This window comes from Celeribacter arenosi, assembly GCF_039539485.1.
In the GTDB taxonomy this organism is placed as follows: domain Bacteria; phylum Pseudomonadota; class Alphaproteobacteria; order Rhodobacterales; family Rhodobacteraceae; genus Celeribacter; species Celeribacter arenosi.
This window is the reverse complement of sequence record NZ_BAABDF010000001.1, coordinates 57096-113304: the sequence shown is the minus strand read 5'-3', so window position 1 is coordinate 113304 and position 56209 is coordinate 57096. Positions and strand designations below refer to the sequence as shown.

General features: G+C 59.3%; 61 protein-coding genes, 3 tRNA genes and 1 other RNA gene (2 of these 65 only partly in view). 19 read left to right on the top strand and 46 right to left on the bottom strand.

Features of this window, described 5'->3' with window-relative positions; genetic code table 11:
• Both parE and ABD815_RS00605 read left to right on the top strand, forming a co-directional pair.
• A protein-coding gene (gene parE, locus ABD815_RS00610) for a DNA topoisomerase IV subunit B (protein WP_344842031.1) crosses the window boundary here: on the top strand, positions 1–1315 show its 3' portion. The gene continues 641 nt to the left of window position 1, outside the view; 1315 of the gene's 1956 nt are visible here — the last part of the coding sequence; its start codon lies beyond the left edge, outside the window; its stop codon occupies positions 1313–1315.
• A gap of 225 nt (positions 1316–1540) precedes the next feature.
• Positions 1541–1936, top strand: coding sequence for a hypothetical protein (locus ABD815_RS00605; RefSeq protein WP_344842028.1), 396 nt, complete (start codon positions 1541–1543; stop codon positions 1934–1936).
• A 174-nt stretch (positions 1937–2110) separates the two neighbouring features.
• Here the strand turns inward: ABD815_RS00605 and ABD815_RS00600 are convergent, their stop codons facing one another.
• The 6 genes from ABD815_RS00600 to proS all read right to left on the bottom strand — a co-directional run bounded on the left by ABD815_RS00600 (position 2111) and on the right by proS (position 7220).
• Entirely contained in the window at positions 2111–2296 is a 186-nt protein-coding gene (locus ABD815_RS00600) for a hypothetical protein (RefSeq protein ID WP_344842026.1), read from the bottom strand.
• 89 nt (positions 2297–2385) lie between these two features.
• Positions 2386–3069, bottom strand: a complete 684-nt coding sequence (locus ABD815_RS00595) for an ABC transporter ATP-binding protein (protein ID WP_344842024.1) — start codon at positions 3067–3069, stop codon at positions 2386–2388.
• Positions 3062–4357: a lipoprotein-releasing ABC transporter permease subunit gene (locus tag ABD815_RS00590; RefSeq protein ID WP_344842022.1), complete on the bottom strand. Its 1296-nt coding sequence runs from the start codon at positions 4355–4357 to the stop codon at positions 3062–3064. The genes ABD815_RS00595 and ABD815_RS00590 overlap by 8 nt, the downstream gene beginning before the upstream one ends.
• 79 nt (positions 4358–4436) lie before the next feature.
• The gene (locus ABD815_RS00585) at positions 4437–5156 is read right to left on the bottom strand and encodes a ThuA domain-containing protein (protein ID WP_344842020.1); all 720 of its coding nucleotides are present in this window, start codon (positions 5154–5156) and stop codon (positions 4437–4439) included.
• An 82-nt stretch (positions 5157–5238) separates the two neighbouring features.
• Positions 5239–5751 carry a DUF2937 family protein gene (locus ABD815_RS00580; RefSeq protein WP_344842017.1) on the bottom strand — a complete coding sequence of 171 codons (513 nt, stop codon included), beginning with the start codon at positions 5749–5751 and terminating at the stop codon, positions 5239–5241.
• A gap of 131 nt (positions 5752–5882) precedes the next feature.
• A complete protein-coding gene (gene proS, locus ABD815_RS00575) occupies positions 5883–7220 on the bottom strand; it encodes a proline--tRNA ligase (protein WP_344842015.1) in 1338 nt (445 codons plus the stop codon).
• A gap of 162 nt (positions 7221–7382) precedes the next feature.
• On the opposite strand from proS, the gene ABD815_RS00570 reads away from it, so the two are divergent.
• From ABD815_RS00570 to ABD815_RS00550, 5 genes are all read left to right on the top strand, one after another.
• A complete protein-coding gene (locus ABD815_RS00570; RefSeq protein ID WP_344842013.1) occupies positions 7383–7685 on the top strand; it encodes a hypothetical protein in 303 nt (100 codons plus the stop codon).
• Positions 7678–9399 (top strand): methyl-accepting chemotaxis protein, encoded by a 1722-nt coding sequence (locus tag ABD815_RS00565; protein ID WP_344842012.1) that lies wholly within the window; start codon positions 7678–7680, stop codon positions 9397–9399. The genes ABD815_RS00570 and ABD815_RS00565 overlap by 8 nt, the downstream gene beginning before the upstream one ends.
• Positions 9400–9495: 96 nt before the next feature.
• Positions 9496–10584, top strand: a complete 1089-nt coding sequence (locus ABD815_RS00560; RefSeq protein WP_344842009.1) for an AI-2E family transporter — start codon at positions 9496–9498, stop codon at positions 10582–10584.
• A 7-nt stretch (positions 10585–10591) separates the two neighbouring features.
• Positions 10592–11281: a P-loop NTPase family protein gene (locus tag ABD815_RS00555; protein WP_344842006.1), complete on the top strand. Its 690-nt coding sequence runs from the start codon at positions 10592–10594 to the stop codon at positions 11279–11281.
• Positions 11282–11356: 75 nt separating this feature from the next.
• Entirely contained in the window at positions 11357–12919 is a 1563-nt protein-coding gene (locus ABD815_RS00550) for a Ppx/GppA family phosphatase (protein WP_344842003.1), read from the top strand.
• Here the strand turns inward: ABD815_RS00550 and ABD815_RS00545 are convergent, their stop codons facing one another.
• The 5 genes from ABD815_RS00545 to ABD815_RS00525 all read right to left on the bottom strand — a co-directional run bounded on the left by ABD815_RS00545 (position 12920) and on the right by ABD815_RS00525 (position 16198).
• The gene (locus ABD815_RS00545; protein ID WP_344842001.1) at positions 12920–13225 is read right to left on the bottom strand and encodes a hypothetical protein; all 306 of its coding nucleotides are present in this window, start codon (positions 13223–13225) and stop codon (positions 12920–12922) included. It lies immediately after the preceding gene.
• Between the two features lie 31 nt (positions 13226–13256).
• Positions 13257–14309, bottom strand: a complete 1053-nt coding sequence (locus tag ABD815_RS00540) for an endonuclease/exonuclease/phosphatase family protein (RefSeq protein WP_344841998.1) — start codon at positions 14307–14309, stop codon at positions 13257–13259.
• Entirely contained in the window at positions 14309–14992 is a 684-nt protein-coding gene (locus ABD815_RS00535; RefSeq protein ID WP_344841995.1) for a TerB family tellurite resistance protein, read from the bottom strand. The genes ABD815_RS00540 and ABD815_RS00535 overlap by 1 nt, the downstream gene beginning before the upstream one ends.
• Before the next feature lie 73 nt (positions 14993–15065).
• Positions 15066–15560, bottom strand: a complete 495-nt coding sequence (locus ABD815_RS00530) for a GNAT family N-acetyltransferase (RefSeq protein ID WP_344841992.1) — start codon at positions 15558–15560, stop codon at positions 15066–15068.
• Positions 15557–16198 (bottom strand): VOC family protein, encoded by a 642-nt coding sequence (locus ABD815_RS00525; RefSeq protein ID WP_344841989.1) that lies wholly within the window; start codon positions 16196–16198, stop codon positions 15557–15559. The genes ABD815_RS00530 and ABD815_RS00525 overlap by 4 nt, the downstream gene beginning before the upstream one ends.
• Positions 16199–16256: 58 nt before the next feature.
• On the opposite strand from ABD815_RS00525, the gene nhaA reads away from it, so the two are divergent.
• Positions 16257–17480 (top strand): Na+/H+ antiporter NhaA, encoded by a 1224-nt coding sequence (gene nhaA, locus ABD815_RS00520; protein ID WP_344841985.1) that lies wholly within the window; start codon positions 16257–16259, stop codon positions 17478–17480.
• 55 nt (positions 17481–17535) lie between these two features.
• On the opposite strand, the gene scpA is transcribed toward nhaA, so the two are convergent.
• The gene (scpA, locus tag ABD815_RS00515; RefSeq protein ID WP_344841981.1) at positions 17536–19653 is read right to left on the bottom strand and encodes a methylmalonyl-CoA mutase; all 2118 of its coding nucleotides are present in this window, start codon (positions 19651–19653) and stop codon (positions 17536–17538) included.
• A gap of 105 nt (positions 19654–19758) precedes the next feature.
• On the opposite strand from scpA, the gene ABD815_RS00510 reads away from it, so the two are divergent.
• Entirely contained in the window at positions 19759–20244 is a 486-nt protein-coding gene (locus tag ABD815_RS00510) for a DUF4174 domain-containing protein (RefSeq protein WP_344841978.1), read from the top strand.
• 22 nt (positions 20245–20266) lie between these two features.
• Here the strand turns inward: ABD815_RS00510 and ABD815_RS00505 are convergent, their stop codons facing one another.
• The 8 genes from ABD815_RS00505 to ABD815_RS00470 all read right to left on the bottom strand — a co-directional run bounded on the left by ABD815_RS00505 (position 20267) and on the right by ABD815_RS00470 (position 26605).
• A complete protein-coding gene (locus tag ABD815_RS00505) occupies positions 20267–20815 on the bottom strand; it encodes a hypothetical protein (protein ID WP_344841975.1) in 549 nt (182 codons plus the stop codon).
• A 1-nt stretch (position 20816) separates the two neighbouring features.
• On the bottom strand, positions 20817–22817 hold the full coding sequence (locus ABD815_RS00500) for an acetyl-CoA carboxylase biotin carboxylase subunit (protein WP_344841972.1): 2001 nt from the start codon (positions 22815–22817) through the stop codon (positions 20817–20819).
• Between the two features lie 145 nt (positions 22818–22962).
• The gene (locus ABD815_RS00495; RefSeq protein ID WP_344841969.1) at positions 22963–23157 is read right to left on the bottom strand and encodes a hypothetical protein; all 195 of its coding nucleotides are present in this window, start codon (positions 23155–23157) and stop codon (positions 22963–22965) included.
• A gap of 358 nt (positions 23158–23515) precedes the next feature.
• Positions 23516–23878, bottom strand: coding sequence for a hypothetical protein (locus ABD815_RS00490; RefSeq protein WP_344842446.1), 363 nt, complete (start codon positions 23876–23878; stop codon positions 23516–23518).
• Between the two features lie 14 nt (positions 23879–23892).
• Positions 23893–24300 carry a RidA family protein gene (locus ABD815_RS00485; protein ID WP_344841966.1) on the bottom strand — a complete coding sequence of 136 codons (408 nt, stop codon included), beginning with the start codon at positions 24298–24300 and terminating at the stop codon, positions 23893–23895.
• Positions 24300–24695: a DUF6497 family protein gene (locus tag ABD815_RS00480; protein ID WP_344841964.1), complete on the bottom strand. Its 396-nt coding sequence runs from the start codon at positions 24693–24695 to the stop codon at positions 24300–24302. The genes ABD815_RS00485 and ABD815_RS00480 overlap by 1 nt, the downstream gene beginning before the upstream one ends.
• A 2-nt stretch (positions 24696–24697) precedes the next feature.
• On the bottom strand, positions 24698–25051 hold the full coding sequence (locus ABD815_RS00475) for a hypothetical protein (RefSeq protein WP_344841962.1): 354 nt from the start codon (positions 25049–25051) through the stop codon (positions 24698–24700).
• A gap of 21 nt (positions 25052–25072) precedes the next feature.
• Positions 25073–26605 (bottom strand): acyl-CoA carboxylase subunit beta, encoded by a 1533-nt coding sequence (locus tag ABD815_RS00470; RefSeq protein ID WP_344841959.1) that lies wholly within the window; start codon positions 26603–26605, stop codon positions 25073–25075.
• A 227-nt stretch (positions 26606–26832) separates the two neighbouring features.
• Here ABD815_RS00470 and ABD815_RS00465 point away from each other — a divergent pair, with 227 nt between their 5' ends.
• Positions 26833–28056: a multidrug effflux MFS transporter gene (locus ABD815_RS00465; RefSeq protein ID WP_344841956.1), complete on the top strand. Its 1224-nt coding sequence runs from the start codon at positions 26833–26835 to the stop codon at positions 28054–28056.
• 69 nt (positions 28057–28125) lie between these two features.
• Positions 28126–29523 (top strand): helix-turn-helix domain-containing protein, encoded by a 1398-nt coding sequence (locus ABD815_RS00460; protein ID WP_344841953.1) that lies wholly within the window; start codon positions 28126–28128, stop codon positions 29521–29523.
• Between the two features lie 55 nt (positions 29524–29578).
• Here ABD815_RS00460 and ABD815_RS00455 read toward each other — a convergent pair.
• The 3 genes from ABD815_RS00455 to ABD815_RS00445 form a co-directional block, all read right to left on the bottom strand.
• Positions 29579–29655: transfer RNA gene (locus tag ABD815_RS00455), tRNA-Asp, on the bottom strand.
• A 34-nt stretch (positions 29656–29689) separates the two neighbouring features.
• Positions 29690–29766: transfer RNA gene (locus ABD815_RS00450), tRNA-Asp, on the bottom strand.
• Between the two features lie 115 nt (positions 29767–29881).
• Positions 29882–29957 (bottom strand) — tRNA-Val (locus tag ABD815_RS00445).
• A gap of 117 nt (positions 29958–30074) precedes the next feature.
• Between ABD815_RS00445 and ABD815_RS00440 the strand changes: the two genes are divergently transcribed.
• Positions 30075–30542 (top strand): SRPBCC family protein, encoded by a 468-nt coding sequence (locus tag ABD815_RS00440; RefSeq protein WP_344841951.1) that lies wholly within the window; start codon positions 30075–30077, stop codon positions 30540–30542.
• On the opposite strand, the gene ABD815_RS00435 is transcribed toward ABD815_RS00440, so the two are convergent.
• From ABD815_RS00435 to mgtE, 8 genes are all read right to left on the bottom strand, one after another.
• The gene (locus tag ABD815_RS00435) at positions 30539–31240 is read right to left on the bottom strand and encodes a thermonuclease family protein (RefSeq protein WP_344841947.1); all 702 of its coding nucleotides are present in this window, start codon (positions 31238–31240) and stop codon (positions 30539–30541) included. The genes ABD815_RS00440 and ABD815_RS00435 overlap by 4 nt on opposite strands.
• Before the next feature lie 198 nt (positions 31241–31438).
• Complete coding sequence (locus ABD815_RS00430; protein ID WP_344841945.1) at positions 31439–32401, bottom strand: DMT family transporter; 963 nt, start codon at positions 32399–32401, stop codon at positions 31439–31441.
• Positions 32329–32931: a LysE/ArgO family amino acid transporter gene (locus ABD815_RS00425; protein WP_344841943.1), complete on the bottom strand. Its 603-nt coding sequence runs from the start codon at positions 32929–32931 to the stop codon at positions 32329–32331. Before ABD815_RS00425 ends, ABD815_RS00430 begins: the two co-directional genes overlap by 73 nt.
• 65 nt (positions 32932–32996) lie before the next feature.
• Positions 32997–33737 carry a YebC/PmpR family DNA-binding transcriptional regulator gene (locus ABD815_RS00420; protein ID WP_344841941.1) on the bottom strand — a complete coding sequence of 247 codons (741 nt, stop codon included), beginning with the start codon at positions 33735–33737 and terminating at the stop codon, positions 32997–32999.
• 74 nt (positions 33738–33811) lie between these two features.
• Positions 33812–35593, bottom strand: a complete 1782-nt coding sequence (locus ABD815_RS00415) for an SLC13 family permease (protein WP_344841938.1) — start codon at positions 35591–35593, stop codon at positions 33812–33814.
• Between the two features lie 117 nt (positions 35594–35710).
• A complete protein-coding gene (locus ABD815_RS00410; RefSeq protein WP_344841936.1) occupies positions 35711–36523 on the bottom strand; it encodes a TIGR00282 family metallophosphoesterase in 813 nt (270 codons plus the stop codon).
• 57 nt (positions 36524–36580) lie between these two features.
• Complete coding sequence (locus ABD815_RS00405) at positions 36581–37147, bottom strand: 5-formyltetrahydrofolate cyclo-ligase (protein ID WP_344841933.1); 567 nt, start codon at positions 37145–37147, stop codon at positions 36581–36583.
• Complete coding sequence (gene mgtE, locus ABD815_RS00400) at positions 37144–38535, bottom strand: magnesium transporter (protein ID WP_344841931.1); 1392 nt, start codon at positions 38533–38535, stop codon at positions 37144–37146. The genes ABD815_RS00405 and mgtE overlap by 4 nt, the downstream gene beginning before the upstream one ends.
• A 130-nt stretch (positions 38536–38665) precedes the next feature.
• On the opposite strand from mgtE, the gene guaD reads away from it, so the two are divergent.
• Positions 38666–39958 (top strand): guanine deaminase, encoded by a 1293-nt coding sequence (guaD, locus tag ABD815_RS00395; RefSeq protein WP_344841928.1) that lies wholly within the window; start codon positions 38666–38668, stop codon positions 39956–39958.
• Between the two features lie 6 nt (positions 39959–39964).
• Here guaD and ABD815_RS00390 read toward each other — a convergent pair whose 3' ends face one another.
• The 4 genes from ABD815_RS00390 to ABD815_RS00375 form a co-directional block, all read right to left on the bottom strand.
• Entirely contained in the window at positions 39965–40462 is a 498-nt protein-coding gene (locus ABD815_RS00390) for a CAP domain-containing protein (protein ID WP_344841925.1), read from the bottom strand.
• Between the two features lie 189 nt (positions 40463–40651).
• Complete coding sequence (locus ABD815_RS00385) at positions 40652–41992, bottom strand: 8-oxoguanine deaminase (protein WP_344841923.1); 1341 nt, start codon at positions 41990–41992, stop codon at positions 40652–40654.
• A gap of 17 nt (positions 41993–42009) precedes the next feature.
• Positions 42010–42819 (bottom strand): inositol monophosphatase family protein, encoded by an 810-nt coding sequence (locus ABD815_RS00380; RefSeq protein ID WP_344841920.1) that lies wholly within the window; start codon positions 42817–42819, stop codon positions 42010–42012.
• A 129-nt stretch (positions 42820–42948) separates the two neighbouring features.
• Positions 42949–43338: a helix-turn-helix domain-containing protein gene (locus ABD815_RS00375; RefSeq protein ID WP_344841916.1), complete on the bottom strand. Its 390-nt coding sequence runs from the start codon at positions 43336–43338 to the stop codon at positions 42949–42951.
• 321 nt (positions 43339–43659) lie between these two features.
• Between ABD815_RS00375 and ABD815_RS00370 the strand changes: the two genes are divergently transcribed.
• The gene (locus tag ABD815_RS00370) at positions 43660–44625 is read left to right on the top strand and encodes an NADPH:quinone oxidoreductase family protein (RefSeq protein WP_425549828.1); all 966 of its coding nucleotides are present in this window, start codon (positions 43660–43662) and stop codon (positions 44623–44625) included.
• A gap of 22 nt (positions 44626–44647) precedes the next feature.
• Here ABD815_RS00370 and ABD815_RS00365 read toward each other — a convergent pair whose 3' ends face one another.
• On the bottom strand, positions 44648–45529 hold the full coding sequence (locus ABD815_RS00365; protein WP_344841913.1) for a LysR family transcriptional regulator: 882 nt from the start codon (positions 45527–45529) through the stop codon (positions 44648–44650).
• A 122-nt stretch (positions 45530–45651) separates the two neighbouring features.
• Between ABD815_RS00365 and ABD815_RS00360 the strand changes: the two genes are divergently transcribed.
• Both ABD815_RS00360 and ABD815_RS00355 read left to right on the top strand, forming a co-directional pair.
• Positions 45652–45864 carry a DUF1127 domain-containing protein gene (locus ABD815_RS00360; protein WP_344841910.1) on the top strand — a complete coding sequence of 71 codons (213 nt, stop codon included), beginning with the start codon at positions 45652–45654 and terminating at the stop codon, positions 45862–45864.
• Between the two features lie 192 nt (positions 45865–46056).
• Positions 46057–46827: a Bax inhibitor-1/YccA family protein gene (locus tag ABD815_RS00355; protein WP_344841907.1), complete on the top strand. Its 771-nt coding sequence runs from the start codon at positions 46057–46059 to the stop codon at positions 46825–46827.
• Positions 46828–46879: 52 nt separating this feature from the next.
• Here the strand turns inward: ABD815_RS00355 and ABD815_RS00350 are convergent, their stop codons facing one another.
• From ABD815_RS00350 to ABD815_RS00305, 10 genes are all read right to left on the bottom strand, one after another.
• Positions 46880–47446, bottom strand: coding sequence for a GNAT family N-acetyltransferase (locus ABD815_RS00350; RefSeq protein WP_344841904.1), 567 nt, complete (start codon positions 47444–47446; stop codon positions 46880–46882).
• A 119-nt stretch (positions 47447–47565) separates the two neighbouring features.
• Positions 47566–47733 carry a 50S ribosomal protein L33 gene (rpmG, locus tag ABD815_RS00345; RefSeq protein WP_008330537.1) on the bottom strand — a complete coding sequence of 56 codons (168 nt, stop codon included), beginning with the start codon at positions 47731–47733 and terminating at the stop codon, positions 47566–47568.
• Positions 47734–47996: 263 nt separating this feature from the next.
• Positions 47997–48707: a DUF533 domain-containing protein gene (locus ABD815_RS00340; protein WP_344841892.1), complete on the bottom strand. Its 711-nt coding sequence runs from the start codon at positions 48705–48707 to the stop codon at positions 47997–47999.
• A gap of 143 nt (positions 48708–48850) precedes the next feature.
• An RNA gene (gene rnpB / locus ABD815_RS00335) (RNase P RNA component class A) lies at positions 48851–49231 on the bottom strand.
• 12 nt (positions 49232–49243) lie between these two features.
• Complete coding sequence (locus ABD815_RS00330) at positions 49244–49930, bottom strand: N-acetylmuramoyl-L-alanine amidase (RefSeq protein WP_344841889.1); 687 nt, start codon at positions 49928–49930, stop codon at positions 49244–49246.
• Between the two features lie 3 nt (positions 49931–49933).
• The gene (locus ABD815_RS00325; RefSeq protein ID WP_344841887.1) at positions 49934–50638 is read right to left on the bottom strand and encodes a hypothetical protein; all 705 of its coding nucleotides are present in this window, start codon (positions 50636–50638) and stop codon (positions 49934–49936) included.
• Between the two features lie 38 nt (positions 50639–50676).
• Positions 50677–52164 (bottom strand): Asp-tRNA(Asn)/Glu-tRNA(Gln) amidotransferase subunit GatA, encoded by a 1488-nt coding sequence (gatA, locus tag ABD815_RS00320; RefSeq protein WP_344841884.1) that lies wholly within the window; start codon positions 52162–52164, stop codon positions 50677–50679.
• Positions 52164–52451 carry an Asp-tRNA(Asn)/Glu-tRNA(Gln) amidotransferase subunit GatC gene (gatC, locus tag ABD815_RS00315; RefSeq protein WP_344841881.1) on the bottom strand — a complete coding sequence of 96 codons (288 nt, stop codon included), beginning with the start codon at positions 52449–52451 and terminating at the stop codon, positions 52164–52166. The genes gatA and gatC overlap by 1 nt, the downstream gene beginning before the upstream one ends.
• A 44-nt stretch (positions 52452–52495) precedes the next feature.
• Positions 52496–53149: a ceramidase domain-containing protein gene (locus tag ABD815_RS00310; protein WP_344841878.1), complete on the bottom strand. Its 654-nt coding sequence runs from the start codon at positions 53147–53149 to the stop codon at positions 52496–52498.
• Entirely contained in the window at positions 53149–53604 is a 456-nt protein-coding gene (locus tag ABD815_RS00305; RefSeq protein ID WP_344841875.1) for a nucleoside deaminase, read from the bottom strand. Before ABD815_RS00305 ends, ABD815_RS00310 begins: the two co-directional genes overlap by 1 nt.
• Positions 53605–53682: 78 nt before the next feature.
• On the opposite strand from ABD815_RS00305, the gene ABD815_RS00300 reads away from it, so the two are divergent.
• From ABD815_RS00300 to ABD815_RS00290, 3 genes are all read left to right on the top strand, one after another.
• Positions 53683–54969 carry a pseudouridine synthase gene (locus ABD815_RS00300; protein ID WP_344841872.1) on the top strand — a complete coding sequence of 429 codons (1287 nt, stop codon included), beginning with the start codon at positions 53683–53685 and terminating at the stop codon, positions 54967–54969.
• Between the two features lie 239 nt (positions 54970–55208).
• On the top strand, positions 55209–56090 hold the full coding sequence (locus ABD815_RS00295; RefSeq protein ID WP_344841869.1) for a 5-bromo-4-chloroindolyl phosphate hydrolysis family protein: 882 nt from the start codon (positions 55209–55211) through the stop codon (positions 56088–56090).
• Positions 56091–56114: 24 nt separating this feature from the next.
• A protein-coding gene (locus ABD815_RS00290; RefSeq protein WP_344841866.1) for a toxic anion resistance protein crosses the window boundary here: on the top strand, positions 56115–56209 show its 5' portion. It continues 1084 nt past the right edge of the window; 95 of the gene's 1179 nt are visible here — the first part of the coding sequence; its start codon is at positions 56115–56117; its stop codon lies beyond the right edge, outside the window.

Here is a 56209-nt window from a genome sequence, read left to right as displayed (position 1 = left end):
ATCGGAAATCGACGACGGCGAAACCCCCACAGAGGCCACCTTCCACTTCCCCGGCGGCCTCGCCGACTACCTCAGCGAAACACTGGGCGCCTCCACAACCTACGCCGACCGCCCCTTCGCAGGCACCGTCTCCTTCGCCGAACGCTTCAACGTGCCCGGCAAAGTCGAATGGGCGATCAACTGGACGCCCGCGCGCGACGGCTTCATCCAATCCTACTGTAACACCGTCCCCACCCCCGAAGGCGGCACCCACGAAGCCGGATTCTGGGCCGCCGTCCTCAAAGGCATCCGCGCCTACGGCGAACTCACCGCCAATAGAAAAGCCAAAGACATCACCCGCGAAGACCTCCTCACCGGCGGCTGCGCGCTCGTCTCCTGCTTCATCCGCGACCCCGAATTCGTCGGCCAGACCAAAGACCGCCTCGCCACCGCAGAGGCCGCCCGCCTCGTAGAGGGCGCCGTGCGCGACCACTTCGACAACTGGCTCGCCGCCGACACCAAATCCGCCGGCGCCATCCTCGACTTCCTCGTCCTGCGCGCCGAAGAACGCCTGCGTCGCCGTCAGGAAAAAGAAACCCAACGCAAATCGGCCACCAAAAAACTCCGCCTGCCCGGAAAACTCACCGATTGCACATCCAAAGACCGCTCCGGCACCGAACTCTTCATCGTCGAGGGTGACTCCGCAGGCGGCTCCGCCAAAGGCGCGCGCAAACGCGAAACCCAAGCGCTCCTGCCCCTCAAAGGCAAAATCCTCAACGTCCTCGGCGCCGCCTCGGGCAAACTCAACTCGAACCAGGAAATCTCCGACCTCTGCGAAGCCCTCGGCGTCTCCATGGGCACGCGCTTTAATGTCGAAGACCTGCGCTACGACAAAATCATCATCATGACCGACGCAGACGTCGACGGCGCCCACATCGCCGCCCTCCTGATGACCTTCTTCTTCACCCAGATGCGCCCCCTCATCGACCAAGGCCACCTCTACCTCGCCTGCCCCCCCCTCTACCGCCTGAGCCAAGGCGCCAAACGCCTCTACGTCGCCGATGACGCCGAAAAAGACGAATGGATGGCCAAAGGACTCGGCGGAAAAGGCAAAATCGACGTCCAGCGTTTCAAAGGCCTCGGCGAAATGGACGCCAAAGACCTCAAAGAAACCACCATGGACCCCAAAACCCGCAAACTCATCCGCGTCACCATAGACGAAGACGAACCCGGCGAAACCGGCGACCTTGTGGAGCGCCTAATGGGCAAAAAACCGGAATTACGGTTTCAATACATCCAAGAAAACGCGCGTTTTGTTGAGGAGTTGGATGTTTAAGGCCTCGGCGCACAAATACACCTTGGTAGCCACCCACCCTTTCACTCGAAAACTATCTTAGATTAGAAAACCGCCAAACTGAGTGATTAAGTTCTCATATTCCTAGTCTCAGGAACGCAAAAAGCCTTCCGAAGAGCATTCACTGTGAAATTTCTCTAGACATGCCGCGTGAATAGCAGGTTTGATTGCATAAAGCCGCATGCAGTCTGATGAGGAGCTGGGTTCTTGCAAAACGATTTCCCCGTTGTTGAGGTAGATATCCAAAAACTGGATGGTAAGCCTCAAGGAATGAAAAGAGTGACTTTTCCAAATTTTCCAGATTGTAAAATTGCGTTCGAATATATTGTTCACGCGCCGTTCACTCAAAACAATCTGTATTCCAATCCCGCTCCTGAACCCGGCGACCCTAATTCAGGACGTCAAATCGCTCTAGCAACTATCGTTTCACTAATATGTAGTCAAAACAACGGCCGAGCCCCGTACAGGTTTCAAACCCTTTCCGGAGAAAAGTGGCGGCTAGAAATGACAGCGACTTATTGGCTGAGCCAATCCAGCGACTTCGAGCTTGAAAAAGATGGCAGCAACTTTTTTTTGAAGTCATTGAAGCTCACTTCGGGATAGTCACTTACCCCAAACTTCCCCCGGGTCATTCTCATACTTCGCCGCGCGCCCTTTTCCCCCGTTCGCCAGAAATGGACCCACTCATGCGCAGCCTTCTGATCCCACCACCTTCGGCGCCATGATGCTCATCGCGCTCAAGGGTTACAAAGTCGTAGGCCGGCCTAAACCAACCCCCTACTCAATCGCCCAAACAACACCCCCACCCCCCTCAATCGTCATCGTCCCGTCGCCATTCAACGTCGCGTTCTGACAGGCGGTGCCGACGAAGGCGGGCGGCGCGCTCAAGGTGCGACACCATTGACCGCCGCGCACATCCCACACCCCCGCGAGCGTCTGATCCGGCCCGACCGTGCCGCTCAAATCCGCGCGCGTCTTTTAAAACATGTAAAACACTGCAAACGGGGGGTGGCGCGGTTTGTAAAACATGGCAAACACGCGCCACAAAGTCGTTAAGACTTGTCCAAAACCCGCCCTTGATCGAGCCGCACGACGCGATCCATCCGCCCCGCCAGCTCCATGTTATGCGTCGCGATCAGAGCCGTCAGACCCTCCTCGCGCACAACCTCCATGAGGGCCGCAAACACCACATCCGAAGTCGCCGGATCGAGGTTCCCCGTCGGCTCATCTGCCAGCAATAACAACGGCTTATTGGCCAGCGCCCGACAAAACGCCACCCGCTGCTGCTCGCCCCCCGACAATTGCGCCGGCCGATGCCCCGCCCGCGCCGCAACGCCAACTTTATCTAGCAATTTCAACGCCCTAGCTTCGGCATCCTGTTGGGACACCCCATTGGCCAACTGTGGCAGAACCACATTTTCCAATGCCGTGAACTCCGGCAGCAAATGGTGGAATTGATAAATGAAACCAATGGCTTGGCGGCGCAGCGCGGTGCGTTTTCGGTCCGAAAGCCCCCGCGTTTCCTCCCCCGCCACACGGATATCCCCCGCATCCGCCACATCGAGTAACCCCGAAATATGCAGCAAGGTCGATTTCCCCGCCCCCGAAGGCGCGACCAATCCCACGACCTCGCCCTTCTGTAGCATCAGGTCGATCCCCTGCAACACATTGACTTCGCTAGGTTTTCCGCGCGCATAGGCCTTGGTCACACCGCTCAGAGACAACATCTCACTCATAGCGCAACGCCTCCACAGGGTTCATCCGAGCCGCCCGTCGCGCCGGAAAAATGGTGATGAAAAACGACAAACCCAAAGACAACATCACCGATTTCGCGATATCCCACGCCCGCAATTCCGCCGGAAGCTCGTAAATCCCGCGAATGGACGGGTCCCAAACACCCCCTCCGGAGAAGAAATTCACCACCGCAAAAATGCCGTCAATATTGACCACAAACAGCACGCCGAGCGCCACACCCATCAAGGTCCCGATCACGCCGGTCAGCGCGCCACAGAGAAAAAAGATACGCAAAACAGAGGCTTCCGTGACACCAATGGTCCGCAAGATGCCAATATCGCGCCCCTTGTTTTTGACCAGCATCACCAGACCCGACACGATATTCATCGACGCGATCAGCACCACAATCGACAGGATCACGAACATCACATTGTCCTCGATCGTCAGCGCACGCAAAAACGACCCCGCACTATCGCGCCACGTCCAGATCAACGCCCCGTCACCCGCCGCCATCATCATGTTGATCGTGATGTCATCCACCCCGTCAGGATCCTCCACCATGACTTCGATTTCATCGGCCACACCATCGCGGTTGAAATACACCTGGGCGTCGCTGAAGGGCAGATAAACCCGTGTGCGATCAATGTCATAGCGTCCAGCGGTGAAGATATAGACCACCTCGTATGACGACACCCGCGGGCTGGTTCCAAAGGCGGTTTTGGCCCCCTCCGGCGAGATCAGTTTGAGCCGGTCACCAATCCCGACCCCCAATTCGCGCGCCACACCGGAGCCGATTGCGATCCCCTCATCAAACCGCGCCAGATCACCCAGCGCCATATCAGGCCGGACCGCAACGCGGGGGATGGTCATAAGGTCAGCCTTTTCAATGCCATAGACCTCAACACCCGCCGCCCCGTCGCGCCCGGAGGCCATCACCTGCCCCTTCACCAAAGGCGCCGCCCGCGTCACACCATCCACCGCAGCGATCCGTTCGCTCCAGCCGCGATAGTCCTCAATCGTGCGGTTCATATTGCCGTTCGCGTCGATCGTTCCGGCCGAATAGACCGTCACATGGGCGTTCGATCCGAGGATGGTATCGACAAATTCATTGCGAAATCCAGTCCTTACGGCCAGCGTGATGATCAACGCGGCCACGGCCAGCGTGATCCCGATGAGCGAAATCCACGTCATCGTGGACACGCCCCCCTCGGCGCGCCGCGCCCGTAAATAGCGCCACGCGATCATCCATTCGAACCGCGAAAAGGGCCCTGTGCTGCCCGCCTTCTGCATTTGACTGCCCTCGTCTGAAACGTCGGGCGACCTTTCCCGCGCAGGCGCAAAAGGTCAAGCGGTGCACGCACACGCGCTATCAGAAATTCTTGAATTCCGAGGCGTAATCTTCGAACCGCTCACCTGCATCCAACGCGGCTTTGCGCCCCTGTGCGGCCCACAATAGCCCCCGTCGCAGCATCTCGCGCGCAGGCCCGTGGTCGATCACATCCGCATGATGCCCAAGCGCGTTGTAATACACCCGCCCGAGCCCCCAACGCCGCGTCCATGCCACCGGCATATCAACCGGCCCATTGGGGCTGTGATACCATGTTTCTATGGGGAAACGCGTGGTTGCGAGGACTTCGTTCACCGGATCGACATGCAGGTAATACTGCTCTGTCTCGACGTCGAAATCCCTGATCCCGGCCACGAGGGGCGAGGACGAATTGGCGATATTCACCGTGTATTTCACCCCGTCGCCACCGGGATGGGAGACCCAGTTTGCCCCTGTCATGAATTGCCACAACACCTGATCGCGGAACGCATCGCACATGCCGCCATGCACCCCCGCGAGGCCCACGCCGCGCGCCACGGCTTCGCTGACATTGACCACGTAGTTCTTCTCGATGCTGGACATGGTCCAGATCGGCACGATGAGGTCGAGCTCTTCCAACCGCGCCTGATCGTCAAAGCAATCGAGGTGGTCGACAGTTTCCACCTCGAACCCCGCGTGGGTCAGGATTTCTCCGCAAAGTGCGGCGACCTTGTCGGGCTCGTGTCCGTCCCAACCGCCCCATGTGATCAATGCCTTGGCCATCGTATCCTCCCTCATTTCGCCCGACTGTAAGGCGCGCGCCCCATGGGTCAATGCGCGAAAGAGTGGTGGGAGGTTTGCGCGATCAAAAGGTCAGGCCGGTGCGCGCCCGCGATCCCCCGCGAAGCGGCCAAAGCAAGAGGCGCAACAGCCCACCGACCAAAATCCATCCCGCGACAAAGCCGACAACAGCACAGATCGCCCCATCGACGCTAATCGGCAGGGCCGGCTGATAATCCATCCATGTGGCTCTGGCGAGTTTTGTATCCGCGACACGGTGGGGCATGGAAAGACGTTCGATCGGACCGGCCGCACGCAGCGCCGTCAGATCGCGCCCGAGACGTTCGTGGCGCGAAATCGTGTCGCGCATATCACTGCGTCTGTTCTCTAAAAACACACTGCCGCCCATCGAGGCCAAAGCCTCGTCGCGGGTCATCTCCGCCTTGCTGGCAGAGCGGTCGAAATCGGCAATAACCACATCCAGCGCCTCGACCTGACCGGCAAGGCGTTGGGTATATTGTTGGGTAAACTCGGGAAACTGGGACAACATGGCAGCCCCGATCAGGCCACCCACAAGAGTTAGCATTCTCACGATCATGTCGCGCTCCTCGGCCTCGGCCCCGTCTAACGCGGAGCTCGTGCACAAAGGCTATGGGGATTCGGGTTCAGGTGCCAAATCCCCACCGCTAAATGGCCTGTCAGGCGCGAAAATCCGCCGAAATAGCGCGTTTACAGACCCGCGTAGATCTGGGCGATTTTCTCGACCGCCAACTCCGGGGTCATCTCTTCGCTCACACCGGTGCGGCGCGACGTGACCTCGACGACACCGTTTTTGAGACCGCGTGGCCCCACGGTGATGCGCCATGGCAGACCGATCAAATCCATCGTCGCGAATTTGCCGCCCGCGCGTTCTTTGCGGTCGTCATAGAGTGGCTCCAGCCCCAGCGCGGTGAAGGATTTATAGAGGGCATCACAGGCACCATCCGCCTCTTCATCGCCCTGTTTGAGGTTGACGATCCCGACATGGAACGGCGTGACGCCTTCGGGCCAGATGATGCCTTTGTCGTCATGGCTCGCTTCGATAATCGCGCCGAGCAGACGGGACACGCCGATCCCGTGCGACCCCATGTGGACCGGAACGGGTTTGCCATCTGGTCCCTGAACCGTGGCGCCCATCGGCTCGGAATACTTGGTGCCAAAGTAGAAAATCTGGCCAACCTCGATACCCCGCGCGGCGCGGCGGCGGTCTTCGGGAACCTTGTTGAACTCGGCCTCGTCGTGGGTCTCGTCGGTGCGCGCATAGAGCGAGGTGAACTCCTCCATCACCGCGCGGCACTCATCGACGCTATCATAATCGATTTCGCGATCGCCGAGTTTGATGTCGGTGACGGAGGCATCATAGAACACTTCGCTTTCACCGGTTTCGGCCAGCACGAGGAATTCATGCGTATCATCGCCGCCAATCGGGCCACTGTCCGCGCGCATCGGGATCGCCTGCAGCCCCATACGTTCGTAGGTGCGGATGTAGCTGACGAGGTGGCGGTTATAGGCGTGCAGCGCGTCTTCCTTGGTCAGGTCAAAGTTATACCCGTCCTTCATCAGGAACTCGCGACCCCGCATCACGCCGAAACGGGGGCGGATCTCGTCGCGGAATTTCCACTGGATATGGTAGAGAGTCATCGGAAGGTCTTTGTAGGAGCCGACGTGCGCGCGGAAGATGTCGGTGATCATCTCCTCGTTCGTGGGACCATATAGCATATCACGCCCGTGACGGTCGGTGATGCGCAGCATTTCCTCGCCGTAGTCGTCGTAGCGACCGGACTCACGCCACAGGTCCGCCGATTGCAGCGTCGGCATCAACAACGGGATGTGGCCTGCGCGTTGCTGCTCCTCATGCACGATCCGCTCGACATTGCGCAGAACCTTGTAGCCCAGCGGCAGCCACGAATAGATGCCTGCCGATTGTTGGCGGATCATCCCTGCGCGCAACATCAGGCGATGCGACACGATCTGGGCGTCCGAAGGCGTTTCTTTCAAAACAGGCAGGAAGTAGCGGGAAAGGCGCATGGGAGACCCCTGATCAGGAACAATTTTTCCATTCCTCTAAGCGATCCGCACAGCGCAGACAAGCCAGAGGCACCCAATTGACCATTGCTGCTGCGGTTAAGCAATCTGCAAGTTTACGGGTGTAGGAGAATGGTCTGTGCGCAGACTTTAGGACACCGACCCATGCCCCGAGACTCACTATTTGTGGCCGCCATTCTGGCCGTGACGCTCCTGACGGCGCCCCTGTCGATCCTGGCGCTGCCCTATAGCGGCGATGGGCCCGCGGTCGCGATCATCGCACCGTGGTCCGATGTCGACGCCGTCCTTGCATCCAACAGGCTTCGCGAAATTGCCCCGACGCGGGCACCCTTCGGTGTTCTCGTCACCCCTGTTCCCGGATTCACGCCTGATCGGCGAGACGCGGGCCTGATCACCCTTCTTGATGGCCGCGCCATTGCCAAAATATGTGGAGTTACCAATGTCTGACACGGTTCAATCGTTCGAGGCCAGCCAGAGCGAGGCTGTAAAACTGCTTTCGTATATCTGCGCGGCAATCGCCGTCGCGATGATCGTGTTCGTTGGCACCCAGAACGGCAATCTGATGCTGGCGCTCGCCGGCGGGACCTTTTTCGCGGGGCTGGGATTTGTCGCACGCCGCCTTCGTCCGGGTCTCGACCGCATCATCATGGCGCAGGCTTTAGTGGGGGTCGCAATTTCGTTTAATGCCGCGCTGACCGGACATCCGATGCAGATCGACAGCCATATGCTGTACTTCGCGGTCCTTGCCTTGGTGGTCACGATGACCGGCATTCGTTCGCTCCTGCTCGCGGCGGGCACGATCGCGGTGCATCATCTGGTTCTCACCATTGCCCTTCCATCGCTGGTCTATTCCTCGACAGAGTTGGGGTTTAACCTCATGCGGACCACGTTCCATGCTGTCATTGTGATCATGGAAACCCTCGCGCTCGGGTATATGGTGCGCAAGCGTTTGCACATCAACGAGCTCGTCGAACAGGGCCAGATCGCCAGTCATGAGGCAACCGAGCGTGCGCAGGCGGCTCTTGAAAAAGCCACGGCTGAAAATGCACGCGCCGAAACCGCTCTGAGTGAGGCCCGTGAAGCGACCGAGGCCGCGGCCCAAGCGCACGCGATGTCGCAAGAAGCCCTGCAGACCAATCAACGCGCACAGGCCGACCGCGAAGCGCGTCAACGCGACGAAGAAGCCGCGCGCGAAAAGCGCGACGAAGCGCTCGCCACGCTTCTGGATGTCTTTGAAAAACACCTCGACCAACTGGCGTCGGGCGACTTGTCCACCCGTGTGACCGAAAAGATTGATCCCGATTACGAAAGCCTGCGCAATTCGTTCAACGCCACAACGCAACGCCTGTCGTCTGCGATCCAACAAGTGCGCGAACAGTCATACTCAATGCAGAGCCAGTCGCAGGAAATCTCGACCTCCGCCAACGACCTGTCCCAGCGAACCGAACAGCAAGCGGCCACACTTGCCGAAATTGCCCGCTCTGTGGACGAACTCGCAACATCGTTGGAATCCGTGGCCGGGGGCTCGACCGAGGCCGAAAAACTGGCCGAAGAAACCGCACTCCAAGCCACCGAAGGCTCCGACATCATGCGCGAAGCCGTCGCCGCCATGCGAAACATCGAATCCGGGTCCCAAGAGATCAACAAAATCACAAGTGTTATCGAGGACATCGCTTTCCAGACCAACCTTCTCGCGCTCAATGCCGGGGTCGAAGCGGCACGCGCGGGCGAGGCAGGACGGGGTTTCGCGGTCGTGGCCTCCGAAGTGCGCGCCTTGGCACAGCGTTCATCGGATGCGGCGCGCGAGATCAACCTGCTGCTTGAGCGGTCATCAAAACAGATCGCGAGTGGCGCCGACCTCGTGGATCGCACCGGCACCGCGCTCGGCGGCATCCGCACATCGGTAGAACAAATCACCACGCGACTGCGGGCGTCATCTCGTGCAACGGCCGACCAATCCGAAAATCTGGCATTGGTAAACCGGTCCATCTCCGCACTGGAAAGCGTCACCCAAAAGAACGCGGCAATGTTCGAACAAACGACCGCAGCCAACGTGCTTCTGTCGGAAGGTGCGCGCGCTCTAACCGGGCTTGTGGACACTTTTGTGACCGGCGGGCATGAAATAGACACACACAGCAATAAACTCAGGCACGCGTCCTAAAACCTGATCCTTGCGCCACGAAGTCCCCTATGATCGTCACGAGGCTTGAATCCCGCGCGCGCATTGGCGATACGTGGTGAAAAGCGAAAGGACCACATGGCGCTTCCTGCACGCGAACAAGCCAAATATTGGGGCATCGCCGCGGCGGTGTTCTTTGCTATCATGTGGTTTCTGGGCGATGTAATCCTGCCCTTTGTACTGGCGATGGCCGTCGCCTACATGCTCGATCCCGTGGCCGACCGCCTTGAATCCTGGGGCCTATCGCGCGCGCTTTCGACCGTCGTAATTACGATCGTGGCCGCGATCATATTTGTTGTCGCTGCCCTGCTCATCATCCCAACGTTGATCCGCCAGGCCAGCGACCTCGTTGCCACCGCCCCCCAACTGTTTCAGGATCTTCAGGCGTTTCTGACCGAACGTTTCCCGTCGCTGCTGAACGAAGACAGCCAGATCCGCCAATCGCTCCTGCAAATCGGAGAGACGATCCAGTCGCGCGGCGGCGAATTGCTCCAGACCGCACTGGCCTCGGCGATGAGCCTGTTCAATGTTTTGATGCTCGTGGTTCTGGTGCCTGTGATAACCTTTTATCTGCTGATGGACTGGGATCGCATGGTCTCGAGGATCGAAGCGCTCCTGCCCCGCGACCACGCCCCAATTGTGCGCGACCTCGCATCGAAAATCGATCGCACATTGGCCGCCTTTATCCGTGGACAAGGCACAGTCTGCCTCATCCTCGGGACCTTTTATGCGGTTAGCCTGATGCTCGTGGGCCTCAATTTCGGTCTGGTCGCCGGCGCAATCGCAGGGGCGCTGACCTTCATCCCCTACGTTGGCGCCATTGTTGGCGGCGCCCTCTCCATCGGCCTCGCATTGTTCCAGTTCTGGGGGGAGTGGTGGTGGATTGCCGCCGTTGCGGGCATCTTTGCGGTCGGCCAGTTCGTCGAAGGCAACATCCTGACGCCCAATCTTGTTGGCTCCTCAATCGGCCTTCACCCTGTTTGGCTCATTTTTGCCCTGACCGCATTCGGGACACTCTTCGGATTTGTTGGCATGCTCGTCGCTGTGCCCGTGGCCGCATCTCTCGGTGTTATCGCCCGCTTTGCCATTGAGCGGTATCAAGGCAGCCGCCTCTACCGCGGGCTGGAAGAAACCACGTCCGACCAATCCAGCGATACCACCGAGTAAACGCCCAATGGCCGAACAACTTCCCCTCGACCTGCCCTCGCGCGCAGCACTCGGACGCGACGCTTTCTTTGTCTCGCCCTCGAATGCAATCGCCATTGCAACGCTCGACAATCATGCAAATTGGCCGTCGGGAAAACTCGCTCTTGTTGGGCCGGAGAGCGCAGGCAAAACCCACCTCGCGCATGTTTGGGCTGCGGAATGTGACGCCGTGATTTTACCGGTGCGCGACCTCGCCGGGGCGGATATCCCCGCCGTGGCGGCAAAGCGATATGTCTGTGTCGAAGATGCGGATACCCTCGCCCGCGCGCCAAACGCAGCGGCGCTCGAAGAGGCGTTTTTCCACCTCCACAACCTGACTTTGGCCGAGGCGGGTCGCCTGCTCGTTACCGCCACGACACCCCCGCGCGACTGGAACCTTCGCCTGCCCGATCTGGCGTCGCGGATGGAAGGCACAGCGGTGGTGCGCATCGCGCCGCCCGACGATCAGTTGCTGGCCGCATTGCTCGTCAAACTGTTCGACGACCGCCAAATCGCCGCGCCCGAGACGCTCATCCCCTATCTGGTGAAGCGGATCGAACGCTCTGCGCGGGCCGCCCAAGAAATTGTTGAAAATCTGGACCGCGCAGCATTGGCCTGTGGGAAACCTGTTTCGCGCGCGCTCGCCGCGAAACTGCTGGACGGCGACAGTGAAACCTAAGTTTGCCGCAAATATCAAAAAGTTGACTCCGGATGTGCGCCTTGGCACTGTGCCGGTTCAAGACGGGGATGAGACGTGACCGCAACCCAAGACCGCCCGCAGGGGGACGAAGCCCATCAAGACTGGGGCGTTTTCGGGCGGCCTTTGTTTCTAGACGAAGAAGCGCGTGCGCTGTCACGGGTTGGGGTCGTAGATATCGGGTCAAACTCCGTGCGCTTGGTCGTCTTTGACGGCGCCGCACGGTCACCGGCCTACTTCTACAACGAAAAAATCCTCTGCGGTCTCGGCGCCGGTCTGCGTGAAAGCGGCAGGCTCAATCCCGAGGGAAAAATTCGCGCGATGTCCGCAATCAAGCGGTTTCAACGCCTCGCGCAAGGAATGGGAATACCCCCGCTCACGGTAGTCGCAACGGCTGCTATGCGGGAGGCTGAGGACGGTCCTGCTTTTCGGGAGGAAATAGAGCGGGAGACCGGCCTCAGCCTTTGGATTATCGACGGCGAAGAAGAGGCGCGACTGTCGGCGCAGGGCGTTCTGCTCGGCTGGCCGGAGGCCGATGGCCTCGTCTGTGATATCGGCGGCTCGTCGATGGAGCTCGCAGAAGTGCGCGCCGGCACAGTCGGAAAACGCATCACCTCCCCCCTCGGCCCCCTCAAACTCGACGGGCTCAAAGGCGGGCGGCGTGGCCTCAAGGAGCATATCAAGCCAATTATGGCGGGTCTCGCCGAGACGATGGGCACGAACCACAAACGCCTCTATTTGGTGGGCGGCTCATGGCGCGCCATCGCACGCATCGACATGGAACGGCGCGGCTACCCGCTCCACGTGCTCCACGAATATCGCATGACCACGCGGGCAGTGACCGAGACCATCAAATACATCCGTCGCAACAACATCGAAGAAATCCGCGCTAAAACCGGTACCTCCGCCGCGCGTATGGCCTTGGTGCCGATTGCGACCGAGGTTTTACGCCAACTCGTCAACGCCTTCCATCCGCGTGAAATCTGCATTTCTTCCTATGGCATCCGCGAAGGCCTGCTCTACGAACAGATGCCCGAACGGGTACGCGCCCGTGATCCGCTGATCGAGGCCTGCCGTTTCTCTGAACAAAAAGACGCGCGCATGCCCGGCTTCGGGCGCCAGTTGCACAACTTTATCGCCCCGATTTTCAAAGCCCGCCAATACGAAAAGATGCGCCTGATCCGCGCGGCCTGCCTGCTGCACGACGTGACATGGCGCGCGCACCCCGATTACCGCGCCGAGGTTTGTTTCGACAATGCGACACGCGCCAACCTAGGTGGGCTGACGCATAACGAACGGATTTTCCTCGGACTTGCACTGCTGCATCGCTACAAGAATTCGCGCGAAGGCACGCCCTTTGCCCCGCTGATCGAGATGCTCAGCGAAAAAGAGATCAGCAATGCCGAAGTGCTCGGAAAAGCTATGCGGTTCGGTGCGATGTTTGCCGCGCAATCTCCCGATCAAATCGCCTCCCTGCGCTATTTTCCGAAGAAAAAGCACCTCGTGCTCACGGTCCAGCAGGATGGCGAAGACCTGTTCGGCGAAGTTGCCCAAGCCCGCTTTCAGTCCCTTGCCGACAGCCTTGGCGCAAAGGCCGAAGTCATCCACGCAAAGGCGTAGTTACAGATCGATGGTCTCGCCGGCATCGGGGTCAGGCGGCGGCGGCTGATCATCCAAAGGGCGCCGCCGAATAATGATGTCACCATTTGGCAGGATTTCGGGCGGGTGGTAGGCATTCATGTCGTCCACAAACCCCTCAAGCTCATCGATCGCAGGCGCCATCTGATCAAGCAAACGCTGGAGCAACTGACGCGCTCCCTCCCCGAGCATCTCAATACCGGTCCCGTTGGGATCCTCGTCGGATGTTTGTGCGAAAACCGGCGACGCTAGGGTGGCGAAGGCTATTGTGACGACTGTTTTGATCATGCTCGCATCATATCCGAACACGCCGCGCCTTTCACATGACCTTTTCGAGATCGATGTCGACGCTCACAGGAAAATGGTCAGACGCGGCCAGTAACGCCTCACGCAATTCCTGCGTTTCAAAGCAAACGGGATCGTCAAACGGATGCCAAATACGCCAATTCGCAGCCTTTGCGAGGTCTTGGGACAGCATCACGTAATCGAGCATGGCCGACAGATACCGCTTCTCCGGTTCAATATAAAAGCGCGCCGTTGATGGCCCTGCCGTTCCCCTACGTGCATGAACGATTGCCGCATTCGGGTCGCTCAGGCGCAACGCGACCGGCAAATCCGGATCTTCGCGCCCCATGACGATTTCCACGCCGGAACGCCCGAATAGCTTTTCGTATTCATCCAGACCCGGCCCGTCATTGAAATCCCCCAACACGATCAGCGGCTCATGCGCTTTCAAATGCAATTCGATGCGTTCACGCAACCAAATACACTGCGCCAATTGTTTGCGCCGGTTTTCGATCGACAGGCGGATCACGTCGTCTCGCGACCGCGCGCCGTGGGGCGCTTTTGATTTGACGTGGACCCCGATCATGCGAAACGCAAAACCGCTCTCGCGCACCTCTACCGCAAGTTCAAGCGGGGGTTTGGAGAACTCAACGGGGTCGCGATCGCGGTCGGTATCGAGATCAATACGATACACCGAGTTGAATGCCGGCGGTTCGCCCGTCGCCCCGAATGGTATGGGCGCACCTTTTGGATCATGGCGCGCGCGCAGCACCAGCGGATCATACATCAGTGCGATTTCCTGTTGGGTTTCATTCACAAAACCCAGCTCGATCGTATTAGCCCGAATGCCGGCCCAATCGGCGAATTGTTCAAGCGCGCGAACGGTTTCGCGTCGACGACTGGTGTCAGGTGCCTCGATCACCATGATTGCATCTGCGTCTAACGCATTGAAAACAATTCCCAAAGATTCCAGTTGGTCCAGCCGCGTGACATTGTAGCGCGATGACCATTTCCCATCGAGAAGCGGTGAACCATCGTGGGCAAACAGGCTGTCGAACCACTCGACATTGTAGGTCACGATACGCATCAGACGGCCTGGAGCCGCGAAATTTCTTCCCACGCAGCGTTGATCTCGACGAGTTTATCGGAGGCCAATTGTATCGCTTCTTCGGGCACGCCGCGGGCAATCATACGGTCGGGATGGGTTTCGCGCACAAGAGCACGATAGGCGGTTTTGATCTCTTTGAGCGGGGCATGGGGCGCCACGCCGAGCACGTCATAGGGATCACGCGCAGCATCGGGGACGTAGCGTGCGCGCATCATGCGAAAAGAGCGCTCGTCGATTTCGAATATTTCCGCGACCCGTTCAAGGAACGCGTTTTCACCGGGGTGATATTCACCGTCGGCCATCGCGATGTGAAACAAACCGTCCATGAGGTCACACAATGGCGCCTGATCGGTGTGATACATGGCCCGCACGCGACGCGCGTAGTCTTCAAAACCGGCTACATCTTTGCGCGCAAGGTTGAACACCCTTGCCGCTGCTGCCTCATCTTCCTGAGCGATGTGAAAGACTTCGCGAAATGCGGAGACCTCATCACGGGTGACTTGACCGTCCGCTTTCGCCATTTTGGCACCCAATGCGATGACCGCGATGGCAAAACCGACCCGCCGCTCCGGTTCGGAGCGCAATCGATCGAACACCGCAGCGAGGCTTTCACCATCACGCAGCGCCCGGATGGCGTCCAGAATTCGGGTCCAAATAGACATAGGCGCAAGTTTATCTCCGCACGGTGACTATGTCAGGCGACATTTCCGCCCAGCACCCTGTGCGTGCCTCCGTTCAGAGAAGTTTTTGCATGAATACAACGTCGAGCCAGCGGTCAAATTTGAAACCCGCTTCCTGCAAACGTCCGCGGACCTCGAAGCCCAGAGATTCATGAAAGGCGATAGAGCCATTATTACTCGCGTCGATTTTGGCCACCATGGAGTGATGGCCCGATGAGCGCGCGTGTTCGATCAACGCGATCATCAGCATCCTCCCGAGGCCTTTGCCCTGCGCGCCTTCGGTCAGATACACCGAGTGCTCCATCGTATAGCGGTAACCGTTGTTGCCGGGGCTGAACTGTTCGTAGCTGGCGTAGCCGAGCACGCTGTGTCCCTCGCCCTCAACCACGTAGAACGCGCGATTGGCCGCGATCCTGTCCTCGATGAATGCCGCCCATTCGGCCGTACTGCGTGACAGGCTCGAGAAAGACGAGGTCGAGGTTTCGATCACGGGATCCATGATCGACTTGATTGCTTCCGCATCTGCGGGTGTGGCGCTGCGTAGTGTCATGTGATCCAGATCTCCCCGGATGGCGTGGTAATTTCTGCGGCGAGTGCGGCCCGCGCACCCTGCACTATTCGAACATTTTCCATGGCGTCGGCAAATGGTTTTAGGGCATCCCTTAGGTCGTCGGCCTGCGGGTGCGTGATGCGAAGACCGCGCAGGCTCAACCCCTGTGGCGCCAAGGCCGGCGCCGGGTGTTTCGAGTCCCACGACATGATCGCCGGATAGCAGCCATCAAAGGGCAATTGGCCGTTGTGCGGGACAAGCATACGCCACGCGTAATCGCCCCGAACGAATGCGCGTTCCTCTCCTATTCCAGGAGGTGCCAAAGAACGTGCATAATCGAGATCATCGCAACGGATCACCCAGTTCGACAGCTTCGTTGACCCCGAAAAGTTGTCCATATCGAACCATCTGGGCGCTTTCGGCGCAATCGCCGCCGGATCCACCGCGATGACCTCCAGATAGGAATCCCGATCAAGTGCCGCGAGGTGATTGTGCGTGCCCATCTGCGCGTGCATTCCACGCGCAGACATCGCTATTCCCAGAAGGCTTTCCATCGCACTGCGCCCTTGTATTAGGTCACCTGTGCGGACTACGAGATGATCGAGCGCGCAATCCATGTCGCTTCCCTTGACTGTCACGGCCCATGCTCCATCTTAGTAAAGGCCTCGGGACAAATACACAACGTACGGAACACAAATGCTTTTGCGCGCAATAGACGATTTTTTTGACAGTGATACATCCGGAGGCATCGTCTTGATGCTTGCCGCGGTCGCGGCAATGCTGGTTGCCAACTCTTCGCTCTATCCCGCCTATGACGGGATACTCAGTTCATATTTTGCCATCACGCTCAACGAAGAAGGCGTCGCCAAGCCGCTGATCCTCTGGATCAATGACGGCCTCATGGCAGTCTTTTTCCTGCTTGTCGGACTGGAGCTGAAACGAGAGCTTCTTGAAGGCAAAATGAAAAATCCGCGCGATGTGATACTCCCGGGTGCTGCCGCCGTCGGCGGGATGATCGTGCCGGCACTGATTTATCTGATCTTCAACTTGAGCAATCCCGTCACCGTTGGCGGTTGGGCCATTCCCGCGGCCACTGACATCGCCTTTGCTCTCGGTGTCCTTGCACTGGTCGGCGACCGCGTACCGTCATCGCTCAAAATCTTTCTCCTTACCCTCGCCATTCTCGACGACATGGGGGCGATCATAATTATCGCCCTGTTCTACACTGCCGATTTGCACCTCGATTACCTGTTCCTCGCCACCATCCCATTGTTTGCGATGTACCTGCTGAACCGCGCAGGCGTGCACCGCGTCGCACCGATCATCCTGTTGGGTATGGTGCTGTGGGTGCTGGTGCTGAAATCCGGCGTGCATGCGACACTTGCGGGCGTGGTCACGGCCTTTTTCGTGCCGCTCAAGGACCGCTGGGGCAAGTCGCCTTTGCATTCGCTTGAACACGCCTTGTCGCCTTACGTGTTTTTCCTGATTGTCCCGGTCTTTGCATTTGCGAATGCTGGTGTCGTGTTTTCCGGCATGACGCTGCAAAGTTTCCTCGACCCCCTCCCGCTCGGCATTGGGGTCGGGTTGTTTTTGGGCAAACAGATCGGCGTCTTCGGGATCACCTTTGCATTGGTGAAATTGGGGATCGCGCGACTACCCTATGGCGCAACCTGGTTGCACATCTATGGGATTTCAGCGCTCGCGGGGATCGGGTTTACCATGTCCCTGTTCATCGGCGGGCTGTCGTTTGAATCGCCGCTGCTGATGAACGAAGTGCGGGTGGGCGTGTTGGCCGGCTCGATCCTGTCGGCAATCGTTGGGTACGTCGTGCTGCGGCTTGCACCCTTGCCACTGCCAAAGCACCGCTCGGATGACACAGTTCTCCCCCCGTTGCCCGACAGCCGACCAACAGTGGAATAAAACGATCAGGGCCGGCGCTGCAAAGCACCGGCCCATGATCTTGTGCGGTATCGCATCAACTGATCAGATCGAGAATTGAGCGCGCCGCGGCCGGAATATTCGTGCCCGGCCCAAAGATCGCCTTCACGCCAGCCTTGTAGAGGAAATCATAGTCCTGCTGCGGAATAACGCCGCCGCAGATCACGATGATGTCTTCCGCGCCTTGCTCTTTCAGCGCGTCGATCAACTTGGGCGCCAGCGTTTTGTGCCCTGCCGCCTGACTGGAAATGCCGACGATATGCACGTCGTTGTCGATGGCATCCTGCGCGGCTTCTTCGGGCGTTTGGAACAATGGGCCGACGTCGACGTCAAAGCCGATGTCGGCAAATGCCGTCGCAATGACTTTAGCGCCGCGGTCATGCCCGTCCTGCCCCATTTTCACCACCAGCATTCGGGGCCGACGCCCCTGTTTCTCGGCAAAGGTTTCCACGTCTTTCTGGATTTGTGCGAACCCTTCGTCGCCCTCATACGCCGCGCCATAGACGCCCGCGAGGGTTTTGACTTCGGCACGGTGGCGGCCGAACGCCTTCTCCATCGCCATGGAAATCTCTCCAACGGTTGCGCGGGCGCGCGCGGCCTCGACCGCGAGTGCCAGCAGGTTACCTTTGCCCGATTTCGCAGCTGTTTCGAGCGCCTCCAATGTTACCTCGACGAGGGAACTGTCCCGCTCGGCCTTGATCCGACCGAGCCGCAAGACCTGACTTTCGCGAACGGCCACGTTGTCCACATCGAGGATATCGATCGGGTCTTCGTGATCTTTGCGGTACTTGTTCACACCGACGATCACCTCCTGACCGCGGTCGATCATCGCCTGCCGTTTGGCCGCCGTTTCCTCGATGCGCAGTTTTGGCATGCCGGAGTTCACCGCCTTGGTCATACCGCCCAGTGCCTCAACTTCCTCCATGAGGGCCCAGGCTTTTTCCGCGAGTTCTGCCGTGAGGCTTTCGACGTAATAGGACCCCGCGAGAGGGTCGACGACGTTGGTGATCCCCGTTTCTTCCTGCAGGATAAGCTGCGTGTTGCGTGCAATGCGCGCCGAAAACTCGGTCGGCAAAGCAATCGCTTCATCCAACGCATTGGTGTGCAGCGATTGTGTGCCGCCAAGGGCCGCCGACATCGCCTCATAGGCGGTACGGATCACGTTGTTATAGGGATCCTGCTCCTGCAGAGACACGCCGGACGTCTGGCAATGGGTGCGCAGCATTTTGGACTTTTCGAGCTTGGGGTCGAATTCCTCCATAATGCGCGACCACAAAAGGCGCGCGGCGCGCAGCTTGGCCGCTTCCATGAAGAAGTTCATGCCGATGGCAAAGAAGAACGACAGGCGGCCTGCGAATTTATCGACATCCATGCCCGCTTTGATCGCCGTGCGCACGTATTCGCGCCCGTCGGCCAGCGTGAACGCCAACTCCTGCACGAGGTTCGCGCCCGCTTCCTGCATGTGGTAGCCGGAAATGGAAATCGAGTTGAATTTCGGCATTTCGTTGGAGGTGAATTCGATAATATCCGCAATGATCTTCATCGAAGGTTCGGGCGGATAGATGTAGGTATTGCGGACCATGAACTCTTTGAGAATGTCGTTCTGGATGGTCCCCGCCAGCAGGGATTTATCGTGCCCCTGTTCTTCGCCAACGACGATAAAGGACGCGAGGATCGGGATCACCGCCCCGTTCATGGTCATCGACACAGACACCTTGTCGAGCGGGATGCCGTCGAACAGGATTTTCATATCCTCGACGCTATCAATGGCCACGCCCGCCTTACCCACGTCGCCAACCACACGGGGGTGATCGCTGTCATAGCCACGGTGCGTGGCGAGATCGAAGGCGACAGAGACACCTTGCTGTCCGGCGTCCAACGCTTTGCGGTAAAAGGCGTTGGATTCCTCGGCGGTCGAGAAACCCGCGTACTGACGGATGGTCCAGGGACGGCCCGCGTACATCGTGGCCTTCACCCCGCGCGTAAACGGCGCGACACCCGGCGTGTTGTCGAGATGGGTCAACCCTTCGAGATCATCGGGCGCATAGAGCGGTTTGACCTCTATGCCCTCCAACGTGTCCCAGTTGAGATTCTCGAGCGGCTTGCCCCGCAATTCTTTCTCGGCCAGTTCTTTCCAGAGTTTTCGGTCCGTCATCTCCGGCTCCTTTATGTCCAACGCGCGCCTGTGCGTGAAATCGCCGACGTGCAATGCTTGGTTTACGTCTCCGCGCCGCCTATATGTAAGGTCACCGGAGGACTGATGAAAAACATCCTAATTTCCGCGTTTTGCGCGATACTCTTGGCAAATACGGGCACCGCGCAGGACGCGACCCCGTCTGTCGACGACGAAACCGGCCCCGAAGCGGACGGTTTTGTCACCCAATCTGGCGAGGACGCCGCACTTAGTGACTTTCTTTGGATCAACCGCGTCATCGTGGTGTTCGCCGATAGCCCGCTGGATCCCAGCTTTGCCGAACAGATCGAACTGCTGTCCGAGCGGCCCGACGAATTGATCGATCGCGATGTGGTCGTTCTGGTCGATACCGCGCCCGATGCAGGATCGTCTGTACGCACGCAATTGCGCCCGCGCGGATTTGCCCTCGTGATCGTCGACAAAGACGGTCGTGTCATGTTGCGCAAGCCGGTGCCATGGGATTTGCGCGAAATCACCCGCTCCATCGACAAAACTCCGCTCCGGCAGCAGGAAATCCGCGACGAGAAAAACTCAGCCCTCGACGGCACGTGATGTGTGGATCTATGGGCGCTGCTCACCATATCCGCCACCATGGCTTGCGTTTTGCAGGTTTCGCCCGCTCCAAGGCGCGGAACTGCGCACCATCCGCGCAATCGTAGCGAAAGCCCGTCATCTCCTCGAAGACGGCGACTGGCACCTCGACAGCGGGCAATTTTGATGGGTCGCGCCGGTGGTCGGCAACGATATCCTTGACGAATTTGGGAACCTTGGCATCCACCTGCAGGTGTTTCGCCCCTGTCTCGGCATTGTGCGCGACGGCCCATTTGGCGACCCCGCCCGACAAAAAGCGCACCGTCGAGACCACGTCGCCGTCATTCACGTCAAAGACGGCAACATCGCCACTGCGCGACATTTCGGTGAGCACTTGGTCCAGTTCACGAACGCCCGGCCACAACCGCGCCCTTGCGTTGTACCAGATCAACGCAGAATCCTCGCGCTCGGCGATCGAAAGCGGGCTCTCGTTGTGATGATCGTCACGCGACGTCCGCTCGGCCCCTAGGAGACCGAGCGCGCTATCCACGCCCGCGCGGGGCACATGGACTATTGTCGCGTTATAACCCACCCTATTCGAACTCCATGATCACTTCGTCAACTGCGAGGCTGTCACCCGGTTTGGCGAGGACTTTGGACACCGTTCCCTTGCGCTCTGCGCGCAGGATGTTTTCCATTTTCATCGCCTCGACGGTGCAGAGGGACTGGCCCTCCTGCACTTCGTCACCGACTTCCACCTCGACCTTTACGATCAGTCCGGGCATCGGGCACAGCAGAAGCTTCGATGTGTCCGGAGGCAGCTTTTCGAGCATGTGTTTGGACAGTTCGGCCGCGCGCGGATGGCGCACATAGACCTTCATATCCGCGCCGCGGTTCCGGATGCGGAACCCGCCCGGCACCTTGCCAACCTTGAGCGTGAGCGGACCACCATGATCCATGTCGATCACGGCCAGACTATCACCAGGTGCCCATGTGCTTTCCAAACGGATGTTCTTGTCGTTGATCGAGACCGTCGATCCGCGTTTGTCGGCCTCAATCGAGACGGGGAAGTCGTGTTCGCCGATCTGCACCACCCAATCGGAGCCAACGGTCCGTTCGTGGTTATCCATCCGCCCAGACACGCGGGTGCGACGGATTTCGGCGACACGGTACATCGCCGCCGATGCCGCCGCGATCCTTTCGAGATCCTCGTAGGCCAATTCGACCCCTTCGAACCCGTTGGGATATTCCTCTTCGATGAAGGCCGTGGTGATATCACCGGAAATGAACCGCGGGTGATCCATCACCGCTGAGAGGAACGGCAGGTTATGCCCGATCCCTTCGACCTCAAAGGCGTCCAAGGCATTGCGCATGTTCTCGATGGCCGATGCGCGGTCTTTGCCCCATGTGCAGAGTTTGGCAATCATCGGGTCGTAGAACATCGATATTTCGCCGCCCTCATAGACACCGGTGTCGTTGCGAACGATGTCGTCGGATGTGACAATTTCCTCAGGTGGCCGGTAGCGCGTCAGACGGCCCGTCGACGGCAGGAACCCGCGGTAAGGATCCTCCGCGTAGAGGCGGCTTTCAATGGCCCACCCGTTGATGCCGATGTCGGATTGTTTGATCGCCAGTTTTTCATCGTTGGCCACGCGGATCATCTGCTCCACGAGGTCAATACCAGTGATCAACTCGGACACAGGGTGCTCAACCTGCAAACGCGTATTCATTTCGAGGAAGTAGAAATTCTTGTCCCCGTCCACGATGAATTCCACCGTGCCCGCGGAGCAATAGTCCACCGCCTGCGCGAGAGCCACGGCCTGTTCACCCATCGCCTTGCGCGTGGCGGCATCGAGGAAAGGTGATGGCGCTTCTTCAACGACTTTCTGGTTGCGGCGCTGGATCGAGCATTCGCGTTCGTTGATCCAGAGACCATTGCCGTGCTTGTCGCACAGAACCTGAATTTCGATGTGGCGAGGCTGGGTGACGAACTTTTCGATAAAGATCCGGTCATCCCCGAAGGAACTCGCAGCTTCGTTTTTGGATGCCTGAAACCCTTCACGTGTTTCCACGTCGTTCCACGCGATCCGCATGCCCTTGCCGCCACCGCCGGCGGAGGCCTTGATCATCACCGGATAGCCGATTTCATTGGAAATCCTGACCGCTTCGTCGGCGTCTTCGATGATGCCCATGTAACCGGGAACCGTGGAAACGCCCGCTTCCGCGGCGAGTTTTTTGGACGTGATCTTGTCGCCCATCGCCTCGATCGCACCGACGGGTGGACCGATAAAGGCGACCCCTTCTGCATGAAGGGCCTGCGCGAACTTCGAGTTCTCGGAAAGGAATCCGTAGCCGGGGTGTACAGCCTGTGCGCCGGTCTGACGGACGGCATCCATGATCTTGTCGATCACGATGTAGGACTGGTTCGACGGTGGCGGCCCGATGTTGACTGCTTCATCCGCCATTTGCACGTGGAGCGCATGCTTATCGGCGTCTGAATAGACCGCAACCGTCTTGATCCCCATCTTTTTGGCCGTCTTGATGACACGGCACGCGATTTCGCCGCGGTTCGCAATCAGGATCTTGTCGAACATGTCCTGTTCCTTCCTCGTTTAAAGGGCCTGCCCGCGCGCTTTTTCAGCGTTGATCGGGGCATGAAAAAAGGCCCCCGGGCAGGCATGCCCAAGAACCTTTTGGTGATGTGTATTGCGCTGCGCCGAGACGCGCAGAGCGTTGTCGTTAGATGTCGTCGGCCAGAGCGCCCGCGACGCCACCGACTGCCGCGCCCGTGAGGCACTCGCCATCGCGCAGGACTTCACCCGCGAGACAGCCGATCGCCGCCCCTGCCGCCGCGCGGCGCAGGTCGGGAGTGTCCATACAGGCCGAGAGACCTGTGAGTGAGACGAAGCCGAGAATGAGGATAGATTTGCGCATGATACTGCTCGTTGGTTGGTTGCTACCAAAGAAACAATGCACCAAGTCCGCGCGCCAAAAAAGCCGGAACTTACAGGCGATGCCAAATAGGCGGCGGCGGGCCGAGGCGCAGGGATCAACGAATATGGGAGGGAATTGTTGCGAGGGTCGAACGGGGGCTGTCCGACCCTCGCGTGAGGGGTAGAGTAACGGTTTACTACACCATCGCTGGATGAGTTGCTGGCCACATCCGCGATACACTCAACATGTTCATTAACGACTGCACACGCAAGACGTGTATTTACGATTTCGTCATATTTGGCGGAGGAATGCGCAAGATGCGAAAACATCGGCAGAATTCCGCCTGAAATCGAGCCGTTCACCACGTTTCATCCTCCTCGAAGCATTCAGGGAAGGAAACGCGGGCCACATTGGGGTCGACGCGCAGGAGCGCCTCATAGGATGCGGGGTCAAAATCGTCGGCATTCGCAGGCACGATTTCACGCCCGAAAAGCCACGAAAGCCGCCCCGCGTCCAGATTTCCGCGCTCGAAAGGCTCTTCACCGAAGTATTCCCAGATGGCTGCGAAAAAAGCCGCGTCGATCCGTTTGTCCACGGATTTGCGATCTTTGTAGCGCTCTAGCCGTTTGAGCGGCGTGATCCCTTTCGGGTTCGCGCGCCGGATCGTGAATTGGAATTCGGATCCCGGATAGCGACCCGGAAAACCTTTGTGTTTCGTCATCGGGGGTAGGGCCATTAGCTAACTTCTCCTGTCGGTCGGCGGGCGATCAGGTCGATTTCGACGAGCGCTCCAACGGCAAGCGCGGTCACGCCCACGGTGGTACGCGCCGGAAGCCGGTTAGCGGGGAAATAGCTTTTGTAGGTATCGTTGAACAGCGCGTAGTCGCGTTCGAAGGCAGTTAGAAAGCAGCGGCACTGCACGACATGTTCGAGCCCCAAATCCAGTTTACCGAGGATCAGCGCGAGGTTGTCCATCACGCGCCTTGTCTGCGCCTCGATCCCTTCGGGCAAAGGCGCGTCGGGGGCGGCCGGATCGGTGGGCATCTGGCCGGTCAGGATGACCCAGCCATCGTCTTCTACGGCATGTGAAAACGGGGCGACGGGGCGCGGGCCCGATTCAACCATGTGGAATCTCGGGGCCATCAAAACGCCTCCCATTCACAGGCTTCGTCCACCGGTCGATAGGATTCAAATATCTGGACAATGTCCGGCGCCGGCGTACCGAGTTCCACCGGAACTTCGGCGAGAGAAATCACGATATGCGCAGGCTCGGGCACGCCCAGCCGTGGCAGTGCATATGTCTCGCACAGATAGGCCAAATCGGCCTCCAGATCGGCAAAGGACAACCGTTCGACCGTGTCGCGCAGTTCGGGTGCCACAAAACGGAATCGCGCCGTCAAACCGGGTGGCGTGATCTGGGTCTCCAGAAAGCTCACCGGTTGCCCGGAGGGGACCGTGATGTCTTGGGGCAGGAACGGTTGCACCTCGGCACTGGCCGAAGCCGTGAGAGCAAGACCGGTGAGGAATGCGCCAATCATCTTCACGCCGCCTTCCCCGCATGTCGCATCCACCGCGCGCGTCTGCGCGGATCGTTGATCAGGTCGGCGATGATGGCTTCGCTATTGGCTTTTGCAAAAACACCGGCCACCTGCCCGCCCACGGTTATCCGCAAATCCGCGCCATCAGCGACCACACGGGCCGCAGGCGAAAAGCCCCGCAGGTTTTGAAGCGCGCGCCAGACATCCTGAAGCACCTGACGCGCGATGCGACCGCGACGCAGACCAGCCCCACCTTCGATCACCGCCTCAACAGCTAGATCGAAGCGCGCGGGCAGGCGCCGCGCCATCGTCAGCGCGCCGTCTTCCTCGACAATATGCCATCTGTCCTGACCCATGATCCTACCCACACACCGCGATCAAAGCGGGATGTTGTCGTGCTTCTTCCATGGATTTTCGAGCTTCTTGTTGCGCAGTGCCGCAAAGGCACGGGCAACACGGCGACGGGTTGAGCGCGGCTGGATCACTTCGTCAATGAACCCGCGCTCTGCGGCGACGAAGGGATTGGCAAAACGGTCCTCGTAGCTTTCGGTATGCGCCGCAATTTTATCCGCATCGGCGAGATCGGCACGATGAATGATCTCCACCGCCCCTTTCGCCCCCATCACCGCGATCTGCGCGGTCGGCCATGCGTAGTTGAAATCACCGCGCAGGTGTTTGGACGACATCACATCATAGGCGCCACCATAGGCTTTGCGCGTGATGACGGTGACTTTGGGAACGGTTGCTTCGCCAAATGCAAAGAGCAGTTTTGCCCCATGTTTAATAACGCCGCCGTATTCCTGACCCGTCCCCGGCAGGAACCCCGGCACGTCGACAAATGTCAGCACAGGGATATTGAAGCAATCGCAGAAGCGCACAAAACGTGCTGCTTTTTTGGAGCTGTCGATATCGAGGCAGCCGGCCAGAACCATCGGCTGGTTCGCCACCACGCCGACCGTCTGGCCTTCGAGGCGGATAAAGCCCGTGATGATGTTCTTGGCGTGCTCTTCCTGAATTTCGTAAAAATCGCCCTCGTCCGCGACCTTGGTGATCACTTCCTTCATATCGTAAGGCGTGTTCGGGTTGTCGGGGATGATCGTGTCGAGCGACGCCTCGATGCGCGCCGGATCGTCAAAGAAGGGACGCGTCGGCACCGTGTCGCGGTTGTTCATCGGCAGGAAATCGACGAGACGGCGAATTTCGGTCAGCGCCTCGATATCGTTTTCAAAGGCACCATCGGCGACGGATGATTTCTTGGTGTGTGTCGATGCGCCACCCAGCTCCTCTGCGGTCACCACTTCGTTCGTGACAGTTTTCACCACGTCGGGACCGGTGACGAACATGTAGGAGGTGTCTTTGACCATAAAGATAAAGTCGGTCATGGCAGGCGAATACACCGCGCCGCCCGCACATGGCCCCATGATCACAGAAATCTGGGGCACCACGCCCGAGGCCATGATGTTGCGTTGGAACACCTCCGCATAGCCTGCGAGGCTGTCCACGCCTTCCTGAATGCGCGCACCACCCGAGTCGTTCAGACCGATGACAGGCGCGCCGTTTTGCATCGCCATATCCATGATCTTGCAAATCTTCTGGGCATGGGTTTCCGACAGGGACCCGCCAAAGACCGTGAAGTCCTGAGAGAACACATAGACCTGACGCCCGTTGATCGTTCCCCAACCGGTAATGACACCGTCACCGGCAGGCTTGCTCTCTTCCATGCCGAATTCGGTGCAGCGATGGGTTTTGAACATGTCGAACTCTTCGAACGACTCCTCATCGAGCAACAACTCGACCCTTTCGCGCGCGGTCAGTTTGCCTTTTGCATGCTGGGCGTCGATGCGACGCTGACCACCGCCAAGCCGGGCTTCGTCACGGCGGTCATGCAATTCCTTGATGATGTCTTTCACGGGGGTGTCTCCTCATCAGTTCCACCGCACCTTACGCGTGCGCGGGGCCTTGTGAAAAGGAAAGACTGGCAGAGGTGAATACCTTGCAACACATAGATTCAGTAAATTGCAAATTAGCAAAGTTTTGACGCCGAAACTCCACCACCGTGCAGGGACCAACTGCCATCCGTGCATTTTTGCAGAGGATTAACCGTGGACACTGTGCGCTCCTCGCCTATCTTCGCGTCATGAAAACACTTCGCCCTGCGCGCTTCCTCGATCGAAGCACGCCACCCCACATCACGACACTCGTTCTTATGGCCGGACTTTCGGCGATGGCCCTGAATGTGTTTCTGCCGGCCCTGCCTGACATGGCCACGCATTTTGGCACCGACTACAAAGTGATGCAGCTCTCTGTGGGCATCTTTCTGGCGGTAAATGCGGTGTTGCAGATCATCATCGGCCCGCTGTCGGACCGCTATGGCCGCCGTCCGGTGATCATGGTTGGCACGGGAACCTTTATGATCGCCACGGTCTTTGCGATCTACGCGCCCTCGATCGAGAGTTTCCTGCTTATGCGCGCCGCCCAGGCGGGGATCGTGACCGGCATGGTGTTGTCACGCGCTATTGTGCGCGACATCGCGCCTGCTGAAAGTGCAGGCTCCATGATCGCCTATGTGACCATGGGAATGGCCGTTGTTCCCATGCTCGCGCCGACTGTGGGCGGGTATCTGTCGCAGGCTTTCGGCTGGCAGGCCAACTTCTGGCTTCTGCTGATGGCGAGCGGGGCGCTTATGGTGCTGTTTTACTTTGATTTGGGCGAAACCGCGCCGGACAGTGGCGGGCGCACCCTCTCCGAAACCTTCCGCGCCTTTCCCGAAATCCTCACCTCCAAACGTTTCCTTGGATACGCGTTTTCCACGGCCTTCGCCTCCGGCGCTTTCTTTGCCTATCTGGGCGGTGCGCCGTTTGTGGGCAGCACGCTTTTCGGCCTGACCGAAGACAAACTCGGCCTCTATATGGGCGCACCTGCGCTGGGGTACTTCTTTGGTAACTTCCTCGCAGGGCGGTATTCGCACAAGGTGGGCATGAACAACATGGTCCTGATCGGCGCGGTGATCGTGACGGCAGGCCTACTGGCCTCCCTGGCCCTTGACGCCAGCGGCCATGCGACGGCTGAAACCTTCTTTGGTTTCATGGTGCTGCTTGGCTTTGGCAACGGCATGCAACTGCCCAATGCGATCGCGGGGTCACTCTCGGTCGTGCGGCCCGAACTGGTCGGCTCGGCGTCGGGCTTGGGGGGTACATTGATGATCGGGGGCGGTGCAATCCTCTCCGCGCTGGCCGGTTCGGTCCTGTCCGAAGACACCGGCGCCACACCTCTCCTGCTCATCATGTGCGCGGCAGCTTTCGCCTCAATCCTCGCGATCCTTTGGGTCATCCAACGTGAAAAGCGCCTCGCACTTTCCTAATCCCTTGAAAAACAGGGTTTGCAGTGGCAAAACTTGCTTTGCAAACCTAGATCGAGGGAACAGTCCTGCATGGCTCAGCAAAAGCTCTACGCCGGCGCTAAACTACGCGAAACACGTACGCGTCTCGGTCTGACCCAACGCTCCTTCGCCGAAAAACTCGGCGTGTCCCTGCCCTATCTCAACCAGATGGAAAACAACAACCGGCCGGTGTCGACGGGTGTTGTCCTCGCGCTGGCCCAAGAGTTCGGGTTTGATGTGACCGAACTGTCGACAGGGGACGCAGAGCGCCTCGTGACCGACATGCGCGAAGCTCTGGCGGACCCGATTTTCGCAGACGGCGCGCCGCCATTGGCCGACTTGCGGCTCGCCGCCTCAAATGCCCCTGCCTTGGCCCGCTCGTTCCTCGAACTGCATCGCGCATATCGTGAGACCAGCGAACGACTGGCCTCTATGGACGAGGCGCTGGATCGCGAGGACGCCACCACGCGCCTGTCGCCATGGGAAGAAGTGCGGGACTTCTTTCATTATTGCGACAATTACATCGACGCGGTGGACCGCGCGGCGGAAAACTTTGCCTGTCCCTCGGGCACGCGCGGCGATGTCGTTGAACTCGCGATAGCGGCGCTGAAAAAACACGGTGTCGACGTCGTATACTCGAACGAAACGCTGCGAAGCTTTGATAGCGAAACCAACATGCTGACACTGTCGGCGCGGGCCACCAAGGCGACGAAAAGCTTTCAGCTCCTCCACCAGCTTGCGCTCATTACCCAAGGCAAGCTTTTGGACGCCACGCTCGATCTGGCGCGTTTCCACAGCGATGATTCTCAGAAGATCGCCAAGATCGGCCTCGCGAATTACTTCGCAGGTGCGGCTCTCATGCCCTACAACGCCTTCCTTGCCGCTGCGCGCGAAACCCGTCACGATCTCGAAATGCTTGCCGAACGTTTTGGTGCCTCTATCGAACAGGTGGCCCATCGCCTCTCCACATTGCAGCGACCCGGGGCAAAGGGGATTCCCTTCTTCTTTGTGCGTGTGGATCAGGCGGGAACTATCACCAAACGCCACTCCGCAACCCGCCTGCAATTCGCGCGTTACGGCGGCGCATGCCCGCTGTGGAACGTCCACCAAGCCTTCGAGCGGCCCGGCCATTTCCTACGCCAGCTCGCCGAAACCCCCGATGGCGTGCGATACCTCTCGATTGCGCGCAATGTCTCCAAACCCGGCGGCGGATTCCATGCGCCTGTGCGCCGTTATGCCATTGGATTGGGGTGCGAAATCACCCATGCGGCCGAACTCGTTTACAGCGACGATTTGGACGTGACCAAACCAAAGGCCTTCGAGCCGATTGGCATTTCATGTCGGATTTGCGAACGGCGCGATTGCCATCAGCGCTCCGTGCCACCGCTTGAGCGACGCCTGACAATCGATCTGGATCGGCGCGGCGCCCTACCCTACCAAATCGACTGAGCGCCCCTTGGGGCGTCAGGGCACCCGATGGGGCCATTCGATTCTGGTAGGAAAGTGGCGCGGTTGACGGGGCTCGAACCCGCGACCCCCGGCGTGACAGGCCGGTACTCTAACCATCTGAGCTACAACCGCGCGATGCCTTAAAAGGCGTACGTCCAAGCGGCGGTGGCGCGGTTGACGGGGCTCGAACCCGCGACCCCCGGCGTGACAGGCCGGTACTCTAACCATCTGAGCTACAACCGCCCGCCGCTTTGACGTGAGGGGCGTTCTATGGCCGCTGCGCTGACACGTCAAGCGGTCATTGCGCTAAAAACGGATCCGGCGTGGATTTTTTGGGACCGCGGTGCAGGAGGGGGAATGGTGGGTCGTGAGAGGCTCGAACTCCCGACATCTTCGGTGTAAACGAAGCGCTCTACCAACTGAGCTAACGACCCGCCGTGGCGCGGCAAATAGCCCATCCCTGCGACCTGTGCAAGAGGGTGAAGTTGCCTCTTGTAATAACTCGGCCAAAACGTAACTGTCTTTCAACATTTTCTCTAGGACATCGCACGATGGAACTGACTGGCACACGCATTATTGGCGCGCCGCGCGAAACCGTATGGAACGCGCTAAACGACGCCGAAACCCTCAAAGCATCGATTCCCGGATGCGATGAGCTTACCGGATCGCCCGAAGAGGGGTTCGAAGCCGTGGTAAAACAGAAGGTTGGCCCCGTTCGGGCAACGTTTAAAGGCAAAGTGGCCCTTTCAGACATCAACGCACCCGAAAGCTACCATATCGCCGGTGAAGGCACCGGTGGCGTTGCAGGCTTTGCCAAGGGCGGTGCGGATGTTCGTCTGACCGAGGTCGAGGGCGGAACCGAACTTACCTATGTTGTGGACGCAAAAGTCGGAGGCAAACTCGCCCAGCTCGGCGGTCGCGTGATCGACAGTTTTGCGAAAAAAATGGCCGACCAGTTCTTTGTGAATTTCCAGGAGCACGTCGAGGCATCCAGCAACTCAGAATCGGGCGAATCCTAACCGTTGATCCCGCGCCATCCGGCGGCGCGGGCTTCGGCTTCGGAACAGAACCAACGTTCGCCATGTCGCGTGCTGATGCGCGTTTTGTCGTAGCTGCGGCTGCCCGGCAGGTGATAGATTCGCCCTGACTGCGAAATATTGCCCTTGATGACGCATTCAGACGGGTTTGAGGTCGATGGTGCGGCGCCCTTCGCGAGGTCGCGTGCCTGTGCGCGCACGACATCAGGGCGCTGTGCATCCCCCTGCCAAACGCCCAACGCCTCAGCGCGCGCGTTGTTTTCGTCCTTCGCGTAGATGGTGCTGTAGCGCGTATAGGCGAACGCGGCCCCTTCGCGCACCAATGCACGTCCCACATCAATACCGCCGGAGGTACAGACCGCAACCGTGCGGCCATAGCGGTCGATATCGCGCGCCTCACAGATCGTCTCGGAGGTTGTCAGGCTTTTCAGAACGGCTTTGGACCACGTACCACAGTCCCATGTCCTGCCCGCCGCGTCTGAACAGCTCTGGCTCAACTCGGGCGCATCAATGGCGAACAGACGAATTCGCGTGCCGTCTAGATCCAAGGTATCCCCGTCGATCACATGTGCAGACCCGCTCACGTCAACCGGCGTGGCGTTAGGCGCATCATCGGGCACACATGCCGATACCGCCAGAACCGCCAAAGCGGCCAATATCTGATGTCTACCCGTCCACACGGCTCCGACATGGCAGTGTGCGGGATTTAAAACAAGGGCGCACAGCTACTTTACGTTAACGCCCGCCCTCTCGATCCATCCGCGCCAACACACGCCGCCGACGTCAAAATTCGATAGAGTTTTCCCTTTATCGCCATGGTGATTTGCGCAGTTCAACCTCAGACGGATCGTCGTCCGGAGCGATAAGGATAGATAAAGTCAGTGTTTTACAGACTCTGGCACATCCGCTTTGCGCCGCGCTTCACGCCAAGTGATAAAGGTCACCGCCCCCATGATCATCACCCCGCCAAGGATCACGACGAGGTCGGGGACTTCCCCGAATATCGTCCACCCGAGCAAGACCGACCAAACCAGTTGAACAAATGTCACCGGCTGGATCACCGTTTGGGGCGCACAGGCAAATGCGCGTGTCATCGAATAGTGGCCCAATGTCGCGCAGACCGCTGTGATGAACAGCAACACCAACTGATGCAGGCTTGGCGTCACCCAATTGGCCAAGGCAAAGGGCGCGAGGACGAAGGGCACAGATATCGATAAGAGAAAGACCACCATGGTCGCCGGCATTTCGCGCGAAAGCCTGTTGCCGATCAGATAGGATCCCGCAAACAGCATCGCCGTAAAGATCATCGCGACATGCCCCGCGTCGAGGTCGCGCATTCCGGGCCGCAGGATGAGCAGCCCGCCCAGAAATGCCACGAAGAGGGCGGCAATACGCGGCGCACGTAGCTTTTCTCCAAAGATCAGCACCGCACCGATCGTCACGTAGAGCGGGTTCATAAAATTCATCGCCGTGACTTCGGCCATCGGAATGCGTGTCATCGCGAAGAACCATGCGGTCATCGCAAAACCATGGAACACCGCGCGCGCCAGCGAGAGCTTCCACAAACGCGGCGTCATTTTCAGGTGCCGCGCCTGCCCCAACATCGGGACCAAAAGGATCAGCCCCAAAAGGAACCGCAAAAACGCGCTTTCAAAAATCGGCAGCCCGTCACCGACGAATTTGACGGTCACGTTTACGCTAATGAAAAGGAGAGTGGTTGCGAGCATCCACAGGATGCCTGCGACGGGGCGTGCGTGTTGCGCCTCGCTCATATGCCCATGACCAGCTTCAGGGCGATAGACCACATCACGAGCGCGATCAACGCGTCCAGAATGCGCCATGACACCTCACGGGCGAACACCGGCGCGAGCAGCCGTGCGCCATAGGCCAAGCCAAAGAAGAAAACGAACGACCCTGCGATCCCGCCGATGGCAAATGCGCCCCGATCCGAACCGAACTCCGACGAAATCGCCCCCATGAGGACCACGGTATCGAGGTAGACATGTGGGTTCAGCCATGTAAGCGCCAGACAGGTCGTCAGCGCCGCAGTCAGGCTCTGTGCTTTGCCCTCCGCGGGTTCCAGGTGCCCACCGCCCCGATAGGCCGAGCGCGCTGCCCGAAGGCCGTAGACCAACAGAAATGCCGCCCCGCCCCACCGCATGATCGGCATCGCCAGTGGGAACGCTTCGCTGACACGGGCGGAGGCGAATACACCCACCCCGATCAGTATCGCATCCGACACCGCACAGGTCAGCGCGACCGCGAAGACATGCGCACGGCGCAGGCCCTGACGCAGGACAAATGCGTTCTGCGCGCCGATGGCGACAATGAGGGAAAGACCCGTGAGAAAACCGGCGAGAAGTGCGGGCAAAATTTTGCTCCTAATGAAAAACCCCGCCACAATGGACGGGGCATTCGGGTGTTTGCTTTAACGGGTCAAAGTTGCGCAGCAACATCGTCGGGGACGTCGAAGTTCGCCGTCACCGATTGCACATCATCGTCGTCCTCGATCATCTCGACCAAGCGCATCAGTTTCTGCGCGGACTCCAGATCGACTTCGGTGCGGTTCTGTGGTTTCCAGATCAGCTTGGTATCGCTCGCCTCGCCCAAAACGGCTTCGAGCGCATCGGATACCGCCGCCAGATCGCCATCTGCTGTGTAGATCCAGTGACCTTCGTCATCGCTCTCCACATCTTCCGCGCCCGCCTCGATTGCGGCCATCATCACCGTGTCGGCGTCGCCGGCTTCGGCGCCGTAGGTGATTTCACCCACGCGGTCGAACATGAACGCAACAGAACCGGAGGTGCCCAGATTGCCGCCCGCCTTGGTGAAATAGCTGCGCACATTGGACGCGGTGCGGTTCACGTTATCGGTCATCGTCTCAACGATGAACGCGATGCCGTTGGGCCCGTAACCCTCGTAGCGGATTTCGGTATAGTTCTCTTCATCGCCGCCCGTCGCCTTTTTGATCGCGCGATCAATGACGTCCTTCGGGCAGGAGGCTGATTTGGCCTGCTTTACAGCGAGGCGAAGACGGGGGTTTTTGTCCGGATCGGGATCGCCCATCTTTGCCGCGACGGTGATCTCCTTGGCGAGTTTGGAGAAGAGTTTCGAGCGCACAGCATCCTGACGCCCTTTACGGTGTTGGATATTCGCCCATTTTGAGTGGCCTGCCATGAGGTCCTCCGGTCATAGATTTCTCGGCTTTTTGCCTCTATAGGCGATAGCACATTGGGCCTGCAAGACCGCCCTTACATCGGCCACAGATAGGGGATGAGAAGCGACGCCAGCAATCCCACGGTTATGTTCATCGGAATGCCGACCTTCATGTAGTCGGTGAACTTGTAGCCACCGGGCCCATAGACCATCGTGTTGGTCTGATAGCCGATCGGCGTGGCAAAGGAACACGACGCCGCAATCATCACCGCGACCACCAATCCACGTGGATCGAGACCCATCTGTTGACCCAACCCGATGGCGATTGGCGTCACCACAACCGCAACCGCGTTGTTCGACACCATTTCGGTGAGAAGCGAAGTCAGAAGGTAGATCGACCAGACCACAAAGAACACCGGCAACCCATCTAGCAAAGGCGTAATCTGATCGACGATCAACTGCACGGCGCCTGAAGATTCTAGCGCGGCACCAATCGTAAGCATCGAGAAAATCAGGGCCAGCAATCGACCATCGACAAAGGAAAACGCTTCATCGGCGTCAATGCAGCGGGTGACCAGAACGATAGCAACCGCGACCACGGAGAGCATCAGAATAGGCGCAACACCCATAGCGGCAAGAATCACGATGGAAAGCATGGCAATGATGGCAATTGGCGCGTGGCTGCGGTGGTAGGCGCGTTCGGTCGGTTTGGACACATCCCCCATGTCCATATCGTTTGCGAGGCGTTGAATATCGGCCTGCGACCCTTCGAGAAGCAACGTATCGCCCACCCGCACAACGAGATCGCGGATCTTGTTGCCAACGTTCTGGTTACGCCGGTGCACAGCGAGCACATAGACACCATAGCGGCGGCGCAGACGCATGGAGCCGAGCGAGCGCCCGACCATTTTGCACCCCGGCGTGATCAACACCTCCATCGTGGTGGTTTCCACCGCCGACACCTGATCCACGCGCTTGAGGGATTTGTCGCGCTGCAAACTCAGAAGCTCCGAAATCTGCGAGCGCAGGACGACACGGTCACCGACCTGCAGCTGAAGCCCCTGAAGCTCATCGCGGTAAGACGTGTCCCCGCGGATCACGTCGATCAGGCGCACACCTTCGCGTTTGAAAAGCTGCACACCGGTCGCTTCGCGGCCAATCAGGTTGCTGTCGGGCGGTATCACGGCCTCGGTAAAGAACTTCATTTTGGAGCGGTTCGACGACAGCATCGCCGCGAGACTATCGCGTTCAGGCAGCAGATGCCGCCCGATGAAATAGAGATAGAACAGCCCCCATGCGGCAATAGCGATCCCGAGAATGGACACTTCGAAAATACCGAAAGGTGCCAATCCGTTCGCCCGCGCGACGCCATCCACCAACAGGTTCGTCGAGGTGCCGACCAGCGTAATAACGCCCCCCATGATCGCCGCATAGGACAAGGGAATCAGTAGCTTAGATGGGGTGATGCCGAGTTTATGGGACAGCTGGATAAACACCGGAATCATCACCACCACGACGGGCGTATTGGCTACAAAGGCGGAGAGCACAATCACCACCAGCAACAAGAGCGCGATCGCGAGCGACGGGTGGGTTTCAGCGTAACTCCCGGCCTTGCGCGTGAACCATTCCAGAGCCCCCGTGCGCACCAAAGCCCCCATCACGATGAACATCGCGGCGATGGTCCATGGCGCCGGGTTTGAGAGAACCGCGAGACCTTTTTCGTAAGGCAGAATACCCGTCACGATCATCATTGCTGCACCAGCAATGCCGACGACCTCGGTGGGGAAGATTTCCCGAATGAACAGGACGAACATGACACCGACCACGATCAGCGCGACGATTGCCTGTGCCGTCGGATCAAGAGAAAGGAATTGCATCGCGCCTCGCGTTTGCCGCCTCTAAGGGGTCAATATCCCGTATGGACGGGCCCACCACAAGCATGAATAGACAATGAAAAATCGACCTCAGCCATGGGTTGCGTCCTGCAATATTGGTCAGGGTGTGCTCTGGGCCAGACGGCCCCCTTCGCGAATAGCCACGACACGGGTCGCTTTACCGGTGCGGTCGTCGGTTTCCACATAGAGACCAGACAAAGTGGCCTCGCCTTTTGCGGGCGAAAAACGTCCCTTTGCCATGCCGGTGACGAAACGGCGCAGCGGCTCTGCCTTGTCCATGCCAATCACCGAATTGTAGTCGCCACACATGCCTGCGTCCGTGAGATAGGCGGTGCCCGCAGGCAGAATTTGCGCATCTCCTGTACAGACATGGGTGTGTGTCCCCACCACGATGCTGGCCTTTCCATCGCAGAAATGGCCCATCGCCATCTTTTCACTTGTCGCTTCGCAATGAACATCCACGAGGATCGCCTGAACGGACCCGCCAAGTTTGTGGTTGGTAAAGACCTGATCCAGCGCCGAAAACGGATCATCAAAAGGGCGCTTCATGAACACTTGTCCCAGCACCTGCGCGACAAGAATACGGCGGCCGCGGCGGTCCTCGAAAATACGCACGCCACGACCCGGTGCGACCTTGGCGAAATTGATCGGTCGGATGATGCGTGTCTCGGTTTCGCAGAACTGCATCATATCCTTTTGGTCAAAGGCATGGTCGCCAAGCGTCAGACAATCGACGCCCGCCTCCAAAAGCAGCTTTGCATGCTCGCCTGACAACCCCATCCCGTTGGTCGCATTTTCACCATTCACCACGACAAAATCGAGACCCCATTGCTCGCGCAACGCAGGTAGCCGTTGCGTTACCGCATCGCGGCCGGAACTTCCGACAATGTCACCCAAAAATAGTGTTTTCATCAAATTCGCCTTACGCTCACCGCTCTGAATTGGCCGCCCTGACGCGGATGACCGACCTTAAAAGAATAGCACTTCACTCTGGGTTACAATCGCATCGAGGGATGCATCGGTGGGCTCGATCGGCAACCCGCCCAACTCCTGTTCCGCATAGGCCAACCCCACCGCAAACACGTCCCGCTCCGCGCGCAACTGGGCGAGCGTGCGATCGTAATACCCGCCCCCGTATCCCAGCCGGTGACCCAACCGGTCAAAGGCGAGAACCGGAACAATGATCACGTCGGGGACCAACGGCTCGGACACGGCAGGAACCGGAATGCCATAGGCACCTTCGCTGAATTTGCTGTTTGGCCGCCACCGATCAAACCGGAGCGGTTGGTTTTCCTCAACCACCACCGGCACCGCAACCGGCCCCGTCAGCGACATGCGCGTCATGGCCGGGATCGGGTCGATCTCCGATCCAATCGGCATGTAACCGGCAATCACACGGCCCTCATAGGGCTTGAGGAACCCCATGAGCAAACGTGATGCGCTATGGGCGGCCACGACACCATCCGAATGGGCCCGCGCCCGCAGACGCCGCGCCTTTTTGCGCGCAATGGCTTTGAGGTCGATTTCTATACTCACAGAAGCACAGTCGCTGCGAGCCCGAGGAAGGCGAAGAAGCCGACCACATCGGTCACCGTCGTCACAAAGGCGCCGGACGCGAGCGCGGGGTCCACCCCCATCCGTTCCAACACTACGGGAATGCCGATCCCGGCGAGCCCCGCAATGACGAGGTTGATCACCATCGCGGCGGCAATCACCCCGCCCAAGGCAGGCGAGCCGAACCAGAGTATCCCGACGACCCCCATCACCACCGCAAAAACGATGCCATTTACGAGCCCGACGAGCACTTCGCGTCGGATAACGCGAAACACGTTCGCGCCGGTAAGGTCGCGCGTTGCAATTGCGCGTACGGCGACGGTCAGGGACTGAGTGCCTGCGTTGCCGCCCATCGACGCCACGATCGGCATCAACACGGCGAGGGCGACGAACTGAGAAATGGTTGCTTCGAACTGGGCAATGACGAGGGAGGCGAGGATCGCCGTGACCAAGTTCACCGCCAGCCATGGAATGCGCTGGCGAACGGTATCGACCACGCGGTCGGCCAGCGAGCCTTCGCCAACACCGGCGAGGCGCATGATGTCTTCTTCGTGCTCTTCATCGAGCACGTTCATCGCATCATCGATGGTGATCACACCGATCAACCGCCCATCGGCGTCGACAACCGGCGCGGAAATCATGTGGTACTGGTTGAACGCATAGGCGACGTCGGTTTCGCTTTCCAGAACCTCGAAAGTGCGGAATTCTTCCTCCACCAGATCGGTCAACCGGGTGCCGCGCGGCGCACCGAGGATCCTGCCCAAGGTGACATGGCCGATCGGGTGCATCTTGGGGTTCACCAGAACCATGTGGTAAAAGTCGTCGGGCAAATCCTGACTTTCACGCATGTAATCAATGGCCTGCCCCACGGTCCAATGTTCCGGCCCCATGACAACTTCACGCTGCATGAGACGGCCGGCGGAGAATTCGGGATAGGACAGAGACTGTTCGACGGCGATCCGGTCGGCATCCTCAAGCGTGCCAAGAATGGCCTGCTGGGCCTCTTGTTCGAGGTCTTCGACGAGGTCCACAACGTCATCGGATTCAAGCTCACGCACAGCTTCGGCGAGGACGTGCGGGTTGAGGACAGCAATGACTTCTTCGCGGATACTGTCGTCAAGTTCGGTCAGGATTTCACCGTCGAAATCCTCGCCGTACAGCAGGATCAGACGTCGACGGTCATAAGAATTGATCTGTTCGAGAAGGTCAGCGATGTCTGCGGCATGGAGCGGCTCCATCTCCGCCATCAAGGCATCGCGGTCTTCGCGATCCACCGCAAAGAGGATCGCGGACAAACGTCTCGGACTTAGCGTATAGCCCTCGTCCTCATCGTCCTTTAGCTCTTCGAGATCAGTGATTTCTTCGACCATGTGTCTTTTTTCCACTTTTGAGCGGACCTTAAAACGTCTTCGCTACGAGAAACAGAGGCAAGATTGATTTACCATTACCTTTCCGGCAACTAGTCTCTCTCCAAATTGTCGCCAGCGGAGCCCAAGCGCCATGGATACCCTGATCGCCGGACAGATCGTCACCTTCAACGGCGATCCTTTCCAGATTCCCGCCGAGGAAGCCGTGCACGTGCATCGTGACGGGGCCATTCTCGTGCGTGACGGGGTGATTGCTGCGGTCTCGGAACGTGAACACCTGCGGCGTCGACATCCCGACGCAATTTTTCACGACCATGGTCCCTCGTTGATTGTGCCGGGATTTGTCGACGCCCACGCGCATTACCCCCAGACAGGCATCATCGCGTCATGGGGCAAACGCCTGATCGACTGGCTCAACACTTACACATTTCCCGAAGAGGCAAAGTTTGGCGATCCGGAATATGCCGCGACAATCGCGGCGCGCTATCTCGATCTATTGCTGGCCAATGGCACCACAACGGTATCGAGTTTCTGCACGATTCACCCTACCTCTGTGGACGCGCTGTTCGAGGCTGCCGCGGCCCGCGGTATGCGCATCGTTGCAGGAAAAACCTGCATGGATCGCGACACGGCCCCCGACAACCTGCGGGACACGGCGCAGGGGGCCTATGACGACAGCAAGTCACTCATCGCGCGCTGGCACGGAACGGGCCGTGCGACCTATGCGATCACACCGCGCTTTTCCCCTACATCAACGCCCGAACAACTCGACGCGCTTGGCAAACTCTGGGCCGAAAACCCGACCTGCCTGATGCAAACGCATCTGAGCGAGCAGACCGACGAAATCGCATGGGTCAAAGGGCTTTACCCTACGGCGCGGGACTATCTGGATACCTACGAGGCACATGGGCTGGTGCGCGAAGGGGCGCTGTTCGGCCATGCGATCCATCTCGAACAACGCGAGATCGATCACCTTCAGGCGATGGATTGCTCGCTGATCCACTGCCCCACGTCGAATACCTTCATCGGCTCGGGGCTGTTCGACATGGGCGCGCGAAAGGCGGAATCCCTGCGGGTCGGGTTGGCCACGGACACAGGCGGAGGGTCATCGTTTTCGATGGTACGCACCATGGCCGCGGCCTACGAAATCGGGCAGCTATCGGGAACCGTGCTTCATCCTGCGCAGCTTCTATGGCTGGCGACCAAAGGATCGGCGCACGCGCTGCACCTCGACCATCAAATCGGCGATATTGCAGTCGGGATGGAGGCGGATTTATGCGTACTCGACCTCGCTTCGACCGAGGCGATTTCGCAGCGCGCAATTCGCGCGGAGACAATTTGGGAAGAGGTCTTTCCAACCCTGATGATGGGCGATGACCGCGCGATCGCGGCGACATATGTGATGGGGGCCCGTGTCGCGCAATAGGCGAGATCAGCAGGGTTTTGCAAACACCGCCACGATGAGATTATTGGGGCCGATCCCGACACCGACATCGCGAAACCGCGGATGCATGATATTGGTGCGATGACCGGATGACTTCATCCACTCCGCAACCGCAATATCCACGGTTTTCCAGCTGTAGGACAGGTTTTCGGCCACAAGACAGCCTTTGTACCCCGCCTTACGCACCCGTGCGAGCGGTTTGGAACCGGATGGCGAGACATGCGCAAAATATCCGCGCCGGATCATATCATCGGCGTGCTTTTGCGCGGCTTTCGACAGCTTTGCGTTCAGATTGAGGGGCGATAGGCCTTTTGACTTCCGATAGGCATTGATGAGATCCGAGACGTCTTTTCCGGCTTGGGATTTATTGGAGACGGCAATCTGAACCGTTGCTTCGGGCAGAGCGCGCACGCCCGCCTGAGAAGGGACAGCGATCAATCCCGCCGTCATCACCAGAGCTGTCACCACAAATCGCATAAAACCCATTTCCGTCACCTTTCATTGCCGCACCCACATGCGATACGCGCAAAAACGGGCGATATCGCGGCGCAAAACGGGCAAAGAGTGCACGAATGGCCGCCATCATCATCCATGTCATTAAAGCTTTAAGGGAGTGTGTCCATTGACCAAGTGCCGCAGTTTCAACCGCCGCCACGGCACCCATTACCGCCCCGCCTACTCCATCAACCCCGACACCAACCGCGACTGGTGAGCCAGAATGGCCGGCAGATCGGCGGTGCACAGCCATCCACCCGACACGACATGACGGCCTTCCACGAACAGGTCCCGCACCTGCATCGGACCTGCGAGCAATAGCGCCGCTGGATCCCAGCTCCCCGCGCTTTCGATGTCAGAAACATCCCACAGCGCGATGTCCGCCCGCTTTCCAACCGCGATCTGGCCCAAATCATCACGACCCAGAACTTCGGCACCACCGCGCGTCGCGATTTCGAGCATTTCGCGGGCACTCATTTTGTCCGCCCCGCCGCTCACCCGCTGCAGCAACATTCCCATGCGCGCCTCTGCCATGAGATTACCCGCATCATTGGACGCCGAGCCATCGACACCGAGGCCAACCCGCACACCGCAATCGCGCATGTTGCGCACCGGCGCGATGCCCGACCCGAGGCGACAATTCGAACAGGGGCAATGTGCCACGCCGGTGCCGCTGCGCGCGAAAAGATCGATTTCGCGCCCGTCGAGTTTGACGCAATGGGCGTGCCAGACATCGGATCCGGTCCACCCGAGGTCTTCTGCATATTGCCCCGGCCTGCAGCCGAATTTTTCGAGGCTATAGGCGATATCCTCATCGTTCTCGGCCAAATGCGTATGCATCATCACGTCTTTGTCGCGCGCCAGAATGGCTGCATCCCGCATCAACTCGCGACTGACGGAAAACGGCGAACAGGGCGCGACGCCGACGCGGATCATCGCCCCCGGTTCGGGATCATGAAACGCATCAATGACGCGGATGCAGTCATTGAGAATATCCGCCTCGCGCTCGACAAGACTATCGGGCGGCAAACCACCTGCCGACTCACCAATGCTCATCGACCCACGCGTCGCGTGCAGGCGAACGCCGATCAACCGGGCCGCATCAATCGTGTCATCCAACCGCGAACCGTTGGGATAGAGATAGAGGTGATCGGAGGTCATCGAACAGCCTGATAGCGCCAACTCCGCCAAACCAACGAGCGCGGATACCCGCATGTGCTCTGGCGTGAAACGGGCCCAGATCGGGTAGAGCGTCTTTAACCAGCCGAACAATAGCGCGTCCTGTGCGCCCGGCACCGCGCGGGTCAGCGTTTGGTACAAATGGTGGTGCGTATTCACCAAACCCGGCGTGACGATACGATTGCGACCATCCACGATTTGCGCGTCATCGTCGTAGAGCCCCTGCCCGACACCGACGATCACCCCGTCGCGCACCAATACGTCGCCACCGACAATTTCACGTCGCGTATCGTCCATCGTCAGGACGGCGCGGGCATTGCGGATCAGAAAGCAGGAATGCATTGGCCGCTCCTCGAACGTTAATACGTGGAGAGTATCGCCAGCGCCTCATTATGCAATGTCGCGTTCGCCGCCGCGATCACGCGGCCGCCCTCCATGGCCGGACCACCACGCCAGTCGGTGACGATGCCACCGGCCGCTTCGATCACGCCAATCGGTCCGAGGACATCATAGGATTGCAGACCGGCCTCGACCACCAGATCAACATGGCCCGCCGCCAAAAGGGCGTAGGCGTAGCAATCCATGCCGTAGCGGGTCAATTTGCACCGCGCCGAAAGGTCCGCGAAAGCGCGTGCCTCGGCCTCGCCGCCCATTTCGGGGAAGGTTGTGAAAATGATCGCCTCGTCCAGCGTGCGACATGTCGAAGACTTCAATGCCTTGGAGCCATGCGGACCCGTCATCTCGGCAATTCCGAACCCGCCAAAGAAACGCTCGCCGATATAGGGCTGATCGATAATGCCCATCAACACACGCGAGGCGTCGCGCAGGCCGATCAAGACGCCCCATGTCGGGGTCCCTGAAATATACGCGCGCGTGCCATCAATCGGGTCGAGCACCCATGTCAGGCCGGATGTGCCATCTTTCGCGCCGAACTCCTCGCCGACAATGGCATCCTCGGGGCGCAGCCGTTCAATCACCGCCCGCATCGCCGTTTCCGCGGCGCGATCGGCCACCGTTACAGGGTCGAACCCTTCGGCGAGTTTCGAAGTCGTCCCGAGCGCGTTGCCGCGAAAACTGCGCAAAGTCTCGTCCCGCGCGGCCTGCGCCGCAGCATGGGCTGTCTCGATCAGGCTCCGGGTCAATTCATCGGGGCGGATGTTCGCAGTCATCTTCTCTCCTCGCGTCTCCATTCGCCCTAGCCGCCCGATGGGCAAGGGTCAAGGAAACCTGCGTGTCGACAAAAAGAAACCCCGACCCGCTAGGGGTCAGGGCATAGAATGCGTGCGAAAACGTTGGGGTCAGGCGACGTCGGAAAGGACGCGGGCCAATTCGAACAAGCGGCGGCGCTGGTTCTCGGGAATTGCGTAGTAGGAGCGCACCAATTCCAGCGCCTCCTTATCGGCGAGAATATCCACAGGAGCGCGGGCTTCGACGTCGGAAGCAACCGCATCCATTTCACTGTCGGCCATTTCGCTCATACCTTCGAAGAAGTAGGCAACAGGAACAGCAAGAGATTCCGCGATATCCCAGAGGCGAGATGCAGAGACACGGTTCATACCCGTTTCATATTTCTGGATTTGCTGGAACTTGATTCCAACTCTCTCAGCAAGCTGCTGCTGGGTCATTCCGACCATCCACCGGCGATGCCGGATCCGCTTCCCAACATGGACGTCTACGGGATGTTTCATTCTGACCGCTCCTTCAACTCTTCGATACGCTTTACCTATGCGTGCATAGCACATTTCTAAGGCTTTTAGACTTCACTCAACCTGTCTTTTTGGACAAGCTCAAAAAATTCATGCGTAATATATTGATCTATATAAAAAATTTTGATTCACTTCGCAGAACGCCAATCCGATTCAACTCAATCAAATGGCAAAACCAACTAAACCCAAGCGTGTTTTTTGGGCAAACTTCGCAATTTGCAAAATATGTCCCCACAACCTCTAGGGCTATAACACGTCAAAATGCGTGAGTCGCGCAACAAAACTTCCTGTAAGAATTGTATTATGTCGGAACAATCTCAAGCCTTCACCCTTTTCCAAGCGGGTCAAATGCCGGTCTGGAAGCCCCTCGAAGTGGCCCAACCCGGGCCGGGAGAGATCTCGGTGCGCATCCGTGCCTGCGCCTTGAACTTCGCAGACTTGCTGATGATCAAGGGGACATATCAGGATACGCCTGCGCCACCCTTTGTCCTCGGTCTCGAGCTTGCCGGTGACATCACGGCCTGTGGGGAGGGCGTCGGTTTTGCGACGGGTGACCGCGTTGCCATTTACGCAGGCCAAGGCGGCTTGGCCACGCATGGCACGTTTCAGGCCGCCCGCGCCATAAAACTACCCGACGGGGTCGACTACGAAACCGGCGCGGCGCTCCAAATTGCCTATGGCACATCGCATATGGCGCTCGACTACAAAGCGCAGCTGAAGCCGGGGGAGCGCCTCGTCGTAACGGGGGCTGCGGGCGGCGTGGGCCTGACGGCGGTCGAGATCGGTAAAATCATGGGGGCGGAAGTAATCGCCATTGCGCGTGGCGCAGACAAGCTCGCCGTGGCAAAGGCAGCGGGCGCAGATCACCTGATCGATGCCGACGCCCCCGACATCCGCGACCAGATCAAAGCGCTCGGCGGGGCGGATGTGGTCTATGACGCCGTGGGCGGGCCCCTTTATGAACCCTGCTTTCGTGCCACCAATCCGGACGGTCGCTACCTGCTGATCGGGTTTGCAGGCGGCGTGCCCGAGATGAAGCCCAACCACATGTTGGTCAAAAACATCACCGCGATCGGGTTCTACTGGGGTGCCTATTACCAGTTCAACCCCGCGCCGCTACGCGCATCGCTCGAGACGCTGATGACATGGGCCGACGAGGGGCGCATCACGCCGCACCTGTCCCACCGCTTGCCCGCAGATCAGGTCGAAAAGGGCCTCGATCTACTGCGCACCCGTGAGGCCACCGGAAAGGTCGTCATCACATTCTAAGCTGCGCGCGCGAGCGTCACCTCTATTGCGCTGCAATCGGCACGCGCCCGGCACGCATGGAATAGGACGCGCGGATCAGATCACCGAGGGCGACTGCGGGCTCCCCTTTGAAAAGGTCGCTGGCGTATAGATTGACCTTTTTGGACGCGAGTTCGGGCAAGGCCCCGCCATGGGCAATGGACTCAGTCTGGGGCGGGCTGGATCCTTCGAGGATCGCATGTACCGCAAGGTCTGCGGAAACCGAGGCCTCGATGGTGCGGGTCTGATCGCTTTCGATTGCCATTTCCCACGGGATACCGGCACGATCGAGCGCGACCTGAACACCTTTGCGGAAAATGCATTTGTGCTCAAAGGCCAGACGGATCGGTCGCTGTCGCCATGCCGTGCCGCCAATCGCCCCGATCCAGACCAGCGGCAATTCGATAATCGTTTCACCATTGGGCCCGACACCGTCTTCGGTCGTCAAAATGATATCCGCCTCACCCCGCTCAAACATCTCGCGCAGCTTGATCGTATAGGAAGAGACGAGGTTCACCCGCATCCGGGGATATCGCGCGTGGAATTGTTGCAGCACCAGCGGGATCGAGGGGTACACAATGTCATGGGGCACGCCGAGCACAATCTCGCCTTCATACTCTTTTGAGGTCAACCGACCGTACACTTCGTCGTTGAGATCCAGCATTCGCCGCGCATAGGACAATAGCTGCTCGCCCGCGCCCGTGAGGATCAGGCTGCGCGAACTCCGGTCAAATAGCTGCGTATCCAGCGATTGCTCCAGCCGCTTGATCTGCATCGAGACCGCGGATTGGGTGAGATTGAGATATCCCGCAGCGCGCGTCACACCACCACAATCGGCAACAGCAACGAATGAGCGGAGGGCGGTGAGGTCGAGATTGCGGATCATATCAATTCCCGTGATGCGTCAGTCAATAAACATTCATTTTATTTATCTTAAGTGATGGGCGATAAACATCAAGAGAAATGATTCTCTTCTGGTCTGAAATCACTATACGGAAAGGATGCCCGATGCAGGCTCTGTCCCTCTCTACCGCCGCCGGCGCCCGCCGCGCCCCTTCAATCGTCTCTCGGGTCGTCACAGCGCTCAAACTGGCACGTACGCGTCAGTCGCTGTCGAAACTCGACGACCACATGCTCGCCGATATCGGCCTGACACGTGAAGAAGCACGTCGCGAATCCGAACGCCCGCTCTGGGATGCTCCGCGCTCCTGGACCTGCTGACCAAATTTTCAGTTTTGATCAAAGCCCCCGCATCGCTTTAGGCCATGCGGGGGCTTTCTTATGCGTGATACATTCGCTTCCTTCCCAGTTGTCCTTGAATTCTGGTGTGGAAATGCCAATATCCGTTAGGAAACCGGCGCGGATTGCGGCCGGTGATATGTTTACGCACTGACGCACAGGAGAAACCAGTCAATGGCCGACTACAGAACGATGAACGCAGGCGCTGCAACGCGCACAGCGGATATCGATGCGGGCCTTCGCGCCCATATGAACAAAGTCTACGGCACAATGTCCGTGGGCCTTCTCATTACTGCTCTTGCCGCGTGGGCCTTGGCGAACCTTTCCGTGTCCGCCGTCCCGTCCGAATTCCAGATCGGCGCGAACGAATACCTCACCGGTCTCGGACAAACGCTCTACAACACGCCGCTTAAATGGGTGCTGATGTTTGCACCGCTTGCCATGGTGTTCGGCTTTGGTGCCGTGATCAATCGCCTGTCAGCCGCGGCAGCACAGACCTATTTCTATGCCTACGCGGCCGTGATGGGCCTGTCGCTTAGCTCGATCTTTCTTGTCTTTACCGGCATGTCGATCGCCCAGACCTTCCTGATCACCGCGATCGCCTTCGCGGGCCTGTCGCTCTGGGGTTACACAACCAAGAAAGACATTTCCGGTTGGGGCGCCTTCCTGATCATGGGCCTGATCGGTGTGATCATCGCCTCGATCGTGAACATTTTCCTCGGCTCCGCGCTTATGGAATTTGTGATCTCGGTTGTTGGCGTGCTGATCTTCGCAGGCCTCACAGCCTATGACACGCAGCGCATCAAGACTGACTACATCGCCCACGCCCATGCAATGGACACAGAATGGCTTGCCAAGTCGGCAATCATGGGGGCCCTGAACCTCTACCTCGACTTCGTGAACCTGTTCATGTTCCTGCTGCAATTCCTCGGCAATCGCGAATAATCGCGCGATACTTGGATTGATTTGAGGGCCGGTCTGAATGACCGGCCCTTTTTCATGCAGGCCCTTCCATCTGCACCGCTGGAAAGCTCAGACCAGGTTGCAGGCTAAGGGCCACCTCACCCTGACGGGAGAACCCCTGCGCCTCGTAAAAGCCCGCCGCAGAGATCGTGGAGAGGCACAAAAGGCGTGACACCCCTGCCCTGCGCGCCGACGCGCGGGCATGTCCCAAAAGCAGCCGCCCGATCCCGCGCCCTTTGAACCCGCGCCCCACGACCACATGGCGCATGTGCGCACAGTCGCGCGGCGGCACCCCCCCGAGCGGCCCCGACCAACTCCACCCCCCGGCGCCGAGCAACCGCCCCGCGCCGCTATCGGCCACGAAGTATGTGCCAGACCGTACCAAGGCGTCCTTGGGCTGCGAAATCACCGGCAGAGCGGCACTTAGAACGTTTGGGTGGTAATCCCCGCTTAAGCCCTCTCCATAGCCCTCGCGTAGCAACGCAGCGAGCGCATCGGTGTCGTCAGGAACCGCCGAGCGAATGATAAAGGGCGGCAAGGATTTGCCGCATACGGGCGACAGTGGCGGGGGGGCGTAGGGTTCGTGAACAGGATCCAGCATCGGTCTTCCTCTCTGGCATGTCAGTCAGGGAAGAGGCAGGTCGCAGGATCATAAAAAAGAAAAACCGCGCGACCTGTCTCGGGTCGCGCGGCTTTTGCATTTCAGTGTCGAGAGATGGCTTACTTAATCTTGCCTTCTTTGTACTCGACATGCTTGCGCGCGACCGGATCGTACTTACGTACGGTCATCTTTTCGGTCATGGTACGCGCGTTCTTTTTGGTCACGTAAAAGTGGCCCGTGTCCGCGGTCGAGTTCAGACGGATTTTGATCGTCGTCGGCTTCGCCATTTTGGTTACTCCAATTTAAGTCGTGCAACGGGCGGTCGGGCCAACCCGTGGAATCCTTGAAGCCCGCCTTTTACTCGCATGCTCGCCCGAGTCAACCGGCTTTTCCAACCTTCGGCTCAGGAATCCAACGTCACTTGCGTCCCCCATCTGCAGCCTGACCAAAGGCAGGGTGCACGCTGGCGTGGAAAACCACGCTTAGTGCCACAAACACTTTCACGTCGACGAAACGGGGCGCCAAACAAATCGGCGCCCCCAGTGGCCGGTTACAGAACGGGCTTACCCATCGTCTGGTGAATTTCCGTCACTTTGGCCGCATCCAACATCAATGCCTGCGCAAGCGTCGTCAGAAAGTTTCGCTCGGCGGGCGTGTCGACCGAAATCGCCATGAGCGCCGCAGAATACACCTGCGCCTTGGTCGTTTCGGTTGCATCCTGCGCAAGCGCCACAGGATCTACAGGGGCATCAAGCACGCTCTGGACAAAGTCCATTTCCTCATCCGATGCATCGGTGAGCTGGTCCAGAATTTTGGTGCGCTCGTCAGGGTCAATCTCGCCGTCGGCCTTCGCCGCCATGACCATGGCGCGGATCATGATCTTTGCGTTTTCCTCGGCCACTTCGCCTACCGGCGTGCCCTTGGTCATGGTGGCGAACATTTCCGACAACCCACCTGCACCGACCTTTGCCGCGCCGGTCATCGCGGACATAAGAGAGCCCAGCCCCGCCTCCGTCGCTTCGCTCATATCCGCGGCCTGATTGCCAAATTTGCCGAACATGTCGCGCACGGCGTCTTTGCCACCCGGGAACCCGAGCTTTTCGGCCATCTCGCCGACCTGATCACCCATTCCGCCCGGCTCGCCGGAGGTGCGCATGCTTTCGCGCACCTTATCCATGCCGCCCATTTCACGCATTTTGCCCACGCCCTTCGCCGCAGCAAAACCGATGGCCAGTGTCGCCAAAGTTTTTACGAAACTCATATCAAATCCCTCTCTTGCTAAACCTTCCCAACCATACTGCGCCGAAAGCTACAGTGCGGCAACAAGGATGCGTGGCGGCGTTGTCGCACTGCACAGTATCGCCGCCGAGAAATAGGGCGCTCGGGCCAGAGTAGAGCGGGAAAATGCGCGGACGGCCTGTAAGCCGGATTCTGTCTGACGACGATCATTCCTCTAGGCGCATCGTTACCGATACGCTCAAGCTGCCAACCCGGGCTTCTCGGGCTCAAGCGACCCTGCGGGCGGTATGCGTTGCCGCACACAGTCCCCGCGCGAAACCCCTATTTGGCATTGCTCCCGGTGGGGCTTGCCGTGCCGGTCCTGTTGCCAGTCCCGCGGTGGGCTCTTACCCCACCGTTTCACCTTCACCCCCGTATAGAGGGCTGACTCTTCTCTGTGGCGCTGTCCCTAGGGTTACCCCCGCCGGGCGTTACCCGGCACCGTTGCTTAATGGAGTCCGGACTTTCCTCGCGGCCCGAAAGCCCCGCGATCGTCCAGCCATCCGCGCGAGGTCGCACTTAGGCATTCGCGGGCGTGGGGTCAACGGGAAAGCGCGCGGCGAGATCGTGTGCGAGACCGGCATCGATGCGATCCACAGAGCCCTCACGGCGGGGGCGAAACCGTGCCCGAAAAGCCGCCAGTCGCGCTGGGTCATCCGCCTGCGGATAGCCGAACGCCGTCAAATCATCGAAAAACCCCGATGGATCGGCCTCGCCCGCCTCGGGCCAAACCGCCAATCCCGACAGGGACAGCCGCCGCCAATCGAACCGCGGTCCGGGATCGGATTTGCGCGCAGGCGCCATATCCTGATGACCGATCACGCGCTCCGGTGCGATCCGGTGGCGCGTCAAAAGATCGGCCAAAAGCAACTCGAGCGCATCCATCTGCGCCGCTGCAAAGGGCTCTGCACCACGGTTGGCGAGTTCGATACCGATGGAGCGCGAATTGACGTCCGTCACATCCCCCCACGCCCCCGCCCCCGCATGCCATGCCCGCAAATCTTCGGGCACCAGACGGATAATTTCCCCTGTGATATCAACCAGATAATGTGCGGAAACCTCATGCTCTTGCGAACACAGCCGCGCGCAGGCGGCAGCGGCGCTTTCCATCGCGGTATAATGGATGACCACCATATCAGGCACGACCCCGCCGCGCCGTTCACCGCAATTGGGCGACGGTATGTCACGGATCGTCAAATCAGACATTGGTTATTGGGAAACGCGCGCCTGAGCGGCGAGACGGAATGGCCGCGGGTCCCAGCTACAGGCGAAACCATCGCCATCAGGGTCCAGCCCCTTGGCATTGCGCTGCGGCCCGCCATTGGCGAGAAAATCCGACTGCGCCTTGTCCGGCGACGGGTACTTCCCACACGCCCGCGCGGCGCGCGCATCGGCACCCACCACGAGACGCGAGTAGATCGGCTGACCCACGTTGTTGGTCGTCGACAGCGCGTATTGGACCAAGGTCGGCGAGGTGCCGGAGGGCCGTGCGGGCACGGCAGTTGGTTCGATAACCTGGTATTGCTGACGGTTGGCCGCAACGAGGGCTGCGTCCTGTTCAATCGAGCGTTCACTGGAAACGGCCGAAAAATCGTTCTCGGCCGAGATGCCTACCGAATTGGTCACAGCCGCCGGTGCCTGACCGATTGCGGCCAAGGCTTCGTCACCGAGCTGCCCAGTCGGATCCGCCGGCGCACCTGTTGCGGATGCGGTTTCGGGAGAAATCGCGCGCGCATCAAGCGATCCGGCCACGTCACCGCCACCCTCGCCCTGCGCGATGAGCTGTGCTTCGCGCTGCGCCTGATAATCGGCGTAGGAGCCAAACCCGACACCGGCACCACTATCGGGCACAGGCGTTTCGCAAGCAGCAAGTGCTACGAGGGCGGTAAAAACGAATGAGGCGCGTCGGATCAAAGGATCAACTCCGGCTGAAAGATAAGCGTCAGAAAGGCTTACCACCATTTTTCGGGCTTGGAAACAAAGCCCGATGATGCCTCAAGGGAATGCGCGATATTCAGCAGATCACCCTCTTCCCACGGACGCCCGATCAGTTGCAGACCGAGCGGCAGCCCCTTTGCATCGAGCCCTGCGGGCACGGCAATACCGGGCAGGCCTGCGAGGTTTACGGTCACCGTGAAGACGTCATTGAGATACATCTGGATCGGATCGCTTTCGGACATCTCACCCAGACCAAAGGCCGCCGAAGGTGTCGCCGGCGTCAGGATTGCATCGATGCCTTGCGCAAAGACCTGTTCGAAATCGCGTTTGATCAGGGTACGGACACGGCGCGCGCGGTTGTAATAGGCGTCGTAGAAACCCGCCGACAACACATATGTGCCGATCATCACACGGCGTTGCACTTCGTGGCCAAAGCCCTCTGCGCGGGTCTTTTCATACATGTCGTCAATGCCCTCACCCTGCGCGAGCTTAGCACGGTGGCCATAGCGCACCCCGTCATAACGGGCGAGGTTGGAGGACGCTTCGGCAGGCGCGATGACGTAATAGGCGGGCAGCGCGTATTTGGTGTGCGGCAGGGAGATTTCGACAATCTCGGCGCCTGCGTCACGTAGCATTGCCGCGCCGTCGTCCCAGAGCTTTTCGATTTCCGGCAGCATGCCATCCATGCGGTATTCTTTCGGGATGCCGATTTTCTTGCCGCGAATATCGCCCGTCAGCATCGCCTCGAAGTCCGGCACAGCCAGATCGGCGGAGGTGCTGTCTTTGGCATCATGCCCACACATCGCTTCGAGCATGATCGACGCATCGCGCACGGTTTTGGTCATCGGACCCGCCTGATCGAGCGAGGATGCAAAGGCGATGACGCCCCAGCGCGAACAACGCCCGTAGGTCGGTTTGATGCCTACGATGCCGGTGAAGGCCGCAGGTTGGCGGATCGACCCGCCGGTATCGGTCCCCGTCGCCGCAAGACACAGGTCCGCAGCCACCGCAGCGGCCGAACCACCCGACGAGCCACCGGGCGTGAGCTGCGTGTCTTCGTTGCCGCGACGCCACGGGTTGATCGCATTGCCATAGGTCGAGGTCTCGTTCGACGACCCCATGGCGAACTCGTCCATGTTCAATTTGCCCAACATGACCGCGCCCGCATCGAACAGCTTCGTGGTGATGGTGGATTCATATTCGGGTTTAAACCCGTCCAGAATCGCGGACGCCGCCTGCGAGGGGACACCTTGGGTGCAGAACAGGTCCTTGATCCCGATGGGCAGACCGCACATCGCGGGGGCCTCGCCCTGCGCAAGGCGCGCATCGGCGGCTTTGGCCTGCGCGCGCGCGATCTCTGGCGTGTTGTGGACAAAGGCGTTCAGCGCACCCGAAGTTTCGATTTGCGACAGGCAGGCCTCGGTCAATTCGCCCGAGGTAAAGGATTTCGCACGTAGCCCGTCACGGGCATCTGCGAGGGTCAGTTTGTTCAGATCGCTCATTATTCCACCACCTTCGGCACGGCGAAAAAGCCCTCACGCGCGTCGGGCGCATTGGACAGGATTTTGTCCTGCATGTTTCCATCGGTGACTTCGTCATCACGGCGCTTGAGGCGCTGCGGGGTGACGGATGTCATCGGCTCGACACCGTCGACGTCCACTTCGGACAATTGCTCGATAAACCCGAGCACGGCGTTGAATTCTTCTGCCAGCGCGGGGAGGCGATCCTCCTCGACGCGGATGCGCGCCAGCTTGGCCACGCGGCGTGCGGTGTCGATGTCGATGGACATGGGATAATCCTTTGTCGTCGCTTTTTTGTCGCTTTGGTTTGGCTTTAGCCGAGGGTCGCGCGGCCTTCAAGCATGTGCGCGCCATAAACGCGGATCATATGGGCCAACATCACGGCATTGAGAAGGTGCCACAGGAAATGCGTGCCTAGCGGGAAAACACCGCAAATCGGCGCATCGAGCATCCGAAAGCCGATCGAAACGCACAGGGTCGCGGCCCCGATGGCCAAACCCCGCGCCGTCTGTGGCGCGCTGTGGCGCAACAGGAACGCGTAGATAAAGATCAACAGAGGCACAGGAGCATAGGCCGCAGAGGACCCCATGCCGACCCATGCAAAAATGGGCGTGAACACAGCGGCGAAGGGTATGAACCCCAGCGTCAGAACATAGGGACGCCATCCCGCCAGACCAAAGAAATCACGGCTGGCGAGAAAAATGTAGGTCAGGATAAATGCCAGAATCGGCAGGCTATCGGCCATCGCGCCCCACCGCGTCGCTGTGGTGTGGAAGGCAAAGGACCCAAGCCCGATCAAAAACAGGATAATCGCCAAGGCGCGCGCGCCCGGCAGAAGTTTGGCCATCGGCCACACGAATAGCGCGGCGATCAGGAAGGCGGCGTTGGTCACGGCATTGGCAGGCTCCGACCAGAAAGTGAAATCCACCCGCTCGCAATAGCTGTCAATTTGCGCAGTCCAATCCATCACGGGGCCCGCCGATCAGCGAAAAAGGATTTGAGGAGAGCTTCGCTTTCGCCGCCACCGATGCCTTCGTAAACTTCGGGCACGTGGTGACATTGAGGATGGGAGAAAACGCGCGCGCCTTGCGCAACGCCCCCCGATTTCGGATCCTCCGCCCCATAATATAGCCGTGCAATGCGCGCGTTGGAAATCGCGGCCGCGCACATCGGACAGGGTTCCAGCGTCACGTAGAGGTCGCATCCAACCAGCCGCTCGCGCACCAGTTCCGTGCAGGCGGCGCGGATGGCGAGGACTTCGGCGTGGGCCGTCGGATCATTCAACTCGCGCGTCCTGTTGCCCGCCTGCGCCAGAACCGTCCCCTGTGGCGACACAACGACCGCCCCCACAGGCACCTCGCCGCGTTCTGCCGCAGAGCGTGCCTCTTTCAAAGCGATGTCCATATATGAGCGAAAAACCATAGCCTTTCGTGCCGCACAATCGCGCGACGCGCAAGCAAAGCCCTTTCCAAGACCCCAATCGCGCTATATGGCACGCGCATGACACAAGACACGCCCACACCCGACAAAAAACCCATCCCCGGTGACCGTATTGCAAAGGTCCTCGCCCGCGCAGGAATTGCGTCGCGTCGCGATGCAGAGGGAATGATCGAGGAAGGCCGTGTGAGCGTGAACGGGCGGATCATCAAATCCCCCGCCATGAACGTGATGCCCAAAGACCGGATCATGGTCGATGGCCACGAATTGCGCGAAGCTGAACCGCCCCGCGTCTGGCTCTACCACAAACCAATTGGACTAGTGACCACCGCGCGCGACGAAAAAGGGCGCGAGACGGTTTTTGACAAGCTCCCCAAAGAGTTGCCCCGCGTGATGAGCGTCGGACGCCTCGACATCAACTCCGAAGGTCTGTTGCTTTTGACCAACGATGGCGAGTTGAAGCGCAAACTCGAATTGCCCGACACGGGCTGGCTGCGCAAATACCGCGTGCGGGTTAAAGGGACGCTGAGCGAAGCAATCCTTGAACCGCTGCGCAAAGGGATCGAGATCGAAGGCGAACGGTTCCAGCCGATGGAAGTGGTCTTTGACCGCCAACAGGGGGCGAATGCATGGCTCACCGTCGGCATCCGCGAGGGCAAGAATCGCGAGATTCGCCGCGCGATGGAGGCCGTGGGTCTCGTCGTGAACCGGCTGATCCGCATTTCCTACGGCCCGTTCCGGCTCGGCAACCTGCTCGCCGGGGCTGTTGAGGAAGTGCGTCCGCGCGTCTTGCGTGACCAACTCGGCGTCGAGGGTGACGGCGAAGGTCAGGAAGCGCCCCGCCGCGAAGTATCGCGTGGCGGCAAACCGGGCGGCCCGCGCACCGAGACCACAGGACGCGACCCGCGTGGCCCCAAACCGCCGTTCAAAGGCAAGCGTGATGGAGATCGCGGTGGGGATCGCGGCGGCGACCGGCCTGCGTTCAAAGGCAAACGTGACGGCGACGACCGACCGTTTTCAAAAGGTCCGCGTCGTGACGGCGATAAACCATTTTCCAAAGGTCCACGTCGCGATGGTGACAAACCGTATGACAAGGGACCGCGCCGTGATGGCGACAAACCGTTCGCCAAAGGCCCGCGTCGGGATGGTGACAAACCCTCTGGCGGCGGCCCTCGCAAAGATTTCGGACCTTCCAAGGGACCACGACGCGATGGCGACGGCAAACCCGGGTTCAAATCGCAGGGCTACAAATCCCACGGCGGCAAACCCGGTGGCGGCGCGCGCTCTGCGGGTTTCAAATCCCATGGCGCAAAACCGGGTGGCAAACCGGGCGGTAAAAAAGACCGCTAAGGCGCCTCCAGTCGGCCCCCTACCCCATGTCCACACCCGTTCTGCGGCGCGGGGAAAACTGACGTGGAATTCCCCAACCCCTTTCGCGCCAATTGATTACTGCCTATATTCCAAAGCGCAACGATTGCTAGGGAATCCAAGGGGCCGTAATGAGCGACAGTAACTACGCCAAACTGGCCTACTACCTCTTGGTAGCTCTCACATTTTACGTCACCATCGGCGCGCCGGGGGTCTGACGGATGTCGCAACGCTACGGTTCAACCTATTCGCCTGATCCCAAACCGGACCATCAGGCGCCCCCGCCCAAACGCCCCTTTGACGGGAAACGGCCCTCACGCGTCGGTGCGCGGTCGAATTTGCTGTTTTTTGCGGCACTTCCCCTTGCCTGGAAAGCGTTTCAATCCGAACCCGTCGTGATGTCCGGCTACCTCGCAGCACTTGGTTGTCTTCTCGGCGCGGCGTTTCTGACCCGCGAAGGGCTAAAGGCCGAAGAGGCCTATGAGGCGCGCAAGGTCGCGCGTCGCCCCAGCATTCCCCGCAAACTGTTTGGCTCTGTTCTGACCGGCATTGGTTTGGGCCTCGTGGGCTGGTTCGGATGGGGCTCTGTTGAAACCGTTCTCTTCGCCGTCCTCGGCGTGGTGCTTCACAGCTTTGCCTTTGGTCTCGACCCGATGAAAAGCAAGGGCATGGAAGGCATCGACACCTTCCAACAGGACCGCGTTGCCCGCGCCGTGGATGAGGCCGAAAAACATCTCGCCGCGATGCGTGACGCGGTCAAACGCACCAACGACCGACAGGTCGAGCGCCGCGTCGACGACTTTGTGGCGACCGCCCGCGACATGTTCCGCACCATCGAAGAAGACCCGCGGGATCTGACGGCGGCGCGCAAATATCTTGGCGTCTATTTGCTGGGCGCGCGTGACGCGACTTCAAAGTTTGCCGATATCTATGTCCGCTCACGCGATGCCGAGGCACGCGCGAAATGGGTGGCACTTCTGGACGATCTGGAGCGCAATTTTACCGCGCGCACAGAATCGTTGCTTCTGGATGACAAAACCGGTCTCGACATCGAGATCGACGTCCTTCGTGAGCGTCTCGCCCGCGAAGGCATCAAACGATAAACGAGTGACAAGAGGGACGAACACATGTCTGACACAGTGCGCCAAAAGGCCGAAGCCGTTCTCAAAGAAGTTGAGGAAGTGACCGCGTTCATTCTTCCCGAACCCAAGGGTGAAGTTGT

Bases quoted from the DNA above. Each gene is read 5' to 3' on its own strand.
- ABD815_RS00595 (WP_344842024.1), bottom strand. From the start codon at position 3,069: ATGAGTGAGATGTTGTCTCTGAGCGGTGTGACCAAGGCCTATGCGCGC.
- ABD815_RS00590 (WP_344842022.1), bottom strand. From the start codon at position 4,357: ATGCAGAAGGCGGGCAGCACAGGGCCCTTTTCGCGGTTCGAATGGATG.
- ABD815_RS00585 (WP_344842020.1), bottom strand. From the start codon at position 5,156: ATGGCCAAGGCATTGATCACATGGGGCGGTTGGGACGGACACGAGCCC.
- ABD815_RS00580 (WP_344842017.1), bottom strand. From the start codon at position 5,751: ATGATCGTGAGAATGCTAACTCTTGTGGGTGGCCTGATCGGGGCTGCC.
- proS (WP_344842015.1), bottom strand. From the start codon at position 7,220: ATGCGCCTTTCCCGCTACTTCCTGCCTGTTTTGAAAGAAACGCCTTCG.
- ABD815_RS00570 (WP_344842013.1), top strand. From the start codon at position 7,383: ATGCCCCGAGACTCACTATTTGTGGCCGCCATTCTGGCCGTGACGCTC.
- ABD815_RS00565 (WP_344842012.1), top strand. From the start codon at position 7,678: ATGTCTGACACGGTTCAATCGTTCGAGGCCAGCCAGAGCGAGGCTGTA.
- ABD815_RS00560 (WP_344842009.1), top strand. From the start codon at position 9,496: ATGGCGCTTCCTGCACGCGAACAAGCCAAATATTGGGGCATCGCCGCG.
- ABD815_RS00555 (WP_344842006.1), top strand. From the start codon at position 10,592: ATGGCCGAACAACTTCCCCTCGACCTGCCCTCGCGCGCAGCACTCGGA.
- ABD815_RS00545 (WP_344842001.1), bottom strand. From the start codon at position 13,225: ATGATCAAAACAGTCGTCACAATAGCCTTCGCCACCCTAGCGTCGCCG.
- ABD815_RS00540 (WP_344841998.1), bottom strand. From the start codon at position 14,309: ATGCGTATCGTGACCTACAATGTCGAGTGGTTCGACAGCCTGTTTGCC.
- ABD815_RS00535 (WP_344841995.1), bottom strand. From the start codon at position 14,992: ATGTCTATTTGGACCCGAATTCTGGACGCCATCCGGGCGCTGCGTGAT.
- ABD815_RS00530 (WP_344841992.1), bottom strand. From the start codon at position 15,560: ATGACACTACGCAGCGCCACACCCGCAGATGCGGAAGCAATCAAGTCG.
- nhaA (WP_344841985.1), top strand. From the start codon at position 16,257: ATGCTTTTGCGCGCAATAGACGATTTTTTTGACAGTGATACATCCGGA.
- scpA (WP_344841981.1), bottom strand. From the start codon at position 19,653: ATGACGGACCGAAAACTCTGGAAAGAACTGGCCGAGAAAGAATTGCGG.
- ABD815_RS00510 (WP_344841978.1), top strand. From the start codon at position 19,759: ATGAAAAACATCCTAATTTCCGCGTTTTGCGCGATACTCTTGGCAAAT.
- ABD815_RS00500 (WP_344841972.1), bottom strand. From the start codon at position 22,817: ATGTTCGACAAGATCCTGATTGCGAACCGCGGCGAAATCGCGTGCCGT.
- ABD815_RS00495 (WP_344841969.1), bottom strand. From the start codon at position 23,157: ATGCGCAAATCTATCCTCATTCTCGGCTTCGTCTCACTCACAGGTCTC.
- ABD815_RS00490 (WP_344842446.1), bottom strand. From the start codon at position 23,878: ATGACGAAACACAAAGGTTTTCCGGGTCGCTATCCGGGATCCGAATTC.
- ABD815_RS00485 (WP_344841966.1), bottom strand. From the start codon at position 24,300: ATGGCCCCGAGATTCCACATGGTTGAATCGGGCCCGCGCCCCGTCGCC.
- ABD815_RS00480 (WP_344841964.1), bottom strand. From the start codon at position 24,695: ATGATTGGCGCATTCCTCACCGGTCTTGCTCTCACGGCTTCGGCCAGT.
- ABD815_RS00475 (WP_344841962.1), bottom strand. From the start codon at position 25,051: ATGGGTCAGGACAGATGGCATATTGTCGAGGAAGACGGCGCGCTGACG.
- ABD815_RS00465 (WP_344841956.1), top strand. From the start codon at position 26,833: ATGAAAACACTTCGCCCTGCGCGCTTCCTCGATCGAAGCACGCCACCC.
- ABD815_RS00460 (WP_344841953.1), top strand. From the start codon at position 28,126: ATGGCTCAGCAAAAGCTCTACGCCGGCGCTAAACTACGCGAAACACGT.
- ABD815_RS00440 (WP_344841951.1), top strand. From the start codon at position 30,075: ATGGAACTGACTGGCACACGCATTATTGGCGCGCCGCGCGAAACCGTA.
- ABD815_RS00430 (WP_344841945.1), bottom strand. From the start codon at position 32,401: ATGGCGCATTCTGGACGCGTTGATCGCGCTCGTGATGTGGTCTATCGC.
- ABD815_RS00420 (WP_344841941.1), bottom strand. From the start codon at position 33,737: ATGGCAGGCCACTCAAAATGGGCGAATATCCAACACCGTAAAGGGCGT.
- ABD815_RS00415 (WP_344841938.1), bottom strand. From the start codon at position 35,593: ATGCAATTCCTTTCTCTTGATCCGACGGCACAGGCAATCGTCGCGCTG.
- ABD815_RS00410 (WP_344841936.1), bottom strand. From the start codon at position 36,523: ATGAAAACACTATTTTTGGGTGACATTGTCGGAAGTTCCGGCCGCGAT.
- mgtE (WP_344841931.1), bottom strand. From the start codon at position 38,535: ATGGTCGAAGAAATCACTGATCTCGAAGAGCTAAAGGACGATGAGGAC.
- guaD (WP_344841928.1), top strand. From the start codon at position 38,666: ATGGATACCCTGATCGCCGGACAGATCGTCACCTTCAACGGCGATCCT.
- ABD815_RS00390 (WP_344841925.1), bottom strand. From the start codon at position 40,462: ATGGGTTTTATGCGATTTGTGGTGACAGCTCTGGTGATGACGGCGGGA.
- ABD815_RS00385 (WP_344841923.1), bottom strand. From the start codon at position 41,992: ATGCATTCCTGCTTTCTGATCCGCAATGCCCGCGCCGTCCTGACGATG.
- ABD815_RS00380 (WP_344841920.1), bottom strand. From the start codon at position 42,819: ATGACTGCGAACATCCGCCCCGATGAATTGACCCGGAGCCTGATCGAG.
- ABD815_RS00375 (WP_344841916.1), bottom strand. From the start codon at position 43,338: ATGAAACATCCCGTAGACGTCCATGTTGGGAAGCGGATCCGGCATCGC.
- ABD815_RS00370 (WP_425549828.1), top strand. From the start codon at position 43,660: ATGTCGGAACAATCTCAAGCCTTCACCCTTTTCCAAGCGGGTCAAATG.
- ABD815_RS00365 (WP_344841913.1), bottom strand. From the start codon at position 45,529: ATGATCCGCAATCTCGACCTCACCGCCCTCCGCTCATTCGTTGCTGTT.
- ABD815_RS00360 (WP_344841910.1), top strand. From the start codon at position 45,652: ATGCAGGCTCTGTCCCTCTCTACCGCCGCCGGCGCCCGCCGCGCCCCT.
- ABD815_RS00355 (WP_344841907.1), top strand. From the start codon at position 46,057: ATGGCCGACTACAGAACGATGAACGCAGGCGCTGCAACGCGCACAGCG.
- ABD815_RS00350 (WP_344841904.1), bottom strand. From the start codon at position 47,446: ATGCTGGATCCTGTTCACGAACCCTACGCCCCCCCGCCACTGTCGCCC.
- rpmG (WP_008330537.1), bottom strand. From the start codon at position 47,733: ATGGCGAAGCCGACGACGATCAAAATCCGTCTGAACTCGACCGCGGAC.
- ABD815_RS00340 (WP_344841892.1), bottom strand. From the start codon at position 48,707: ATGAGTTTCGTAAAAACTTTGGCGACACTGGCCATCGGTTTTGCTGCG.
- ABD815_RS00330 (WP_344841889.1), bottom strand. From the start codon at position 49,930: ATGTCTGATTTGACGATCCGTGACATACCGTCGCCCAATTGCGGTGAA.
- gatA (WP_344841884.1), bottom strand. From the start codon at position 52,164: ATGAGCGATCTGAACAAACTGACCCTCGCAGATGCCCGTGACGGGCTA.
- gatC (WP_344841881.1), bottom strand. From the start codon at position 52,451: ATGTCCATCGACATCGACACCGCACGCCGCGTGGCCAAGCTGGCGCGC.
- ABD815_RS00310 (WP_344841878.1), bottom strand. From the start codon at position 53,149: ATGGATTGGACTGCGCAAATTGACAGCTATTGCGAGCGGGTGGATTTC.
- ABD815_RS00305 (WP_344841875.1), bottom strand. From the start codon at position 53,604: ATGGTTTTTCGCTCATATATGGACATCGCTTTGAAAGAGGCACGCTCT.
- ABD815_RS00300 (WP_344841872.1), top strand. From the start codon at position 53,683: ATGACACAAGACACGCCCACACCCGACAAAAAACCCATCCCCGGTGAC.
- ABD815_RS00295 (WP_344841869.1), top strand. From the start codon at position 55,209: ATGTCGCAACGCTACGGTTCAACCTATTCGCCTGATCCCAAACCGGAC.